The organism is uncultured Phocaeicola sp. (genome assembly GCF_948499155.1).
Taxonomy (GTDB): domain Bacteria; phylum Bacteroidota; class Bacteroidia; order Bacteroidales; family Bacteroidaceae; genus Phocaeicola; species Phocaeicola faecalis.
Genome location: NZ_CAOOSE010000014.1, coordinates 57672 through 107678, shown reverse-complemented (window position 1 = coordinate 107678; position 50007 = coordinate 57672). Strand labels below are relative to the sequence as shown.

Below are 50007 nucleotides of genomic sequence, written 5' to 3'. Positions count from 1 at the left end.
AAGAGCCGAAGGTGCAATCCACGGCCATCAGGCAAATGAGGGAGGAAATAAAGAAGCTGACCGGCAAAGAGTAAAGCCTATGTTTTTTCATCCTATTCCCTTTGTCAGACGAGCCATTCGATATTGCTTCTTCACAGCCGTGAAGAACTCATTTTGATTTCGTATCTTTGTCCCAATGAAGCCAAACAATAAAGTTCTACTGGGAATGAGTGGAGGAACGGACAGCTCCGTTGCCGCCTTACTGTTACAGGATGCCGGGTACGAAGTGACCGGTGTCACTTTTCGTTTTTATGAAAAAGAAGGAGATACGGAATATTTGGACGATGCACGGACTTTATGTGAACAACTGAAAATCAAGCATATCACCTACGACGTTCGCAATATATTCCGAAAGACAATCATTGATTATTTTATCCGCGAATACATGGCCGGGCATACCCCTGTGCCTTGCACGCTCTGTAACAATTACCTCAAATGGCCACTTCTACAACAGTTGGCCGACGAATTGGGTATCTATCATTTTGCTACCGGTCACTATGTCCGCAAGCGTTTCATCGACGGATTTTACCACATCACTGCCGGAGCAGACCCTGACAAAGAACAGTCGTTCTTTTTATGGGGGCTTCCACAAGATATCCTGCAACGGATGTTGCTCCCGATGGGGGAACTCACCAAAACCCGTGTCCGCGAAATAGCCGAAGAACGAGGTTTCTTGAAGGCAGCCCGCAAACGTGACAGTCTGGGAGTGTGCTTCTGTCCCATGGACTATCGCACGTTTTTACGCCGCGAGCTGCCGGAAAATAGCATTAAGCCCGGCAAATTTTTCGATGAAACAGGAAACTTCATTGCATGGCACGAAGGTTATCCTTTCTATACCATCGGTCAGCGACGGGGATTGGGGATTGATTTAAACCGTGCCGTCTTCGTAAAAGAGATATTTCCCGAAGAAAACAAAGTGATATTAAGTGATTTAAAAGCGTTGGAAAAAACAGAAATGACATTGAAAGACTGGAATATCACAAATCCTGACGCATTGCTCTGCAAGGACGATGTGATTGTGAAAATACGCTATCGCAAGCAAGCTAATCGGTGCACAGTGACACTGCAAGCGGACAATACGCTCCACGTGCAACTGCACGAGCCGCTTACCGCCATTGCCACCGGACAGGCAGCCGCTTTTTATCGAGAAGACGTGGTGTTGGGAGGAGGAATTATCTTATAGGGACAGACCTGTATGTCTGCTTGAATAATCAATAGCAGTCAACGGAGTATTGAGAGTATTATAATCTTCTCCTAAGAACTTACCATCATAAATATTAAACTTAGGATTACCAACTAAGGTATAATATTCTGCATTTGGTACAAACTCACTATACTGAGTTGCATAAGCATAAATGCTTCATAGAACGGAAAAAGACCAAAGTGTTTCAAAAAGAGACCTAAGAGTTTTTCAAAAAGACTTAGGTCTTTTACTAAAACACTTTGGACTTTCAGGAAAAGACTTAGGTCTTTTAAAAAAACTCTTCCATCTTTATTTCAAAACAAAAAGTGCAAAAAACAACTACAATTATCACAAGAAAGCATATTTTGCTCTCACCCTCTCACCTGCATCATCAAGAAGCCGATGAATAAAGTGTTTCAGTGGTGAGAGATAAGGGTGAGGGATGGGGTGATAGATGAGAGCATAGCTCTTATTTTCGACTAATAATGTATATTTTCGGTATCCCTGTGTGCACACTTTTCCACATACGTGTGCACGCGCGCTTCCGTCGGCATGAAGTGTTTCAGCCTGCATAACAGAGTGTTTTATCCTGTCAAACAAAGTGTTTCACGACATCAAACAAAGTGTTTCAGGCTGTTGAAACACTTTGTTTGAAAGAGTGAAACAACCGACGCGAAAGCAGTCATTGTGCAACAGCGACATACGCAACAGAAAGAAGCAACGCCCATGTGTGTCAACTTGTATAAGAAAGAATGCACAAAATACGTTTTTTGCCCAAAATGAGAGAACTGTTCTCACCTTTTTGTCCATCTCTCACCCTCATCTCTCACCCCTGAAACCCTCTATTCATCAGGGATAAGGAGATGTGGGTGAGAGGGTGAGAGAACACCCAACGCATATTTGATACCGGCATCGAATGACCACGGATTGATGTAATGGGCAGACATATTAAATTTACGCAAGAACTTTTGCACAATCGCATATACTTTCCCTCATATATTGTGATACTGAATCCGTTTTTTTTGTTAATTGTTTGCCTATTCCACACATTAATTTATACCTTTGCATTTCTAATTGGATGAATTATGGAAAATAAACTAACCATTTACAATACATTAAGTCGCAGAAAGGAACTTTTTGTTCCCCTCCATGCACCCCATGTAGGTATGTATGTGTGCGGCCCTACAGTATACGGTGATGCCCATTTGGGACATGCTCGCCCGGCTATCACATTCGATATCCTGTTCCGTTATCTCACCCATCTGGGATATAAAGTGCGCTATGTGCGTAACATTACTGACGTGGGCCATTTGGAACATGATGCCGATGAAGGTGAAGACAAGATTGCAAAAAAAGCACGTCTTGAACAACTGGAACCGATGGAAGTGGTGCAGTATTACCTGAACCGTTACCACAAAGCAATGGAAGCCCTCAACGTGCTTCCGCCCAGCATTGAGCCACATGCTTCAGGACATATCATCGAACAAATCCGTTTGGTGGAAGAAATTATGAAAAACGGATATGCTTACGAAAGTGAAGGCTCTGTCTACTTCGATGTAGCAAAATACAACAAAGACCATCACTACGGCAAGCTGTCGGGACGTAATCTGGACGATGTGCTGAACACAACCCGAGAATTGGACGGACAAAGTGAAAAGCATAATCCTGCCGACTTCGCCCTGTGGAAAGCAGCCCAACCGGAACATATCATGCGCTGGCCCAGCCCATGGAGCAACGGTTTCCCCGGATGGCATTGCGAATGTACTGCTATGGGTAAGAAATATCTGGGTGAACATTTCGACATCCACGGTGGGGGCATGGACCTGATTTTCCCGCACCACGAATGTGAAATTGCACAAAGTGTGGCTTCGCAGGGAGACGATATGGTTCACTATTGGATGCACAATAACATGATTACCATCAACGGACAGAAGATGGGTAAATCTTACCATAACTTTATTAACCTGGATGAATTCTTCAACGGGTCGCATGAACTGCTCACCCAAGCATATAGCCCGATGACCATCCGCTTCTTCATCCTTCAGGCACACTATCGCAGCACGGTAGACTTCAGCAATGAGGCCTTGCAAGCTGCAGAAAAAGGATTGCAACGCCTGCAAGAGGCTGTGAAAGGATTGGACCGCATCACTCCGGGTAAACAAACTACCGGCATCGATGGCGTGAAAGAGCTTCGTGCCAAATGCTATGAAGCGATGAATGATGACCTCAACTCACCGATTGTCATCGCTCATCTGTTTGACGGAGCACGAATGATTAATACGGTTCTCGACAAAAAAGCGACTATTTCGGAAGAAGACTTGGAAGAACTGAAAAGCTTATTCCCTCTTTTCATGTACGAAATTCTCGGTTTGAAAGAAGAAACGGCCAACAACGAGGCTCGTGAAGAGGCTTACGGAAAAGTGGTGGATATGCTGCTGGAACAACGTATGCAGGCGAAAGCCAATAAAGACTGGGCTACCAGCGACAAGATTCGCGACGAACTGGCCGCTTTGGGTTTTGAAGTGAAAGATACAAAAGACGGATTTACTTGGAAATTGAACAAGTAAGTTGATGTCTCTATCCTTATTTCAGCTGAGGGTGTTAAAATGTCGTTTTCATTTTGACACCCTCCATATATAATATACAGACAACTTATTTTTCTTGCCCTTTGGGAATGACAATCCAGAAACAGGAGCCCTCCCCTTCTATAGAATCCACTCCGATATTTCCTCCCATCTGCTCCACTATGCTCTTACAGATGGAAAGTCCGAGCCCTGTTCCGTGAACAAAACTGTTTAACTTGACAAATCGTTCAAAAACAGAATCCACCTTGTCTGCAGGAATACCCACTCCTGTATCGCGTACGTAAAACTTCAAACGATTTTTCCCCACTTCATGGTATCCCAAAGAAATACTGCCCTGAACCGTAAACTTTAATGCATTATTAATAAAATTGGACAGCACCTGTGTGAGTCTGGTCTTATCAACATAAAGTGTACATTGCGGCAAATGGTCTTCAAAACGAAGTTCCACCCCTGCCGGTGTCTTCATCCGCAGTGAGTAGACTATCTCACTACAGAGCGCATTTACATCGACAGTGCTTCCTACAAAATCGAAAGTGCCTGATTCAATCTTCGACAAATCCAGAATATCAGAGATTAACTGCAACAAAAGCTCCGTATTTTCGTGCACAATAGACATATATTGTGAACGCTCTTCTTTGTCCTCTGCCTGAATGAGCAGGTCGGAGAAACCAACAATGGCATTCAGGGGAGTACGAATCTCATGACTCATATTGGCAAGAAAAGCCGATTTTAAACGGTCCAGGTTCTCTGCCTTTTCTTTCGCCTTTATCAGCATCATTTCCGTTTCCTTCAGTTCTGTGATATCATAATTGATACATACCATATCAATAATACCGTCTTCGGGACGGAAATCACGCACCATGACATTAATCCGTGTCCACGTATAATTCCCGCCTTCCCGCAAGATACGGACATCGTGGCGCAAATGGGTGGCTGTACGGTCCAATACTTGCTCAAAGAAAGCGAGTATCACCCGACGGTCGTCAGGATGGAAGTGGGAATGTATCTTGATAATTTGGGAAAGAGGGGTCCCCTCTTTCTCACCGACATTCCTATACCAACTGCTGACAGCATAACCGTCACGCGTCAAGGCATTGAAATGAGCATATCCCACCTTGGCATAATCCCCCACCAGCGTAAAGAACTCTTCAAATTCCTGTATCTTATGATGCGCATTATTCGTCTCCGTGTTGTCTATATTAGTAATCAGAATATTCACCAGATTGCCCGACGAGTCCAGGATAGGAATGGCTTTTGAAATCAGTTCTATCCGCCCCTGCTTTAGTGTTTTATAGTAGTCGCCTATCCGGTCAAAATCATATTCAAAGCCAAAGTTGAAAGACTTTCCTTCTTTCAGCATATCCTCCCAGTTGTCACACAGCATCGGGTTGGCAAACAAATTGATTCCCAGTACATCTTCTTTACAGGTCATTCCAAAGATTTCAAGGTCCTTATCATTGATATCCACCAATGTACCCTCCCGGTCGTATAGTTCGATACCTACAGGAATATTCTTATAAATATCGCGGAAATACTGTTGTTCAAACGAGGCCTCGGATTCTGCCTTATACAATCCCACACAAATACTGATGATATTCGCCAGTGAAGCAAACCACTGATAATCTTCGTTTCTCCATTCACGAAACTCCTTCATAATCTCAATTCCCATATACCCCCACACTCCGTCTTTGGAGTTCAGGGGAACTGCCATGACGGATTTTACTCCTGCGGCAGCCAGACGCATCCTCTCTTCCACCGCATCGGCGGGAATGGAATCTGAGGTAAAGAGGATGACAGGAATACCCGAAAACAGTTGCGTGTCCCACCAACTGCCGTATGCTATGGGTTCAATGGACTGAAAACGCTTTTCGTGCGCAACTCCTTCGGCCACAATCTCATGGACACAACTTTGCAGATGACTGATTTTATCATATTCGACAATATAAGTCCGGTCTCCTTTAAACTGGAAAAGCACGTCACGCAAAATTTTATCAATGACTCCCGTCACATCGTCTGAATGAAGAAAATCCAACAAAGAACGGGAAATGCCGTTCAACCGATACAGCAAATCATTCAGCCGGACAACCGTATCTTCCTGCATACTCATACGCTGGCGCGAAACACATTGCAGCATGCCCATTATACGAACGTGCCCATCATCAGTAATCCGCTTGTCACCGACTTTAGTGCTTACCCACATGACACCGTACTTAGTATGAATAGGAAAGACTTGCTCATAGATGTCCATCATCTTAAACGAACGGAACTCTGCAAGCACCCGTTCCCTGTAATCTGCACAGATTAAATTTCCAAAATCCGAAAATGAAATCTTTCCCCCTTCGATACCTAACAAATCTGCCACAAAATCTGAGCAATAATAAACTCCTTCATTAAAGTCGGCCTCCCACCACCCCATCCGGGCTATTGAGACCAGCTGCTGTAACCTAATATTATCTTCTTCAACCTTATTCATACTTTATTTCCTGCTTTTAAAGATGCAAGATAAACATTATATCAGTCACTCAATCATTTTATTCCAAAAATAACTCCCTTAATGGGTATTTTTAACCCTATTCATTTGCAAATGAGCAACAATATCTTTAATTTCGTGAAACAACTGCATTACAAACCCTGCAAATCCATAACGCAATGAAAGACAAAGTCCTATTAATCTGCCTGTTACTACTGGTATCCCTAGGGATATCCGCACAGAAATACACGATTTATATAGATGATTTCAATAGTGAAATCAAAGTTCCCAATAAAGTGCTCAATGCCATTCGGAGTGTTGTATTGGACGGCATACAGCAAACAAATCGTGTAAATATTGTTGATGCGATGGCTGTAGGCGCCGACCTCAATCTGAGTCCATTGGAAGACGCACGCCGTTTCCGGGCCGAGTATCTGCTACGCGGAAATTTAGTATCACGCGAGGCTACTGACGATGGAAGTTCGCATCGCCGCTATCACAGCCGCGAGAACAGTTTCAAAGAAAAGTTCAAGCTACAGTTGGACTTGATTCGCACCAGTGACGGAACCACTATCGGTACAAGGGTTTATGAAGAAACCGGTTCGTCTTCGGGCAAAGATGCGAGCCAGTTTGCAGCGTTGGAACATTCACTGTTGGGTATGCCGTATGAAATGAGAAACTTTGTGGAGAATTACTTTAAGGTTTATGGCAGCATCTTGAAACTTGCCGGAGATAATGGGAAAAAAGCTAAAACAGTTTATATCAATCTGGGATATGATGATCCGATAAAGGAAGGCCAGCGGTTTGATGTAATGGAAGACGGGATGATTGACGGTAATTATATGGAAGATAAAGTAGGAGAAGTACGCATTGATAAAATCATGGGACCGAAGATTTCTCTATGCAAGGTTAATAAAGGTGGAGAAGACATCTTAAGGATAATCAATGAAGGAAAAATCACCTTGAGACTGGTTTCCAGAAAAGCCAAACTCTTTGATGAATAAGGCAAAGGGGCTTTACTCTGTATACATTCGGGAGTGTGTCAAAACTAAACCGACCTATCCCATCGTCAGCTGTAGGGGCAGGGTTTGCCTGCCCGAAGACACAAAGTAAACTGTTTTCGGGCGAGCGAAACGACAGCATTATCCACGTTTTGACACAACCCACCTCCGACCACATGGCAGTCACCTTCACTTCTCGACAATAGATGTCAGCGGATGCCTGTTTCCTTTTATTTCTTTCAGAAATGCCTTTGCGGAGCCAAAGTTCAGATAAAGGTCCAAGCGCACGGGCAAATGGTTTTTATCATCGGTGATATAAAAGGTAATCACCTCTTTCTCTTTTCCCTTTTTATACTCTACCAACGAAAAGACAAGGCAACGATATTTCACTCCGCCTTCCGCCTTAAATACCTTCTTCCCACGATAAATCAACGTCTGGTCTTCTATCTTGGTTCCGGTGGCCATCGGGAAAATAATTTTCTGTCCCACCGTGTAATCATCGACATCGAAAGAACGCGCCTGCATCAGAATGCTCAGCATATCAAATATACATCCTTTGCTTTCGTCACGCGTCTTCACCGTGTCACGACCACGACGCATCCTGCGCTGGTCGGCAATACATTTATCACCTTTATAGCTGAACCATACTTCGTCCACTGTATAGCGGTCACCTTCCTCTGCTCCTTTACGGAAATAAAGAGGCTCCAACCGATTGGTCGTGATACAAGTCAGCGTATCACGCATCTTGAAAAAGAAATCAACCATACCATTCGTGACGGCCACCAAATTGGTGCGGAAACAAGGCTTGCCCTGATAAGTCACTGCCTGCATATCCATCCGGGCGACACCGGCATCTTTCCAGATGAATTTCCAGTTGAACTTAAGGTCATAAGTCAACAGTTCGCCCGCTTGTATAGCTTCATTCTTTGCAGCACACTGCGCTCCCGCGGTACACATAATGAACCAAGAGCACAATAGTATGGATATTATTTTTTTCATCGGCCTAGTTTTCTAGCTCTTTCTTTGTTTCTGTCCTGTATCTTCTTCGTCTCTTCCGGCTTCTGCTTCTTTATTTCATCCAATTTCTGTTTTTCAACCGGGACCGCATTGATATCCCAATTTTCCTCAAACTCAAAGTTTGCCTTCATCTCCCATACCTTCGGGAAATAATAGACTTCTTCAGGCTGCGAATGCTCCGAATATTTTCCGGTATCCCAGACTCCGTTACCGTTCCGGTCATTGAACAGACGGATATAGAATTTCGTTCCGGGATTGAGATAATAGAAATCCGCCGTATTCTGAGGAGTTATCCGTTGCCGGCGCAACACTTTGCCGCTTCCATCCAGCAACTCTACCACTGCTGTGGAATCGGCACCGGTAATATTCAGCAAGATAGTTCCATATTCATCCAGTTTTTTCACCTTCATGGTCTGCTTCACCTTATTGGTATGCAAGCCATACATTCCCCTAAAGGCCATCGAGTCTATCGACAGCTGATATTCCTTTTCGGGTTCCCACTCCGCCAATATTTCATACTTGCGGGGCATCACGGAGTCCGCCACAAACATAAATGGAATTTCTTCCCACAGGCTGTCTTTCTTTATTTCCATGTGAATGGCCGCCGTATCAATGCTTGCCACAGGCTCATCGAACGACAGATATACATTTCTATCAAGGTCGAAAGCAGAAGGGGCATCCACATTCAGTGTAAGGAACTTGGTAGGTTCCGGCTCAATCGTTTCTCCTTTCTTTTCCTTCTTCTTACGTTCCTTTTCCTTCTCTTCGGCTGCTTTGGCTTCCAGTTTCTCCCGCTCCGCACGAGTCAACTTATTTGCCAGAAAGAGTGTATCAGTCTGCGGCACAAGACGGTCCAATGTATCCGTTGCCAAGTAATCCATCTGAATTTCGAGCGTGTCCATCTGATATATCAACGAGTCTTTAATCCAATAGCAGATAGAGTCGTTGCGGTCGGTCTTCTCGATGATAAAAGCATCCCGTTCATCAAAGTTCAATCCCTTCAGCGTGGGAAGCGTATCTGCCCGCGCACTGAAAGTAAGAACAAAATGATTCTCTTTATCACGTTCGCTGCGAGTAAGGTATTGGCGGTCATTTTCTTCCTTAAACGCTCTCAGTATAATATCATCCGGCAGGAAACGGGTGTATCCCACACTCTTAATGGTATCGATGGTCAGTGAATCCTTCCAAATCGTATCTTGGCGCATGGCATCCTCCATGGCAGGTATGATAATGGAATCGCTGAAAGCAATCATCTCGGTCTTGGAATCGAATAAATAATTCTGATTACCATCCATTAAGGCATAAATACGATATTTGCCGGGAGCGATGCCACGAATGGAGAAGTGTCCGCGACTGTCTGTACGGGATACGCGGTCGAATGGTTTCTTCATAAAGGCACTGTCACTCAAGTCAGAGTGCAGACCTACCTGGATATTCTTCACCGGCTCCAAATCTGAAGCGCCGAGCACTGTCCCCGATACTTCCATTGTATCGATAGTCGTACCGGTGGAAAAGGTAAAGGCATAATTACCCAACGGATTACCCTCGTTGTTATCGACAATAGCATCCGCGAAATCGATAGTATAAGTAGTATTCGGCTTTAACGAATCCACCAATCCTACCACTACTTTCCTTCCACTGGCTTTGATTTCGGGCTGTTCCAACTGGGGAGGAGATACTACCACCTTCTCCGCAGCCTTTTCCAGCTTGATAAATTCATCAAATTCAATGGTTACTTTTTTCTCTTTACTATTGATGGCAAATGGTTTGGGGGTACTCCTGACAAACTTTGGCGGCTCTTCATCATACGGACCACCGTCGGGGTTTCCCATGCTGGCGCATGAGTACACCACAATCATCAACATCAGCAAAGCAGGTAATTTATGTCTATTCCAATTCATTTCTTTACTTGTTCAAGCTTAGCATTTCTTCTATATATTCACGCGTATTGCTCAGCCTAGGTACTTTGTGTTGTCCTCCCAACTTGCCTTTCTCTTTCAACCAGTCATGGAACAGGTTGGGACGGGCTACAATAATTTCCAAGGGCTGCAAGGTAAGGTTTTTATGTCGTTTTGCTTCGTAATCGGAGTTAATTTCTTGTAAAGAGGCATCGAGTACCTTGCTAAATTTCTCTAAAGAGTCTGGCATGACTGCAAATTCTATCAACCACTGATGACGGCATTTGGCATTGGCATCCATGAAAACAGGAGCAGCGGAGTAATCTGTGATTTGTGCACCGGTAGCGGCACATGCCTTTGCCAACCCCTGTTCGGCATTGTCCACCATCAGCTCTTCACCAAAAGCATTGATAAAATGCTTGGTGCGGCCCGTGATGACAAATTTATAAGGATGCTTACTCGTAAACTTCACCGTATCACCAATCATATAACGCCACAATCCGCAAGATGTACTGATGACCATCGCATAATTCCTGTTCAGTTCCACATCTGCCAAAGGAATGATATGGGGGTTTTCGTTTTCTATCTCTTCCATCGGAATAAATTCATAGAATACCCCATAGTCAATCATCAACATCATGGCAGGATCATCGAAATCATTTTGTAATCCGAAGAAACCTTCACTGGCATTATAAGTCTCCATGTAGTGCATTTTATCACTGCGAATAATCTGCTTGTACTGTTCGCGGTAAGGGGTAAATGCCACTCCTCCATGAAAAAACACTTCCAGATTAGGCCATACTTCCGCCAGATTATCTGTCCCCTTGATTTCCATGATATGTCTGACAACAGCCAACATCCACGAAGGCACTCCCGACAAGTTGGTCACATTCTTGTTCATCGTGCTGCGGGCAATCTTCTCCACTTTTTCCTCAAAGTCGCTTAACAGTGCGATTTTCTTTTCGGGCACACGAATAAGGTTAACCAATGGATTGACGTTCTCAATCAGAATGGCAGACAAGTCACCCACCAAGCTCCGCTTCAGATTATAATTGGAAGCATGGCTACCTCCCAAAATCAGCCCTTTTCCCGAGAAGAAACGGCTATTGGGATTTTGCTGTAAATAAAGCGCGACGGCATCCATACCGCCGGCATAATGGATATCATGCAATCCTTCTTTGCTGACAGGAATAAATTTACTCTTATCATTGGTCGTGCCCGAAGACTTTGCAAACCAGATGACTTCACCCGGCCACAATACATTTTTTTCTCCCCGGCGCATACGCTCCACATAGGGCTTTATTTCCTCGTAAGTCTGTAAAGGAACACGTTGATAATCCTGATAACTCTTTATGTCTTTATAGCTATACTCCAATCCCCATTTCGTATTGGCAGCGTCTTTGATAAGACGGTCAAAAACCTTTGCCTGAATAGCTTCAGCTTGAGTGGCATACAATGCCGTAGCTGTCTGTCGGGGTTTGAATAGTGTACTAATTAGTCTGGTCGAATTCATTTCCGTTAATATACAATTCGTTATATCCTGCAAAATTAACCTTTTCTGTATTAATAAGCCTTATAACATTATTTTTTTTATAGTTTTCTGCATTACTTTTATTTTTTCTTATCTTTACGCACGTTTACAACTTAACATCAACGGCTATGAAGATAGGAATTTTGACATCAGGAGGAGACTGTCCCGGAATAAACGCCACTATCAGAGGAGTTTGTAAAACAGCCATAAATCACTACGGCATGGAAGTTTTTGGAATCCGAAGCGGATTTCGAGGCTTATTGGACAACGATATAGAACCTTTGACAGAAAAATCGTTATCAGGTTTGCTCAATTTAGGAGGAACCATTCTTGGAACTTCACGTGAGAAACCATTTAAAAAACGTCTGTCTGCCGCTTCCGAAGACAAACCGGCATTAATGTTGAAGAATATCCATGACCTGGGATTGGACTGCATTGTCTGCATCGGTGGGAACGGTACACAAAAAACAGCCGCCAAGCTAGCACAAGCGGGCGTCAATGTGGTGTCTGTCCCCAAAACCATCGACAATGACGTATGGGGAACCGACGTGTCTTTCGGGTTTGATTCTGCTGTAACGATTGCAACCGACGCTATCGACCGTTTACATTCGACTGCCAGTTCGCACCAGCGTGTCATGGTTATCGAAGTGATGGGACATAAGGCCGGATGGATTGCCCTTTACTCAGGCATGGCAGGCGGTGGTGATGTCATTCTCATCCCGGAACTACCTTATAATATCCATAACATCGGCAACACAATTATCGAAAGGTTGAAAAAGGGAAAGCCTTACTCCATTGTCGTTGTGGCAGAAGGCATCCAGACCATCAACGGTAAAAAGGCCGCCGAATACATAGCCGAAGAGATAGAATATGAAACCGGATTCGAAACACGCGAAACGGTTTTGGGGTATATCCAGCGCGGAGGCTCACCCACCCCATACGACCGTAATCTAGCCACCCGGATGGGAGGCCATGCTACGGAACTGATTGCCACCGGACAATTCGGAAGAATGGTTTCCCTGCAAGGAGCTCAGATAGGCTCTGTTCCTTTGGATGAAGTAGCCGGCAAATTAAAATTGGTGGACGAAGACCATGACCTGATTGTCCAAGGAAAACGGATGGGAATCTGCTTCGGCTAGCTCCCTTGCATTTCAGGTTTATCTATATACTTGGATGGCGACACTCCGAATTGCTCAGTGAAATGTTTTCGGAGGGTACGGGTGTCGCTATAACCTACCATTTCTGCTATTTCCTGAATGGAGTATCTGTTCTCCATGATTAGAGAGGCAGCTTTGCTCATACGGATACTGCGGATGATATCTATCGCTGCCAGTTCGCTACGCTGTTTTATCTTTCTATATAAAGTAGGCTGGCTCATATTCAATTGTTCCGCCAATATCTTCACATTAAAGTTTTCATCTGCCAGATTAGCCTCAATAACCTGAATAACCCCTTTCATGAAATCATCCGCCACTTCTTCTGCCTCGCCCTGTTTCGTTTCCTTCTGCTTCAGCATCAAAGCTTTGGTATAAATACGTTTCAGGCGTTCGCGCTGCAAGATAAGATTCTCAACCCTCGATTTCAGTATTTCCGGATTAAACGGTTTCAGTATATAATCGTCCGCCCCCACTTTAGACCCATACAGGATATCCGCATCTTCTGCCTTGGCAGTCAACATCAAAATAGGAATATGCGCAGTGCACGGCCGCTCCCGAATCTCACGACAACAGACAAATCCATCCTTGACGGGCATCATGATGTCCGATATAATAAGATTCGGAATCTTCTCCGTAGCTATCCGGACACCTTCTTCTCCATTGGCAGCCTCATACAACGTATAATTCTTGCAAAACAAACTGCATATATAGGCACGTACCTCCTCGTTGTCTTCGATAATAAGAAGGCTTTTCTTGTTTCCAGCCTCTTTTTTCTGCTCGGCAACAGAGGAACTTACAGGTACAGGAATATCCGTCTCCTCATTCACCGGTGTTTCCACCAGTTCATACTTATCTTCCGAAAAATGAGCATTTCCCTCAGGAATAGCCAATACAAACGTACTTCCTTCTTGCGGACTACTCTTCAAAGAGATAGAGCCATGATGCAAATCCATGGTATTCTTTACAATACGCAGCCCGATACCGACTTTGGTAGAGAGCATCGGAACTTGGTCACCCGTGATGAAAGAGTCAAAAACCCGTTCCTGCAACTCTTCGGGTATTCCCTTACCTGTATCAGAAACAGTCAGTTTGCAAAATGCCTGTCCATCTATTTGTACCCGCTCCATGCGTAAAATGACACGGCCCCGGGGAGAAGTGTATTTAAAGGCGTTCGACAATAAATTACGGATGGCCGATGATATTTTCTCCACATCTATCCATAACACCAACGGCTCTGCAGGGAGTTGAATATCGAAGTCAAACCCTTTTGTCTCAGCAATCTGACGAAAAGAGTCCACTACTTCCTCCACAACAGTCACTATATCGGTTTGAGACAGGCGAAGCTTTACCATGCCCGCCTCTATCTTCTGCACATAAAGTAAATGGTCTACCAATGTATGCAATGAAGCGGCATTACGATAAACCACAATCAGTTTCTTATAAATTACATCAGCCGAACTTAATGTCTGCAACAATTCTTGCAAAGGCGAAAGTATTAAAGTCAGCGGCGTACGCAACTCATGTGAGGCATTGGTAAAGAAGTTCTCCCGCTCCAGCCGTATCTGCTTCTCCTTGTCTCGTTCTACGTTGGCCGTAAAAACTTCATGTTCCAATTGCAGCTCATGCTCCAATCTCTTTTGACGAATCCGGAACCGATTGATAGTCCATAATACAATCATGAGAGCCAATCCCAACAGCGATAATTTAAACCATACCGTTTCACTCCAATGTGGAAGAATAACTACCTTCAAAGAAGTCATTTTACCCATTTTCTCATCCGGAAACAAATTCTGCACTTCAAACATATACTCGCCTGCACGCAAATTGGCATACGATATCTTTTCACCTCTGTTGCCTATCATCCAGTCCGTTTGATAAGGAAACAACCGATACCGAAGCTTCTGCTGCTCATCGGAATAAGACAGATTATTAAAGGTGAGCGAGAAATCACGATTTCTGTCATTCAATTCTATTTCCTTGGTATAAAACAAATTATTATTCAGTATCACCTGCCCGTTTATCTCTTCCCCGATATTTACCGTCTTGTTTCCAACTTCCAAGGTAGAAACTGCAACAACCTCCGAGAAAGGAAAAGCATTGATATTCTCCGGATTGAAATAAGTAAGACTCTTATTATTACCAAAGAACAAATTATCACCATGTAAGAACGCAGTGCGGTTACTGCCTGAGATATAATAATGGTAGAACAATCTCTGATGACGGCTATAACGCGAAATCCCCGAATTGGAGCCAAGCCATATTTGGCCCTTGGCATCCTCGGTGATACACCCTATAAAGTTATTGCACAGACCATTGTGTGTGGTATAGAAGTCTTTCATCTCCTCCGTTCGCGGATTCACTATTGCAAAACCATTCTCATATCCCACATACAGTAACCCATCGGAAGAAGCAAGCAATGACCGGACAGACACATTCTGTAGTCCGAACAAAGAATTATATCCGACCTCCATAACTCCGTCATTGTTGATGCGCGCCAACCCTTTCGTCTCCAAGCCCAGCCATAACTTACCATCTTTTGTTTCTGAAATAGCACGAACATCAATATAAGAATCTGTCAATGATGCCTTTCGGACTTTTATCCGGTAACACTCTCCGGTTTCAGGATTAAACCTCAACAAGCCACCTTCCGTACCAATCCAAAAAATCTTTTTCGAGTCCATATAGAGAGACCACACAGAAGACTTATTCATCAAGCCATCCGGATACAAAGTATAGCTCCTAAACAGACCGGATTTATCATATACCGACAATGTACCGTCCTGATTACCGAACCAAACATTTCCTTCCCCATCTTTTAACAAGCATAGCACTGTTTCCCGGCTTTTAACTTCCCGACTGCCCACAGTGTCAAAATCAAGCATCTCCAATGGGTTAAAAGGTTTACGGCTTTTCATTATGCCTTTATGAAAAGTAGCCAACCATATATATCCTTTATCATCTGCCGTGATACCGCAAATTTCATTATGCCTGTCCTGATGAAATTGATTAAAATACTGCAATCTCAAGTCTGAATACATCACTCCACCACCATTCGTCCCTATCCACAAAATTCCCTGTGAATCATAATATACCGAAATCATGCGTATCTCAAGATTCCGGTTAACAAGTGAAACATTATTATAGATACTCGTGGTCAATCCTTCAGAAGAGTCCCTGCCGGGAGTTATGATAGTATATCCATTCCACGTCACAGCCAACAACCGGCCATTATTAATTGGAACTAACCCATAAACATCCGTATGCGACAATAAATTCGGTTTACCCTCCCCTTCATACGAAATACGATAGATATGTCCGGTACGCTTATAATAACGAATCAGCCCATACACCTTAGTAGAAATCCATATAATATCATCTCCGTCTAAAATGGAACTGATATTATAGTTTTCTTTTACTGGAATACAACCGGCTAACGAAACTTGCCCGGTCACAGCTTGCTTTTTCACATTATAAGTAATCAGGTTAATATGGTTGTCGGCCAAGTAAATCTCATCATTGTCATGCGAAAAAGCAAAACGAACAAGATAATCCTTTTTCTGAACCAATCCCCCAACCTTTGTTTTTACATTTAAAACAAGATTTATGACATTCCCCTCTTCATCTGTTTCCTCCTTAACATCAAATAAATACAAATAATCCCGACTCATCGCCCAACATTGTTTATCATGACTGATGGCAACTTGCGTCAGTTTAGGCACTTCTGCTGCCATCTCTATCGGAATGAATTGTTCCGTCAGCCTGTTAAAACCCCAAAGTGTCTTCTGAACCAATATCCCCAAACAATGTTCAGACAGTTCGCTTATTCCTGTAACATTCATATACGGTACCGAATCTACCGTAAAACTCTTAACGGAAGAACCATCATAACGGCTTATTCCGTTATTAGTTCCGAACCACATAAATCCATCTTTATCCTTATGTATGCAGTTGACATTATTGTCGGCCAACCCATTTTGTATAGTCAGCAAACGAACGTCACGATTTAAAAAGGCATAACAACCATTACACAGCAAGAAGTTTATCACGACAAATAACAAGGTAAGAATTGCAAGACGTTTCATTGGCATCAGATTATTGAAAGCAAAAGAACTATATTTTCTTTAAAAAGCAAAGAAAATCAGCGCAAAAACATGGAATGAATTAAACGTGTATGCAAACTGAAAAGAATATGTATCTCCCTTAAATAAGTTCAATCGTACATTTGCCAGTACTAATTAACCTTATGTGTAACTTAAATAATATACAATGAAAAAAATCACACTTTCACTCATTCTATTGTTGGTAGCCATGGTCACCCATGCACAACAATTTAACATTACCGGTAGCGTTGTCGACAAAAAGTCCAACGAAGCTATTATCGGTGCCAGTATAATTGTCAAAGGAACTGCTCATGGGACCATCACCAATGCAGATGGTGCATTCTCTCTTGACAAAGTAAACAAAGGAGATGTATTAGTCATCTCGTATGTAGGATATCAGTCACAAGACATTTTTCTTAATGGAAATCAAAAGAATTTCGACATCAAGATGGTCGAAGACTCGAAAACCTTAGACGAAGTGGTGGTAGTGGGTTATGGTATCCAAAAGAAACAGGATATTACCGGCTCTGTTGTCTCGGTAGGTGAAGGCAAATTTACGGAAGGCGTTAATACAAATGCTTTTCAAATGATTAATGGTAAAGCAGCCGGTGTAAATATCAGCCAGACAAGTTCTGCTCCAGGTGCCTCAACGAAGATACAGATTCGCGGTGCAGGTTCCATTAACAGTAGCAACTCTGCATTGGTGGTAGTAGACGGACTTCCGGGGGTAGATCCTTCTTCCATTAACCCCAACGATATTAAGTCAATAGAAATATTAAAGGACGCCTCAGCCGCAGCTATTTATGGAACACGTGCAGCCAATGGCGTCGTACTGATTACGACAAAGGGTGGCAACAAGGGAGAAATGACCGTAAAGTTCGGCGCAGAAGTAGGATTTCAGTCTGTAGCAAAAACAATAGATGTTCTCAATGGGAAACAATATATGGAAACACTGAATGCCCTTCGTTTGGAATCAAATAATCCCGAAGGAGCTATCTATACAGCAGAGCAAATTGCAGCTGTAGGTAAAGGTACAAACTGGCAGGATGAGATTTTCCGAGTTTCTGCACCGGTACAAAACTATCAATTATCCATATCCGGCGGAAGCGATAAGCATGACTATTATTTAGGACTCAGCTATTTTGACCAACAAGGAGTTGTGAAACTCTCTAGTTTAAAGAAATACAATGTAAGAGCCAATATGAATTTTACTCCAAAGACCTTCTTACGCTTTAAATTCAATATGAACTATACACGTACCGATGGAAAATCTACGTATGAAAATATGACCGGAGCCAATGAAGCCGCAGGCCCAATAAATTCTGCTCTGCAATTTGACCCGACTCTAGCTCCGGGTATTGACCCGGAAACAGGACGTTATCGGAAAAACAGCTTTATCGCACTCGACAACCCACAAGCACTTTTATATGGTATCAGTCCTGAAAAACAAGGGAATAGTGTTTATGGAACATTCACCACAGAAATTGAGCCATTCAAAGATTTCGTGTTTACAGCCAGATTAGGTGCCACCATCGATTCTTATACCGAGTCCAGCTACAGAAGCAGAGAGACTATCAACGGATTGGCCAGTAAGGGCGAAGCCTCAAAGAAAAGTGGAGAAAATACCCAATGGCTGGCAGAATTCTTATTGAGTTATAAAAAGAATTTCAATGACGTTCATAAACTAACCTTTCTGGCCGGTGCTACATTCGAACAGTTCTTGTCACAATATGTAAGAGGAACAGCCAAAGGCTTCTTGTCGGATGTCACAGGTTTCAACAATATGCATAGCGGAGACAACCTGAATGGAGATGATGTTTATTCTTATAAAGACCGCAACCGCTTGAATGGTTTCTTAGGCAGAATCAACTACGATTTTATGAATAAATATCTACTTACAGCATCTTTCCGTTATGATGGAACTTCACGGTTCTCCAAAGACCATAAATATGCTTTCTTCCCATCCGTGGCTTTTGCATGGAGAATGTCGGAAGAACCATTTATCAAGAAGTTTGAAAATATCAGCGATTTAAAGTTGCGCATCGGATACGGACAGTTAGGCAACCAAGGTATCGCCAACTATCAAACCATCCAAACTCTTTCTGCCGGAGGCTCTGCTGTCTTTGGGAACTCACTCGCTCAAGGAGTAGTACAGGCAAGGCTTCCTAATCCCGGACTAAAATGGGAAACAACAGCAGAATCCAATATAGGTGTAGACTTTGGCTTCTTTAATAACCGTATCACAGGTAGTTTAGACTTCTATATCCGTGATACAAAAGACCAGTTATTTAACAAACCGTTGCCCTCTTCTATAGGATTCAGCAACGTAAAAGTGAATGCGGGAAAAGTTCGTAATTCCGGTATCGACTTTACACTAAACACAGTAAATATTAACTCAAAAGCATGGGGATGGGATACTTCTTTAAACCTTTCTTTCCTAAAGAACAGAGTTAAGGAACTTCCGGCATTTATTCCCGAATTGATAACAGGTTCTGTTTCCAGCTTCATCTCCGGTTATGAAATAACCAGAGTGGGTGACCCCATTTATTCATATTATGGTTATGAAGTGGAAGGAATCTTTCAAAAAGACGATAACATTGCCAGCTCTGCCCAGCCCAATGCCAAACCAGGTGAATTAAAGTTCAAGAATCAGGATAGCGACAATGCCATCACTTCAAATGACCGGGTAGTATTAGGTAAACCTTTCCCCGATGTGACCTTTGGCTTTACGAATAGCCTCCGTTACAAAAATTTCTCTTTAAGCATTTTTGTCCAAGGGGTGCTGAGTATACAAACACTAGATGCAAATGTCATTGAAACACTTTACCCGACCAATGAATATCGTAACCGAATAGCTAAATACTATACAGGCAGATGGACTGAGAATAATCCAACCAATAAATATCCCAGCGGAGTAAATCCCTCTAATTATGGCGGACAATATTCCATTAACTCATTAACAGTAGTAGATGCTTCTTTTGTACGCATTAAAAACATAAATCTGAGTTATGACATACCAATCAAAAAAAATAATATTATACAGGCTGCCACCATTTATGGAGCAATAGATAATCTTTTCACATTCACCGGCTATGACGGTTTCGACCCTGACGCAAGCGCATCAGGAAGCGATAAGGTTTCTAAAGTAAACTATAATAGTTATCCATTGGCACGTACTGTAAGATTTGGAGTAAATATCACATTCTAAAAACAAAGCACTATGAAAATAAATAAATACATATATATCATTGCCGCATCATTATTATTAAGCGGCACCATGAGCTGTACAGATTTTCTTGAAGAGAAAGTTTACACAGAATATGACCCCAATGCAATGTTGCAAGACCAGTCAGGTATTGATGCACTGCTTGCCGGTGCCTATGCACGTTCCAGAATTATCGAGTACTCCAGCCGTAACTATACCTACCTGATGAATGAGTTTCCAACCGATATTGCTTTCGAGACAGGAGGTGGACTGGAACGTGATGCGGCTCCGTTTATCAACTTTATTTGGGCGGTAGACAATTCCATCTTAAATTCTTTCTGGGGTAAAATGTATGAGGCAATTGCCAGTGCCAATTCTGTGCTTAACGTCACAGAAGGCCTACAAGGTGTCTCAGAAGAAAACCTAAAGAAAATACAAGGAGAAGCTCGTTTTATACGTGCCGTATCCTACTATTTCTTATATAATATCTTTGGAACAACTCCAATTATCGAAATTCCGAAAGATGCAAGTCCCGATGAAATTGAACAGATAGGCAAGTCAACCCCACGCGCCAGTCAGGAAGATTTCGTCAAATATTTAGTAGCTGACCTGACCTTTGCCGCTGAAAATCTGCCGATAGAAGAAAACCCAATCGGAAAAGCGACAAAAGGTGCAGCTCTTGCCGTTCTTACCAAACTTTATATGCATGAAAAGGATTGGGACAATGTCATCTCAACCTCACAACAAGTCATTGATTTGAATTATTATTCATTATATGACAATTACAAGAAGATGTTTTCCATAGAAGGAGAAAATAACAAGGAATATATCTATAGAACTCCCTGTATCGCCCAATCAGGTTATCACAATAACTATATGCCGCATGCATTTCCTCCCAATTATCCGATTCAGTCCAATTGGGTCAACTTTGGTGCACAGTTCAGGACTTACACCGCATTTTATGAAACTTTCTTGCCCAACGACAATAGAACGGAAGTCCTTATCACAAATTACACCGATCAAAGTGGAGAGAAAGTCGAATTACTCAGAAACGAAGAAGGCGTTGCCTTGGACAATGTAAGAAGCTTTAAATATTGGCCGGACCCTGATGCTGTAGGTGAAGCAAACGGTAATGATATTGTTTATATTCGTTACGCAGATATCTTACTCTGTAAAGCAGAAGCTTTAAATGAGAAACAAGGACCCAATCAAGAAAGTATCACGCTCATCAACATGATAAGAAAAAGAGCAAAGACCGATGAGATTTCGTTAAACGACTATAACAGTAAAGAAGCATTAAGAGACTTTATCTTAGCAGAAAGAGGCAGGGAATTTTTCTCTGAAGGCCTGAGAAGAGAAGACCTCATCAGACATGGCAAATTCATTTCTGATGCAGTAGCAAGAGGCAAGAACGCAAAGCCTTTCCATGTGCTTTATCCTATTCCGCAACGACAAAGAGAGGCTAATAGCAGTTTGGGACAAAATCCGGGATACGAAGGAGCCGAATAACATAGCAAAGCAAAGGGACTGACTCCAAAGGCAGGACAACCTGTCTTTGGAGGGTATCTCTCCACACTGTTTATCCGCCATCCATCACTTTCATTATGAGAGCCATATTGGTTTGCGGTAAAGTAAAGAAGGATTCTCGGCTGAATATCATTTTTTTATTCTATCTTTGGATGCACTGTCCACCAACAACCATGTGCTAAATATAGTATAAGCAATGAAAAAACTCTATCTATCTATAATGCTCGTTATGAGCTCTGTCTTGTGTTATGCACAACAAGAAATTATTGTTCCCAAACCTCATCAGCTGAAATGGCACGAAGCGGAAATGGGAGCCGTTTTTCACTATGACCTTCATGTGTTTGATGGAATACGTTACGGACAAGGCAATAACCGTATCAATCCCATTGAAGATTATAATATATTTAATCCTACCCAACTGGATACTGACCAATGGATTCAGGCAGCCAAAGCAGCAGGATGTAAATTTGCCGTACTGACAGCCACGCACGAAACCGGGTTCGGTCTATGGCAAAGCGACGTAAATCCATATTGCCTGAAAGCCGTAAAATGGAGAGATGGAAAGGGGGACATCGTCCGGGATTTTGTCAACTCTTGCCGTAAATATGGTATTCAGCCGGGCATTTATGTAGGAATCAGATGGAACTCATTACTGGGTATACATAATTTTAAAGTAGCCGGTGACGGGGAGTTTGCAGCCAACAGACAAGCATGGTATAAACGATATTGCGAGAAAATGGTGGAAGAGCTATGCACACGCTACGGAGAATTATTCATGATTTGGTTTGATGGCGGAGCCGACGACCCTCATGGAGACGGACCGGACGTGGAACCCATCGTCAACAAGTATCAACCCAATTGCCTATTTTATCACAATGTAGACAGAGCGGATTTGCGCTGGGGCGGTTCTGAGTCGGGCACTGTCGGTTATCCTTGCTGGAGCACCTTTCCTTATCCCTACAGCCATAGCAATGCCACCGAGCCCAATCGCGACCACGGAAAACTGCTGAAGCATGGTGACCCTAACGGCAGATACTGGGTACCGTCAATGGCAGACAGTCCACTACGAGGCGCCAATGGCCGCCACGAATGGTTTTGGGAGCCGGACGATGAAAACAATATCTACTCTGTGGATGAATTGATGAATATGTATGAAAAGTCTGTGGGACGTAATGCCACCCTGATGATGGGACTGACACCGAATCCTGACGGATTAATTCCCGATGGAGACCGCCAGCGCCTTATGGAATGGGGACAGGAAATAAACCGTCGTTTCAGTACTCCACTTGCCCAGACAGCCGGACAAAAGAAAAGTCTGGTGCTGAAATTAGATAAAAAGCAAACCGTCAACTATTGTATCCTTCAAGAAGATATAGCCAAGGGAGAAAGAATCCGTCAATATAAGGTGGAAGCAAAAGTGGATGGTAAATGGAAAACTGTATGTGCAGGGCAGTCTGTCGGCCACAAACGGATAGAAAGATTTGAGCCGGTAGAGACCGCAGTTCTTCGCCTGACAATTACAGAAGCAATAGCGCAACCCGAAATTATCAACTTTAGTGCTTACCATATAACTCCTCTTGAACAGACAGATTACACGTACGAAAAAGGAAAATCATTCAAGGATATGCCGGCTTTGTTCATGCAAGACAGTATTGACCTGACTCATATTTCAACCACTGTCTCTTATGCCAGAACTATTCCCGAACGTACCCAAACAGTTGCTTATCCCGTAAAGTTACCGGATTATGTCCGTGGCACCTTTTTCAGCCGCGATTCAAGGCCGGGAGATTACGAATGGCCCAACAATACCAACCGGCTCCTTCCTTGGACTTTCAATCATTTAGCCGAGCTGACAGATTCCCAATACCCGGGAATTCCTTCCAATGCCGCCCCTTCCACTGTGGGGGATGCTTTATTGCTTGAGCTTAAAAATGGAGAGTTTGTATTTGCCAAAGCTGTTGCAGGAAAAAATAGCCTAAGCTGGCTGCAAGTCAATAAAAACGATTCGATAACCCTTTACGTTTCAACTTTAGGAAAAGATGCCCTTGCCCCTACCGTTCCTCTTTTATTAACCGGACAGGCTAAATCTGTATATGAAACTGTACGCAAGGCTTATCAAGCCCTGATTGCAGACAAAGAAGTTTCCAGTTTGAAGAGCCGGACAGAGAAAGATTATTTCGAAGCTTTCCGCTATCTGGGCTGGTGCACTTGGGAACATTATCATTACGATATAGATGAAAACAAAATAACAAACGATATCGAAGCGATTGAAGCCTCCAAGATTCCCATCAGATATGTTTTAATAGACGACGGACATCTTGCCAACAAAAACCGACAACTGACCGGTTTTATGCCTGATAAAAAGCGTTTCCCCTCAGGATGGGGAAATATCATCTCACATAAGAAGGACGATAAAATCAAATGGATGGGGCTATGGTACAGTTTATCAGGATATTGGATGGGATTATCACCTGAAAACGACTTCCCGACCGACATTCAGCACATATTATACAGACAGAACCAATGCCTGTTGCCGGGTAAAGACAGTGCCAACATCCGCACTTTCTACCATTATTATGTCAGCTCATTGAAAGAACATGGATTTGACTTTCTGAAAGTCGACAATCAAGCATTCACACTTCCTCTTTATATGGGAGGAATAGAAAGTATCAGACAGGCGGCTGACTGCAACCGGAGTCTGGAAGAGGAAATGCATAGACAGAAGATGGGGTTGATGAACTGTATGGCACAAAATGTTATCAATACAGACCATGTGCTTTACAGCAACAGCACCCGCGTCAGCATTGACTATAAGAAGTACAATGAGAATATGGCGAAATCACATCTGTTCCAATCCTATACCAATACTTTATTATTGGGACAAACAGTATGGCCCGACCATGATATGTTCCACTCCAGCGATACTGTTTGTGGTGCTTTGATGGCGCGTTCCAAGGCAATTTCGGGAGGGCCGGTCTATTTGTCGGACTCCCCTAAAGATTTTATCAAAGAGCATATACTGCCATTAATTGATGAACAAGGAAAGCTGTTCCGTCCCAACGAGCCGGCTGTGCCTATGCCTGAATCCGTTCTTACCAACCCATTATGGAGTGGAAAAGCCTACCGTGTCATGGCACCGGTTGGCAATGGTGCATTAGCGGTTATCTGTTATAACCTTAATGTTTCTCCCGAATTCCAACAAGTAGAGACAACCTTATGCAAAGATGACTATTATTTACGCGGAGAATTTGCAGGAATCCCGACAACTCAAGCTTCGCGCATATTACTTTATGATTGGGAGAAACAAGTAGCCGAAGAACTATCCGAAAAGACCTCTATCCAATTAACCGGATTTACGGACAAGCTCTTCCATCTCTGCCCGATAGAAAAAGGCTGGGCAGTAATCGGCATTCAAGAAAAGTATTTGTCCCCCGCCACTGTTGAGATTGTCTCATTAACAGATAATCAACTGACACTAAACGTTTTATGTCCGGGTGTACTGAAAGTATGGATAGAGAAAGCCGGAAAAGCGGAGTTGAGAAGTATATCCATCAATCAACCGAAACAAATTGTAATCTATAAATAACCCATAAAACAAACCTATATGAATAAAAGCTTACTATTATCCTTAGCCTTGGCTTCTGTAGCAGGAACCAATGCACAAGCACGGGAGAAAGCTACACAGCCCTCTGCAGAGCAGAGACCCAATATCATCTTATTTATGGTGGACGATATGGGATGGCAAGACACTTCATTACCTTTCTGGACACAGAAAACACATTATAATGAAGCCTACGAAACTCCCAATATGGAACGTTTGGCCCAAAAAGGAATGATGTTTACACAGGCCTATGCCTGCAACATCAGTTCAGCTACCCGATGCAGCCTTATCACAGGCGTCAACAACGCACGCCACAGGGTCACCAATTGGACACTTGAAAGAGACAAAACCACCGACCGCCAAAGTGAAACGGTTCAATTACCGGATTGGAATTATAATGGGGTCAGTCAGGTAGAAGGTACTCCAAACACCTTTGTCGGAACCTCTTTTGTCGATTTATTAAGACAAAGCGGCTACCACACTATCCACTGCGGTAAGGCTCATTTCGGGTCTATCGACACCCCGGGCGAAAACCCTAACCATTGGGGATTCGAAGTCAACATTGCCGGACACGCTGCCGGAGGACTCGCCACTTATCTGAGTGAAAAGAACTATGGTCATAAACGAGACGGCCAACCTTACTCACTTATGGCCATTCCCGGACTGGAGAACTACTGGGGAACAGGTGTATTTGCAACAGAAGCCTTGACTCGTGAAGCTATCAAAGCACTGGATAAAGCTAAAAAATATAATCAGCCTTTCTACCTGTATATGTCACATTATGCCATTCATATACCCGTAGACAAAGACATGCGCTTCTATCCCAAATACCTCAAGAAAGGATTGACCGAAAAGGAAGCCGCCTATGCCTCACTCATCGAAGGAATGGATAAAAGTCTGGGAGACTTGATGGATTGGCTGGACAAAAATGATGAGGCAGATAATACGATTATTATCTTTATGAGCGACAATGGCGGACTGGCTTCTGAACCTGCATGGCGTGACGGTGAACTCCATACTCAAAACTATCCGTTAAATAGTGGAAAAGGCTCTTTATACGAAGGCGGTATCCGGGAGCCCATGATTGTCAGATGGCCCGGTGTAGTCACTCCCGGTACCCGCTGTGACAAATATCTGATGATTGAAGACTTCTATCCTACCATCCTCGAAATGGCAGGAGTCCAAAATTATAAAACCGTACAACCGCTTGACGGAACCAGTTTCATACCGTTGCTGAAAGGAACCGGAGACCCATCCAAAGGACGTGCAATCGTATGGAATTTCCCGAATATATGGGGAAATGACGGCCCCGGCATCAATCTGGACTGCTCCATCCGAAAAGATGAATGGAAACTGGTCTATTATTATGAGACCGGCAAAAAAGAACTGTTTAATATCCCCGAAGATATCGGAGAAAAACATGATGTAGCCGCACAACACCCTGATATTGTAAAACGCTTATCCAACGAACTAGGTAGCTACTTACGTAAGGTAGGAGGGCAACGCCCCAGCTTTAAAGCCACAAACAAACCCTGTCCATGGCCGGACGAAGTGTAAAGGCTTGACTCAAAACTCTATATGAAAGTCGGGATTATTTCATTTCAAAAGAAAAACAGGAAAGGAAATAATTCCGATTTTTGTGTATACGAAGACAGATAATTATTTCGCTTCCTTAAAAGCCATCTCCTCAGCTTCACTGATAATCTTTTCGTCGAGTTCAGAAATACCGATTTCTTCGGATACAGTACTGATTACAGTCTCCACCACTTCTTCTTGAGGAACCATAACTTCCTCTTGGGGAGCTTCACGCACCGATTTAGCCGCCAAGACACTTTCCATAAAAGCACTGTTTTTTATCTTGCCCATGGCCTCATGAGCCGCCCTTTGTTGTGATTCCTTCTTTGAATAGCCGCTTCCTCTTCCGGCCGGAATACCCTCAATCAGCACTTCACTTTCAAATGTCGGGCTGAAACATTGGTCATGCGACTGGGTAATCAGTTCGAATACTATCTCAACACGGTTCTTTTGGCTCCACTCAATCAGTTTAGATTTGAAATTGACCTCTTTTCGTGAAATCTTTTCCAAATCAATATAAGGTCCGATAATACGGTGCTCCATAAAATACTTACAGGCACGGTAGCCCCTATCCAGATAAATGGCACCGACCAATGCTTCAAACGCATTGCCACACATATAACTGTTGTGAGAAGACTGACGTGCAGAATATTTAATCAGTTTATCCAGACCGATTTCAGTAGCCAACCGATTCAAAGTTTCACGTTGGACAATCTTAGAACGAGTATTGGTAAGAAAGCCTTCACGTTTTCCTTCAAACTTCTTATAAACAATATCTGCCACTACTGCGTCTAAAATAGCATCTCCTAAAAATTCCAGACGTTCATTATTAAGCAGACGTCCCTGTTCAGACTTCACAGACGAAGATTTGTGAAGTAAAGCCTGTTCATAAATGCTGATATTCTTAGGATAAAAGCCCAGCATCTTATAAAAACGAAAATAAGACTCCTTATCCTTACGAAAAAGAAGTCTTATCCTATCTGTTATATTGCCAAACACGATTATTCAGCGTATTTTTTCACGATTACACATGCATTGTGACCACCAAAACCGAAAGTATTGCTCAACGCAGCATTTACAGTACGTTTCTGAGCCTTATTGAACGTAAAGTTCAACTCATAATCGATGTTTTCATCGTTATCACCTTCTTCGTGGTTAATTGTCGGCGGAACAATGTCATTTTTTACAGCCAACACGCTTGCAATAGCTTCTACAGCTCCGGCAGCACCCAGCAGGTGACCTGTCATTGACTTGGTAGAGCTGATATTCAGCTTATAAGCATGTTCTCCAAATACATCCTTGATAGCTTTTGCTTCCGAAACGTCGCCTACAGGAGTAGAAGTTCCGTGAACATTGATATAATCAATATCTTCCGGTTTCATTTCTGCATCTTCCAAAGCATTCAGCATCACTAATTTTGCTCCCAATCCTTCAGGATGAGAAGCAGTGAGGTGATGAGCGTCAGCAGAAGCACCTACACCGGCCAGCTCTGCATAAATCTTAGCACCACGTGCTTTGGCATGTTCCAATTCTTCCAAAATCAAACATCCTGCACCTTCACCCATGATGAAACCATCACGACTTGCGCTAAATGGACGAGAAGCATGCAGAGGATCGTCATTGCGGGTAGAAAGAGCATGCATAGCATTGAAACCACCTACACCGGCCGGGAAAATGGCAGCTTCAGCACCACCGGCTACAATCACATTCGCTTTACCCAAACGGATATAGTTGAATGCGTCAGCGATAGCATTTGATGAAGATGCACATGCAGAAGTCGTTGTAAAGTTAGGTCCATGGAAACCATACATGATGGAAATCTGTCCGGATGCGATGTCAGCAATCATTTTCGGAATGAAGAACGGGCTGAATTTCGGTCCGATAGTATCTTTTGTCTGAGCATAGCCCAAGACTTCTTCCTCAAAAGTATGAATACCACCGATACCTACACCATATATTACTCCGATTTTGTTCAGATCTTCTTTTTCGAGGTCCATTTCCGAGTCTGCAATCGCCTCTTTAGCGGCAACAATGGCATATTGTGTATACAAGTCCATCTTGCGCACTTCTTTGCGGTCGATAAAATCGGCTCCGTTGAACCCTTTTACCTCACAAGCAAACTGTGTTTTGAATTTAGACGCATCGAAATGAGTAATAGGCCCTGCTCCGCTTACACCATTCACAAGATTCTCCCATGTTTCGGCAACAGTGTTACCAACCGGAGTAAGCGCACCAAGACCTGTTACTACAACTCTTTTTAATTCCATATTATAAAATAAGGATAATTACTTAGCGTTAGCTTCAATATAAGAAACAGCGTCACCAACAGTAGCAATCTTTTCAGCCTGATCATCAGGAATAGAGATACCGAATTCTTTTTCGAATTCCATGATCAATTCTACAGTATCCAATGAGTCTGCACCCAGATCATTAGTGAAGCTAGCTTCTGTAGTAACTTCTGATGCTTCTACACCCAATTTATCAACGATGATGTTTTTTACTCTTTCTGCAATTTCAGACATAACTTTCAAATTTTAGTTAATTAATCGAATAATTTTATTTTCTTTGCGGTTGCAAAGGAATAAATATTTCTTGGGCTGCGCAAATATTCAGGCAAATAAATGCGAATTTTTGCACATTTTTTTGTTTTATGTGCACCAAAACCAGTAAAGTCATGAAGAGAATCGCAATTTTAGCATCGGGAGAAGGAACGAATGCCGAGCATATTATCCGGTATTTTTCAGAAAGAGAAACGGCAAAAGTGGTGGTTGTCATTACCAACAAGCCACAAGCCGGTGTATTGAATCGAGCTGATAGACTGAGAATTCCTACCGAATTTATTCCGGCTCAGGGTTTTACAGAAGGTAGAGCCTTGGAAGTGCTGCACCGTTATCAAACAGATTTTATCGTCTTGGCAGGTTTCCTGCTAAAGGTACCCGATGATATTTTGCATGATTATCCGAATAAAATAGTAAATATTCATCCGGCTCTTCTTCCTAAATTCGGTGGAAAAGGAATGTATGGCAATCGTGTGCACGAAGCGGTCATCGCTGCAGCAGAAAAAGAGAGTGGAATCACCATTCATTTTATCAATGAGCATTACGACGAGGGAGATACAATCTTCCAAGCTACATGCCCGGTCATGCCCGATGACACTCCGGAAACTTTGGCTGCACGAGTACATGCATTGGAGTATGAGCACTTTCCACAAGTGATTGAAAGAATACTCATGTAATCCGTGCCTATGCCAATCAATGGGGATGTGTCAAAACATTGCTAATGTTATCATTTTGCTAGTAGGGGCGAGGTTCGCTCGCCCGAAAGCAGCTTGCTTTGTGTATTATTCCCAAGGTCGTACCCGTTGGTTCGGGCAGGCAAACCCTGCCCCTACAGTTGACGATAGGGCGTTTTAGTTTTGACACACTCCCATGACAGGTTATTTTTTATCTTTCAACTTCTTTCCAAAGCAGTGAATGGAAGTGTTCTGAATAGGACGAATAATCAAATCAGGTGAAGTACCTTCAGGATAAACCAACATTTCCTCGCCTTTCTGTAAATCAACTTGATAAGTATGCTCACCCAACTGCTTTACTTCCAGATGGCGCTTGCCTTTAAAGAAAGGCCGTGCGATATCCGTTACAAGGATACAAGGTTCTCCGGCCAGACTCTTAACCTGTATAAATTCTGTTTTTCCGGCTTTCCGATTGGCAGACACCTTGAAAGCCCCTTCTGTCCGCAACCCCTCAAAAGCCACATCTTGCCATGCATCCGGAACAGCAGGGAAAACTCTGATTTTATCTCCCCAACTCTGCAACAACATATCGTGGATGGACTGCGCCCCTGACAGCGGTGTCTCAATCACCGGCCCCGATTCTCTATACAATGTATTCACACTCAAGAAGCGGCCAAACAACTTGTTCAAATAAGCCAATGCATCATTTCCTTTTCCCAATGCAGACGAGATAGAAGAGGCTCCGGTCAATGAATAACCCTGGTGGGCTCCGGTCTTCGACTGCCAGAAATGAAGAGACCTCTCAATAAGATCCACATCCTCAGGATGTTCTTTGTTTAACGTATACAATGGATAGGCTGCCAGCAGATGCGAATAATGCCGGTGCGAAAACGCATAAGGCGTATTTCGTCCGATAAACAATCCATTTTCATCCTGCGGATAGGGAGTTAACTCTTCCAACACGGTTTTCCATTTAGGAAGCAGAGGGTCGTCAATATTCAGTCTCTCTGCCGATTGTATCAAAGTCAGACAGCCCCAACGGAGTAAAGAAAGGTCAAAATTACAATCCTCAGCACTTCCATATTCAGGAGAATAAGTAGCAGGAAGATGCAGTTTTCCATCCTCTTCCTTCTGCAAGAAATGCAGGTAATAATTTACCGCCCCTTTCAGCAAAGGAAACAACTTATCGCGCAAAAGCGCATCATCCATCTTATGACGATAAATCAACCAAAGATTATGACAAGCCCAAGTGAGCAGACCCACTTCAGCCGTTTTACTCACTCCGGGAATGCCGACCGGCTCTGTAGCGCAATAGAAGTTACTGGTACGCCCCAGTCCCAAAGCGTCATGCCGATACGCCTCCGGAATGTTTTTCCGCAACTGTTCCACATTATTATAAAGAGCATTCTCCAAAGAAGCAGCCAAATCCAATCTGTCGGAAGCATTCAACGGCCAGTAAGTCAACTGCACGTTCAGATTCCACCAGGCATTCGGCCACGGAGTTTTGGTGAGCCACGGCCCGGTACAATCTATCAATGCCCTGTCAGCACGCGTTGCCGAAGCCAATTTATACATTTGTATCCAATAGAAATTCTCTTTCACACCTTCGGGCAATGTCAGGAAACTGGCAGGGTAATAGGCATTCCACCATTGACGGTGAGTCTTCTGCAATTTTTTATACCCACACTGCAACGCATCCTCCAGTTCGCTCCGGCTGATTTCACGGGCATTGGATTCCGGATAAGAATGGGCCAGATTCACCCACAGCACACGCTCTCCTTTTTTCACCGTTTCCTTCCAGGTAACTGCAGTTTCACCTCCTGCCTGAAGTTTTTGGTAAGACATACCTTCCTTTTCCGTCCCGGTTACTTCGGGAGCCGGATTAAGCGGATAATCTTCGGGCACTTTAATCCAATTGCCCTCTCCTTTGGCAAACAGATATCTCGGACTCTCCGAAGGAGCCGGTACCCATTCCCAACGGAAATCCTTTTCCCCGCCTTCGGTAGTGGCCTTAGTGATAATAATCATCTTCTCACTATGCACAAAACTATGTAAATGGATTTTTCCTTTTGTGGTCACAATATCAGCAGTGGTCTCGGCATTCCATAAATCCACCCGCATCTTGCCATTCAGGATTTCACCTTGCGGATGCAAAGCAAAATGTCCGGTCAGTAAGCGTCCGATACTGAAGAGATCGTTCTTGCCCTTACGATGATCATGTACTGCACAGTTTCCTGTTTCCAACCGAATATAATTTTGTCCCGGTTCTTTATAAATCATCAGCCCCAACATACCGTTGCCCATATAAGCTGATTCATACCAATACTCAGGGAGTGTTTCCCACACCATGTCCTGTTTACTCATAAACTGTGGCCAATCCACATCCAGCTTGACCGACGAAGCGGCAGCACCTGTCATCGTATACAAAGACACTACACAAACGGCAAGTATATGCCGCAAATAACACTTAATGATAGAATACATTGCTCTAATAGTTTATAAATGACGTATTTTATTTTTCTCAATAGACTTCTCTTTGCCAAAGTTACAGACTTTTTTTATAAAGTCCAAACAAAGGGAAGAGTAAGCCGTTTCTTAGGGTTAGCCAAGCCTTTTTAGACGGAAGATTATTACAGTCTCCGACAGCGGACCGTACAGTCCGTTACGGTGGACTGTACGGTCTACTACAACGGACTATACAGTCCATTGCCGAAGACTGTAGTAATTCGACTGACAGACAGGCATAATCGAAAGGACGAAAAGGCTTAGCCCGGCTAATGAAACGACTTAGGGTGTTCAAAACGCATGCAGAGGTTGAAAACCGGAGGAGAAAACATCCGGGGACAGGTGTTTGATATGCTAAATCACCCAATAATAACTGACCCTGGAAAAAGGGATAAAAAAAGGGGATGTATCAAAACTTCCCTTTTATCGAAATCACCCTCGCTACAACTACCTGTGGCGAGGGTGATTTTTAGTTTATGAGAGTTTCGACACACCCTCAAGGTAATAAGAGAATACTATTCCGTAATCTTGGCATACACCTCTTTGGCGACAGCTATCACATCGCCTTCGGCCTGCGAAGAATAAGGATTAGTTTGTTTGGTCCATGGTTCCTCGATGGCATAGAAATCTATTGCTTTCACCGGTGCACCATCCAGCTGTGCCTTTTGGCAGTCAATCCATACCTTCCAACGGTTATAATAGAAATCACGCAACAAGCCGTTCCATTCTTTGTGCGCATAGTCACGCAATCCGCCTTTGTCGGCTGCCACACGATTTCCCCACGTAGTGACCTGCACGCGTGCGTTCCACTCATACAAATCTTTTTCCTCAGGAGTCGTGCCCAAGTTACGCGCTTTCTCAATCCATGTGCCTACCTTAAACTCAGGGCGGGAAGCCAATAATTTATCCTGCAACAGAATCAGCTCGAGGAAACGTTGTGAAGCAGCCGCAAACAGTTCCTTTTCTCCTGCCTTATATGCATCTATCATAATAGGATATACCAAACGCCCTTTTTCCGCCACTGCCTGACGGACAATATCTATCAAATCATATTCAAAATTATTATTTCCCTTAAAGGCATCGGCTGCCGAAAGCATCATGCCTGCCGCACGGATTATATCTTCCGGTTTATAATAAGGCTCCATCTCGCTCCAACTGGATACCTGATAAACATCATAATCCGGCCGGCCGCAGAAGACAGATTCATGTGTTCCTTGCTGGGTGTTCTTTGCCGGACAGTTATAAATGGTATTACTCAACAGCAGCCATGCATCCTGAACAGCTTTGTCGGCCTTGCCATAACGCGCCACAGTATAGTTTTTCAGCCATTCGTCTTTGTCAAACAGAACAGGACGCCAAGGCAGTTCACACAACAGTTCGAACATCACCGGATTATTTTCCGAACCTTCCATAGTCATACCCACTCCTTTCATTGTCTTTCCGAAAGAAGACGTTTTTGCCTTATAGAACTCATCGATGACATGCTTCATCTTTCCATGCAGCCCTACATTGCCTCCATAGTTCAGCAACATACAGTAGAGCCAGTCATGCTTGCCGAAACCTTCTTTACGATACCAAGTCGATTCAGGGTCACCCCATTGAGGACGGCTCTCGGCAAAAAGGTCGAGCACTATCAAATCTCCGGCAGGAAGATTCTCAATCATCTTTTGGCGAGGATTTGCCTGCCATGCCTGAGCCACCCAGACCGCTTTCGGATTCGCCTTTTTCATTGCCCCCCAGATAGCCTGGCCTGCAGCATTCAAATCGACACCTGCCACACTGCCTCCTTCATGGAAGGGGTCCATACTGTAAAAATCGGCTTTGCCATACAGACGACTCATCTCCTTATAATAAAGGTCGGCTATTTCATTGAAACGAGGATCTGTAGGCTGCAAGAAAGCAGGACGTCGATAACCGCACCATAAACCCGGATCGGAAACATTCAGCCCCAAACGCTCTTTGGCATTGTGAGGAACCATGCCCGAGTAGCCCGGCAATACCGGCTGGATGCCATATTCACGCATACGCTTCAAGATTTGTTTCTGTAAAGTTTCACGCTGTTTATACCAGCTGTCCGGGTTAGGACCGCCCCAACCCTCCAGGTTATTCATCAACCACCATCCCTGAAAAGCAGGACCGGCAATAAATTCATTGATTTCGTCTTTGGTATAGCCCAGTTTGGTTAATACATTATACCACACCACATCTGCACCTACCACTGCCAAAGGAAGGTTGATGCCATGCAATGCCATCCAGTCTATTTCCTTTTCCCAACGATTCCAATCCCAAAAGGCCATGGTATAGGAATAGGTACAATAATTGAAGTCATAACGATACTTCAAATCTGTTTCATGACGTTCTTTCTGAGGCACGGCAGGAAGTACGGCAGGAAGTTGTGCCGTCATACCGTTCCACGAAAGTTGGACACCCGCATAGTACTTCAAGTACCAGTTCAGTCCTGTGGCAATGCTCACATAATTATTGCCACGAATCACTACTTTATCACCTTTTTGGTCTAATTCAAAGAAATCAGTGGGCGACTTCACCTGTTCAATGACAAACTTGCGTGAGGCCCCCTTATCAATACGTTCCAGCAAACCTTGTATGGGAGAAGCCGCTTTAACAACCACTGCCAGACAGAGCATGCAAATAAGACAAATCGTTCTCATGTTCATTTTATGATTTAAAAGTTAATATTCTGTTTATAAAGGCAACTTGCAAACGTGTATACCGGGAGAAGAGAAAGAGATTTCTTTTTCCACACCATTGTTTGCAAACATAAATTTAACGGTATCGGGGCCGGTGGTCTGAACCCGTACCGTCCATCCGTCAGCTTCCTTCACAATAGAAAGCACATCGGTGGTATTGCTTGACGGAGCTACCGCCAGCTGAGCCGCACAATGAATCGTACCGAGTTGATAACGGGCTATGGACAGGCGGAACTTGCCATTTCCATAGACAAAAGTATAAGGATGCATTTCCTTATCACTCTGCCAATCTGTATTCAATACATAAAGTGTACGGCGCCCGCCATCCTGCCATGCTGCAAACCCTACTGACGGAGCAGCATCTATCCAGCCATTCTCTGCCTCGGGCTTAACAGTCGACGCAGCAACATCCTGCATGACTTTTATATAGTCCGCCTTCAACGGTTCTTCTGCCGGATACAAAGGTGTCGGGAAATAAATCACCTTTCCTTTGCCATAGCCCAATACCGTTTGTTGTGTCAGGTTTCGGTAGTCTTCTCCCAACATCTCGCGAACAGGGGCATCATCTTGCGGGAAGACAGGTTGTTCATCCGGCTGCAAGCCGGCATTGATATGGGCAGCAGACAGAATCAGTGTTCCTCCATTGAAGACATAATCGCGTATACGTTCAAAATCTCCCTTATCATAGGTATTCCATCCCAAGAAAATCATCGCTTTATATCGGTTCATCACATCCTGCGGAGCCTCAACCGGCAACAAGTCAACCGGTCCGTAAGGCGTAGAAGTAAACCATCCTTCGGGACCGCATCCGTCAATGATATGATTGGGATAAAACACTTTCAGCAAATCAAAGCTTTCGCAAGCCTTGTTGAACTTCCACTTTTCGCCGTCTTGTGACCACAAGCTGCCGCGTCCAAAAGATTTCCATGCATCATTCCGCCCCTGAATCACAGCTATATTGCTATGAAACTCTCCACGACGGTTGTGAGTCTCAATAAAATCAAGCATGCGGTGCTGTGCCGCAATGTGTTCTTTACCCGATGGAGAATAGCGGTCGTTCATAAATTCGTCTGTCCACAGAGCCTCTTCCGTGTTCATGTGTGACGAACCGTGCATATAGGCCGCAGCCAATGAAAGATAGAGACGCAACGAATGTTTAGGGTCAGTGAAAGGGCCGCTTCCCCATTGCATTGCATGCAACGAACCATATACCGGACGGCTGTATGCCAAAGATGCACCACGCAGAGCAGAAAGTATCGTCTCTTCAGGGCCATACATCTGTTCGGCTCCCGCCCATTCATAACCTGCCTGATAAAAATAACGGAATAAGGAAGAAGGGCCTGTATGACGCACACTTTCTCCTTTAGAGTAACGCAAGTTGGATACCAGTTTCCGGGCTCCGTCTGCCATATCGGTCACACCCTCCGTATCATAATGGATAAATGTGCCATGGTCTGTGTAAATAGGGCGATGCTTCGCAAAGATACCACCCCAGGGACGATTGCGGGCAGCCATGTCCGAATGCAGTCCCTGATATTTGAAATGTTGCCAATAATAGTAACCACCATCATTCTCATGGGCTTGTTTTCCACGGAACATAGGTGAGGCAAGTTCTTCATTTGTCGGATTCAAGCGATTACCTGCCAAGGTTCTGCCTTCCACCTGCCATGCATAAGGTATCTTCAGACGATTCAGTAAACGGGTATAATATCCTATTGTTTCCGGATTGGTTATGCGGCATCCACTCCATTGGTAAGAAGGACGGAACTGATACCAGTTACCTATGCGTTGTGATATATACCATTTAAAGAAATAACTGTATGGAGTATATTGCTTGTCGATATAGATTTCATCTCCCGAAGAAATATATATATTCTCGGGAGCCCGTTCCACAATCTGTTCTATCACAGCAGCCTCGCTACGGCTACCGTCACTAAACTCTATTTTCACACCGGCCAGACAAGAATCCGCCCTGAACTCTACAACGTGCAGTCCGGGTTCTTTAAACTGAACATCTTGTGCCACAGGCTGCAAAGCAACATCACCCCTCACCTGCAATTTCACGTCCGGACGGTTCGTCTCAATCAAAACACCGAAAGAGGCAGACTTGGATACATACTTAGGAACTGAAATAATCTCAAAGTCACGGGCCGTCTCTTCAATCAACTCCAATGTCCGCACCTCATAAGGAAAAGCAGCCCGGTGAGGCTCTTTCAACAAAGAGAGTTTAAAATGACCTGTTCTCTGCAAATCTTCGGGCAACAGAATATAAAAATCAGCTACATTGGAAGCACGGTCAAAGATATTACCCTCGAATACCTCCTTGCCGTTGAACTCCAATCTCCAACGCGGCCAACTGCGAGTAGCCAAATTACAACCTACCCAATAGTTCACTTGATCCGCTTTTTGTGCAAACTTTGTAAAAGGAACATGCCACACTGTTTTGCCATTCTGCTCCAAACGAGGTGCTTCCAACCAACATTCGCCACTGAAGTCGCTTCCCCCCACACACAGTAAAGCACAAGCCACATGGTCGGGTAATGTAAAAGTACGGCTGACATCCTGATACTTTCCCGTACCGACAGGAACAGGCACAAACAACACACTGTCGGGAGCATCAAAAATATCCTGCGCCGCCCGTCCCGGTTTCTTATAATAAAGTTCCAGTTCCAATCCAAACCGTCCCTTAGCGTCCACAGTCAACTGCTGACGGCGGACCACCGGGATATGCACAGTCAGTTTTCCCGGTTTGAGCGCCTCTCCCATGACACGGAAGTAGGCATAACGCTCAAAAGCATCATTCTCTCCCTTGAAATAAAGAGAATACCGATCTTTACGAGTAACGACAGAGTCCAGATTATCATCAATAAAGAACTCACTTCGGCGGAACATCTCTTCACCACGTTCCTGAAAGGGAGCAGGCATCTTGATACCACCGGTTACACGCAGAAACTTGCGAGTGGGATACGTACGTTGGGGAAATGAAACAGCTTGTTCCAGACTATGTCCGGGTTGCAAGAGATAAGGATTTTCCGGCGTTTCCGAGGAATAGATAACCCGGCGTTCCTCCTTGTAAGGTGTTTCCCCAAAAAGCGGAAACACCTGTACAAAAGACAGAAGCAATAATAGCAAAGAGTGTTTTTTCATATCATAGAATCAATTATAGATAAATGTCCTTTCCAAAAGCCCAACCCAAATATGACTGTTTCAGGTCTTGAGTTTTACCGTTGAATGATACGGTATAGGCTTTTCTCAAATTACAGTGGAGATTGACTATCTGCTTTTCATTTGCTTTTACAGTCAGCCTGTTTCCCTGACGGGTTACCCGACAATTATAGCCTATCACCTCGCCATTGGGCTGTTCTACAACAAACGCATTGGTCAACATTGCCTCACCGATACATTTAAAGAGCTCGTGCACATCATTATCCTGTGTATTGACTGTCTGCCAGTCACTAATCATATTTACATATTGTTCACCAATCACAAACTCACGGGTGTCATATAATTCGGGATGCGGATTGCCAAAACTCAATGAATCTTCCGTCACATGAGTATCGGCACTGCAAGCCTGCTTCACTTTCAGATACGGATCGACCACAAAAGCCCAACGTAAATCGCCGGAACGGAAATCAATCAAATTAGAGAAAGCACCCATGGCATTAAATGTCTCTTTCAACCAACGCTCTTCACCGGTCAGCAAATAAGCATAGTAGGTGGCATAAGCACGCCAGCCACTCCAACCGTGAGGCGAGTTGAACATATTAGGCAGCATCTGCACGTCATATTGAGCCTCCCAATAGCGCATGGTTCCCCCACGACGTCGAGCATCGGGAACACGCAACTGAGTCAGGCAATCATGGCTGTTCAATATCTGCAACATGGCATCCGTATAATGTTTGCGTTCCTTTTCATCCTGCTGCATCAATGCAAGCATACCGATTTGAAGCGCCGAACAGGAAATCATCCCATCCTCAAAAGTCAACTCACCTTCAGTCTCAAAATCACCTTGTGAGGCCACCAACTGGTCGATGGCACGTTTGGCAGAAGCATAGTGACGGTCGGCAGCCTCTTTCCACATACTCTCCGTCTTGCCCAGTTCACGTTCGACCAAAGTAAGTTCCAACATACTTTTCGCTACATAAATAACGCTGGTATACACCGTATTATGGTTTACATAAGCTCCGTCTTTACGCTGCCAGGTATTCATCAGCCAGTCCGCCAAACGAGACGCCTTCTTCAAATCCTCTACATCGCCATAGGCTTCATATTTATCAACCAACAATCCTATTGTTCCCGATGTATTCTGAATACGTGAAGCATGATATAACGGCACCATCTTTGTCTGGTCGTGCAGCAGCCCGAACAAATAATCAAAACGACTGCGCAAAGCCTCATCCAATTGCTTTTCCGGGAAATACCTGGCTGCAATAAAAGAAGAATGGAAACCATACCAGCTCTCGATATGGGAAGTTGCCTTCTGATGATATTTCAATGCGCCTTTCCGGGCATGTTCCATTGTCCATTCCCAAGAAGCATGAGCCGACAGCACTCCCTGCGACTGCTTGTCGCCGTCCGTAACCTTCACTGTATAAAGTCCCACAGAAGGAAGTGTACAAGATATTTCCTTCACATTGCCCGACTTGCTTTTCACAGTAACTTTCTGGAGTTCTCCTTTACTGTCTGTCACCTCAACAGTCGGAGCAGAAGCCAGTACCTCAAATATTGCAGTTTCTTTAGGCTGATAAACCGTTTGAGGCATACGAATCATAGGCACAGCGGCCACCTTATGAATCGTTTCTTCAAATTCGCCCGGGGTATTGATATCAACAAAAGCAATCGTCCACGTTTTACGCTCTCCTTGTTTCAAAACCCACAAATCCTGCGGACAGTGCTGAGGCAAAGGCAGTGCATTCATCAAATCGAGATTCAGAGATTCGATACGGTGCCCCATAAACCAATGAGGAGCCGGATCCTGATATCCCAAATTATAATCCACACTCCACGATGCAACAGGCTGTGGTGAAACAACCCCCAGCGTATGTCCCGACGGAGTCTGAAGATAACCGTAGAAATGAGTTTTCTCATTCATCATCAGCGTAGGAAAATACTTACCGAACCAATCCGGATACTTATCCATATAAGTATCAATACCCAATTTCAATCCTGCCTTTACGGGTTGGAAAGGAACATTCCCCTTATTTTCCAATGTAACCTCCATGGCAGGCTGCCCTTTCCATTCTTTATAAGTAAGGCGGCACTCCACACCGTCGATGGTTGCGCGATAAGAACGGTAACCATCCGGTATCCAATCCGCTTTTATATTCCCATTGCCCATGTTGGCATAAAAACTGGGGCCCGCATTACTCTTATCATGGAAAAAAGGCACTGTATCATTACGCTGACTACCTTTAAAAACAATCTGCTCCAATGTCCCTTTATCCGAGATGCGACATTCCCAACCGCTGCGTTTCCATATTGTAGTTTGTGCAAAAGCGCTCATTCCCCATAGCAAGGTTCCTATAATCAAACAACTTTTCTTCATAATATAAATCCTATTATTCTATCTTTTTCAGAGTAAAGCAGTCAATATCGGGTGCCCAACAATAAGGGCTTCCCATACGGACCACATTATTTCCCGGTTTCAAACGTACCTGTACCGTTACACACGCAAGTTGCTGTCCATCGGTTCCGGCAAGGTCTCTCAGCAGGATACTCTTTTCAGTATTTACTTTAATTTCCAGCTTGCGGTCTGCATGAGGCACATACTGAATATTCATTTCATACATTCCACCCTTTTCGCTATATACTTTATTCCACTCGGCATAGTTCTCGGCACGACCTCCCAGATAGCTAACCTTCATACCGCCGGATGCTTCTTTCATCGGTGCATACAAAATGGTTTTCGGACGAAGCCCCAAGTCATTAAAACAAGGCAGATAAGCCCATTCAGCCTCATAACGTACAGGTTCAAGACGTTGCTCCGCTTCCATACGCAAAATCAGGACACTATGTGCAGGCAATTGCCGATTCAATGTTCCCTGAACTGCGGGAAGATCTTTTTGCTTCACCAAATCACGCATCTTCACTTTACCTCCCATTTCCAAAACGCTCATAGGAACGGAAAAATCACAAATGCTGTCAGAAGGGTTATACAAAGCCACCGCACGCACTTTACCGCGTTCTTTTTCTATGTCTTTTACCAATACATAACCCCTATTCTCATGCTGCACCACATAAGCCTGTAGTCCCAACGGGTCCTGATTCAAGGCAATCAGTTCCTTATTTTTCAAAAGCTTCAGCGAAGCCTCTGGAATTGTTGTCAGATCACAACCTATCAGCAACGGAGAACTCATGATGCACCACATACCGAAATGCACCTCTTCTTCTTCCGGCTTCAGCCCGCGACCAATCTCCAACATATCCATATCATTATAATGACCGTCTCCTGCATACGCAGAAAGATACAAGTTCTTATCAATGATATGTTTCACAGAACTCCATCTTGGACTGATATCACCACTGATACGCCATGAACAACCGATATTCTTTGCCCATGTACCCGGGAAAGCCCATCGGCACACATTGATGGAAACATGGTTGCCTGCCACTTTGTCAAAAGCACGGCGAATCTCCGTATATCGTTTTTCCTCATCCAGACTCAATTCCTGAGAAGCACCGCAATAATCTATCTTAATGAAATCAAAGCCCCATTCATTGAAATATAAATCGGCATCCTGATGCTCATGACCATACAGACCCGAACCTACTCCATTGACATCCTTATCCCAAATGGAACCGCAAGTATTACTTCCGGCGTCCGAATAGATACCGGCTTTCAACCCCAAAGAATGAATATGATCTGCCACCCCTTTCAGTCCGTTCGGAAAACGTTCCGGATGAGTCTGCATAATGCCGTGCTCATCGCGCCAGCCGAAAAATCCGTCATCTACATTGACATAGTTATATCCAACTTCTTTCAAGCCTTTCTGCACCATAGCATCAGCCTGCTTCTTTATCAAAGCCTCATTGATATTCACCCGATAAGTATTCCATGAACTCCATCCCATCACAGGAGGATCGAATACATTTCCATTCCCGGCAAATGTCACCGAAGACATGCCCAAAGCTAGCGCACATAACAATAATTTATTCATAATAACCAACCATTAATGAATGCTTTATTAATTCCGTCAGATTTTTATATAAATCTTCTTTCTATATAAATACGCTCCGACCAACCATACAACTCCCACAAAAAGAAAAGCATAGACAAATGAAGTAAAGGCATTATCGCCCAACCAACCGGATAAACCGGCATATATAATGTCGTGCATATTCTGTTCTTGCAGCGGTAAACTGTCAGCTAATATATATAATATCTCACTAAGTACATAGCAAAACAACGGATTTACGCCAAATATGGCAAAAACCCAAGTCTTCTGATATTTCTTCGTCACATCGATATACCACAGCAAAATGGACAAAAGAAGAACAGAAAAGCCGCAAGTAACCAACACAAATGTAGGCGACCACACCTTTTTGTTCAGAGGGCATACATCCTGCAGCAGAAAGCCTGCTATCAGCCCCATAGCTCCATAAAGGAATAAACGGTTCAGTTTGTCCTTCATATCGGGAGTCTCCATGCAGATTTTTCCAAACCAGAAACCTATCAGAACTTGGGCAATGGAAGGAATCGTACTCAACACCCCCTCCGGGTCTATTCCCCGGTCATTATACATGTGCGACACCCCCAATACAAACTTATCCGCATGAGAAAGAATATTCTCCGGACCGTATACAAAACCGTTACCGGCCAACAGAATTCCATAATATACAATCAAAATGGCAGCCACCAGATAAGGGATATAACGATGACGAATCGTAGTGACCAGCAATGAGCCTATTCCATAGCACAAAGCAAGACGCTGCAACACACCCAATATGCGTACATGAGCCAGCGATGCAAAAGCCGCCTTCCAAGGGCTGCCTACAAAATCGGGTTGCAGAGACGCTTCGCGCAATGTACCCAGAAAAGTAGCAGTGCCGTAAATAAACGTACCGATAATAAAAATAAGAAAAGTGCGACGGATAATTTTCAGGAATAATGCTTTATGCAAAGTAAAAGAGAATTTCTTCAGAGAGATATACATGGACATTCCCATCATAAACATGAACAAAGGATAAATGACATCCGCCATTGTCAAACCATTCCAGGGAGAATGTAATAAAGGGGGATAGACATAACTCCATGTTCCGGGACTGTTCACCAATATCATGCCTCCTATCGTCAATCCACGAAGCACATCCAAAGCTAACAAACGTTGTTTCATAATAATGCAAATATTAGATTAGAGAGTCAAAGGTATAAATATTAGTGCAATATTAAAAAAAAGGCTGCCGGAATAATTTTCCCAGCAGCCTTCTTATCTTAATTACTAGTATCCGGGATTTTGCTTAATCTGACCCTGACCTTCATTGATGGCAGAATCTGGCAATGGAAATACGTGCATAATAGTCCCTTTTTGTGATATGACATCCGGCCACCCGTTTGCCTTACACTTGTTGGACATGAATTCTACGTACTTATTGTTACGGATTAAGTCTTGACGGCGTTGTCCACTTTCATACCACAATTCGTGAGCGCGTTCCCACAACAGTTTGTCAATGAAGTCTTCAGCACCGGTGAAATCAGCAGCGGTATAGGCGGGCAATCCGGCACGAGTACGTACTTGGTTCAGCAAGTCGATTGCCTCTGCACTTACAGAATTGTCTTTGTGTACCAAGGCTTCCGACATCAAAGTCAATACGTCAGCATAACGGTAAACAATCCAGTCGGTAACACAGTGGTCACCTACATTGTCTTCAATTTTGTATTTCAAAGGAATAACGCCATCTGCCAATGAGTTGGCGCTGCTTCCCTTGTTTTCCTGATTATAAGTATTGGTTCCATCACTGTATTCCGATATGATGACAGAGGTACGTTGGTCACCTTCTTCAAAAGTATTGAAAAAGTCCCATAGCATTTTGTAACCTCCCCAACCTCCTGCAAATGAACCTTGCGGAGAATCTACCAAGTTACCTACAATGGCGTGTGGATACCACAAGTGATATTGATAACCTTCCTCACAATTGACAGCCCAAATGGTTTCCGCATTCTTTTCATTGGCAAAAGTAAAAATATTGGCATATGCGCAGCTTTCGTTACCTTTGTCTGTTACCAAAGCGTAACCGTATTCCGGTTTCATCAGTTCGCGACCTTCGGCCACCGCCTTGTCCCATTGGTGAGTTTGCATATAGAGCTTCATCAAGATGGTGTGACACAGCCCGGCAGTAAAGCGTCCGTAGTCTGAATCTCCTTTCTTATAGTTCTTCGGTAAAACTTTGGCAGCTTCCTGCAACTCAGTTTCGATGAACTTGATGGTTTCTTCTTCACTCAAACGAGGCAAAATCTTTTCTGCCATAGGGTCTTTCAGGGTTTCCAAATCGGCAACAATGATAGGACCGTACATATCGTAGCCCACGAAGCCCAAAAAGCCGCGTCCACAACGAAGTTCGGCAATGTATTGCGCCTTTTTCGTTTCGTCCATATCAATATTTTGGATACGGTCGATGTTGAGGGTCATTTTGCTGATTCCATTCAAGCGTCCCCAAGTAGCAGTGGTATTTCGGGTTTCAATTTTAGTGAAATCAGCTTTTTCCAAACTATACCAGCAGATGTCTCCCCACGAGCAGAAACCATAGTCTGAAGCTATGTCGGCTGTCAGTCCCGCACCTGTGGCAATGTTGAATAAGCCAGAGTATCCGTCATTTTGAAAAGGTCCGTAAGCACTGTCGGTCACCAAGTCTCTGGCATCACGTTCTGTAGTGGGATACATGGATGAATTAATTTTGTCATACACCTCCGATTCTAACTGGCAACTTTGCAAAGCTCCTGATGCAAAAAGAGGTAACATGATAAGTGAACGATATATCTTTTTCATATTTCTATTTCTTTAAATTAAAAACGTACTTCTAATCCTAAACTAAAGCTTCTTACATTCGGATAACTGGATAATGATTGGTCTGTTTCCGGGTCAAGACCTTTCCAGTTGGTGATAACGAACGGGTTGTTAACGTCTGCATATACACGGATGTTTTGTACAATGTTATTCTTGTGCAAGGGCACGGTATATCCCAAGGTGATGTTACGACAACGTAAAAAAGATACTTTTTCGTGATAATAGTCTCCTGTCTTGTAGTTAGAGGTCAACATACTTGGTACGTTCGTGTTCTGATTGTCTGCTCTCCAGCTGTTCAATGTCAATGTAGATTGGTTGATGCTGTTAGCTTCCAATGCGGGAATCCATCTGTCATAGTAGCTTCCGCTTCTCCAGCGACCTATTTCGCCATACATATAGACATTGAAGTCGAAGTTTTTATATTTCAATGTATTGTTCAAACCAAATGTGAGGGCCGGGTCTTCCGAACCTAATAAAACAACGTCTTCTTCGCCTAATACATTAGGACTTCCTTCTTCATCTTTTAAATTTTGAATCTTAATCTGTCCGGGAAGCAAAGAAGGTTGCCAAGCGGGTGCTTTTTCGCCAGCCTGCAATAGTCCGTCTGACTTATAAACGAAGATGGAACGGATATAGTCGTCTTCTTTTTGATAGACGCTAGGTCTCCAGTTCGGGTCACGTTCTTTCCAACGGTCTTCGTATTTGTAAAGAGTCAAGTCGGTAGACCAACTGAAGTCTTTGGTAACAATGTTTTGTGTATTTAACGTAAATTCGATACCTTGTCCTTGAGTTTTACCAATATTGGAAGCGATAGAAGTCAATTCATTGTAAGACGGCAATGATTTGTTGGTTACCAACAAGTCGGAGATGATACGGTTGTAATATTCTACGGTCATGTTGATGCGGTTATTCAAGAAGCCTAAATCCAAACCTACGTTGAATTCGCTGGTTGTTTCCCAAGTCAGTTTCTTGTTTCCCAATTGGTTGGCTGCCATACCTATATAGCCGACATTTCCGAATGCCCATTTACGACCTACACCGAAATAGTCGATGGTACGGTTACCTACATTGGAGTTACCGGTTTGTCCGTAACCTACGCGCAATTTACCATTTGACAACCAAGTCAAATTTTTCATAAACTCTTCATCGCTAAAACGCCATGCCAACGAACCGGAAGCGAAAGTACCCCAACGGTGATCCGGGTCGAAATTGGATGCACCATCCATACGGATACTACCAGTTACTAAGTATTTGCCTTTGTAGGAGTAGTTCAAACGTGCAAAATAAGAGCCCAAAGAGCTAACACCTGCGCTAGAACCGCCATCTTTCACACCTGCACCTGCACCGATGTTGTTATAAAGGAAACCGTCAGTTGCAAAGTCATAGTTTGAAACATAGAAACCTTCGCTGGTGAATTTTTGGTATTCGTAACCAATCAAAGCGGTAATGCTATGATCTCCAATGGTTTTTATATAATTGGCAGTTAAGTCCAACAGATAGTCTACTGCATCGTTTTGTGACTGGCTGGCACTACCTCCCTGCTGTGCTCCGTACAAAGTGGTGTTGGGCACATATTGCTGACGTTTTGCCGAACGGCGGTCAAACCCGAATGTTGCTTTCAAAATCAAGTTTTTGATAGGTTCGGCTTGAAGATAACCGGAAGCCAATACGCGGTCTTTAGTAGTCTTGTCTTCAATGCCAAGTAAGGATACCGGATTAGGGAACTGTGTCTGGTCTGTAAATACTGAGAATTTACCATTTTCATCATACACAGGGATAGAAGGGTCAAAAGTAGCAGCCGAAGTCAGAATACCTGCATTTTCGTAGCTATTCTGTCCCAAAGGTACATTGCTGTACTGGTTACGGCTTAAGTTTACAGAAAGGCCTACTTTTACAACTTTAGAAAGGATATAATCCATATTAAATTTTCCTGTCAGACGTTCCAAGTCGTTGTTCTTCACGATACCGTCTTGCTGGAAGTAGTTCAAAGAAGTCAAGAAATGCATTTTTTCGGAACCTCCGGTCAACGACACATTATGTGACTGCTGGATACCAGTACGTGTTACTTCGTCCATCCAGTCGGTAGTGATGGCATTGGCTACTTCTGCGTCAGTATAGCGAGGAACGAAAGGAGCCGGATTAGGATTAGGAGTTACGTAGTCTGCGTAAATGCCTTGTCCGTTTTTGCTAAGCCATTGTTCTTTGGCTTTCATGTTGCGATAGGTACGATACTGCGGTCCGTCCAATATGTCATAGTGCTTGGCGATGGTTTGTACCGACATGTTACCTGAATAAGTTACGTCCAAACGACTGCTTTGTTTCCCGCGCTTGGTGGTGATGATAATTACACCGTGACCGGCACGTGAACCGTAAATAGCTGTAGCCGAAGCGTCTTTTAGAACTTCGATGCTTTCAATGTCGTTCGGGTTGATAGATTCCAATACATTGTCTTGACTACCTGCATCATAGCGGTTTCCACTGCCCGGATTGGTAGAAGAAGATATGGGGAATCCGTCAATGATAACTAATGGGTTGTTGCCGGCATTGATGGAGGTAGCACCACGAATTTGAAACGTAGCACCTGCTCCCGGCTGGGCACTGTTCTGTGTAACACGCAGACCTGCGGCCTTACCTGCCAATGCATGGCTGACAGTAGAGAAGGTACTGACGGGTTCATCGCTCATCTTTACAGATGAAATGGCACCGGTCAGGTCGCGTTTCTTCTGCACACCGTAGCCTACTACCACAACTTCATCCAGCACTTCGGTATCTTCGCTCATAGTAACAGCCAATTGTTTGCCTGCCTGAGGTTTCAAAACCTGTGTCTTATAACCGATATAAGAAACTTCCAATTCTGCTTTAGCCGAGCTTACGGTTAAAATAAATTTACCATCCAAATCAGTTACAGTACCGTTTGTTGTTCCTTTTTCCACTACACTGGCACCGATAATAGGTTCACCGGTTGCATCAAGTACTGTACCACTTACCACAGTAGAAGTCTGTTTAACAGCTTTAGTTCCTTCTGTAGAGAGGATAATTTTCTTATCCAAAACAGAATAAGTCACATTCGTTCCAGCAAATACCTTCTCCAGAACTTCAAACACATTTCCTTGATTAGCCGAAACAGACACACGACGATTCAAATCTACATGTTTATTATTGAAAAAGAAATCAAAACCGGTTTTTGCCTTGATCTGATTCAATACTGTTTCAACTGTTTGATTACTAGCATCAATGCTGATTTTTGTTTTTTGCGCATACGTTTCTGCTGCATGAGTCAAGCTCAATGAGCAGGCGAGAAATAGAACACATAGTCTCATAAACAATGGGATTTTGTTAAATGATAGCCATAACGACTTTATCATCCAGAATACTTGGATGCTAAAAGGATTTTGCATAATTTTGTAAAGACTGAGGTTAATAAAAATGTTATCTTAGCTTGTCGCCAAACAAGCTTTAAAAAGTTTTCATTTTTCCATGCGGTAGATACGCCAATATCTTCCGCATGTTTTTTGTTTTAAGGCGCTCTCTTTTGTTTCATAATATTTTTAAAAGGTTAATAAGGTTTTATTTAATACATCTCTATCCGCTGTTTTTTATCAGAAATATTATCACTGTCCAAATAACGCCAATTTATTTTGGACGAGATTTTAAAATATTCCAAGATACGTTCCAAACGCTGAGTAGAGAACGTTCCTGTAAACGAATATTCCTTAATACGATTATTCTTCACAATAAAGTCCACATTATAGCGTTTACCCAACATACGAAGGATATCCTCCATAGAGGTATTGTTAAATACTATCTTACCATCTTTCCAGGCAATCTCCGATTCGCAAGAGGTAGCAAACATTTTCGTCTCACCCGATGCCGGAGTGTACACCAGTTTATGATGAGGCTTCAGCTTTACCATCTTGGCTTCTCCTACTTTATCTTTAAAGAAAAAGCCAACACTTCCTTCCACCAATGTAGTCGAAATCCGACCGTCGGCGGCATACGCCTCCACATTAAAACTAGTTCCGTATACTTCTATTTGTGACTGATGAACAGTAGAAATCACAAAACGTTTCTCTTCATTTTTCGTCACATCAAAATAAGCCTCACCAATTAACTCCACTTCACGGCTTTCGCCTATAAAGCGGGAAGGATAACGCAATGAAGACTCAGAATTCAAATAAACCACAGTATTATCAGGCAATACGACCGAAGTAGTCATTCCCGGATTTGTCTTTATTTCAATCATTTGAGCCACTTCCTGCTGCTCATCCTTATCCTGATACATCCACAAAACAGCAATCAATAGTGGGATGGACACCATTGCAGCTATTCGTTGCGTCCATTCCCACCAAGAGATTCTTTTTTTGTTCATCCTACCTTTTACCTTCCTTAATGCCTTTTCTATATCTACACTTTTCATCACATGCAGCGTATCGGCGGCCCAATAAAGCGCATGAATCTGATTCACAATCTTACGGTGAGATTCATCCTGCGCTATCCATTCCTCCACCAACCGACTTTCCGCTTCCGTTGTCATTCCTTCACAGAAACGAGGCAACAGTTCCTCTATGCTATTATTATATGTATTATCCGTATCTGTCATCTTTGAGCTCATTTACTATTAAGACAAGTTCCGAAGAAAGATTCCTAAACAAAAAATGATATTTTTTTAAAA

The 50007-nt window shown here is 43.5% G+C and carries 27 protein-coding genes and 1 pseudogene; 10 read left to right on the top strand and 18 right to left on the bottom strand.

All coding sequences use genetic code 11. The features are described from left to right. Nucleotides 1-175: 175 nt before the first annotated feature. On the top strand, nucleotides 176-1222 hold the full coding sequence (mnmA, locus tag QYT14_RS11500; protein ID WP_288325920.1) for a tRNA 2-thiouridine(34) synthase MnmA: 1047 nt from the start codon (nucleotides 176-178) through the stop codon (nucleotides 1220-1222). 348 nt (nucleotides 1223-1570) lie between these two features. On the opposite strand, the gene QYT14_RS11495 is transcribed toward mnmA, so the two are convergent. Next, nucleotides 1571-1795 (bottom strand): hypothetical protein, encoded by a 225-nt coding sequence (locus QYT14_RS11495; RefSeq protein WP_288325921.1) that lies wholly within the window; start codon nucleotides 1793-1795, stop codon nucleotides 1571-1573. A gap of 512 nt (nucleotides 1796-2307) precedes the next feature. Between QYT14_RS11495 and cysS the strand changes: the two genes are divergently transcribed. Next, the gene (gene cysS, locus QYT14_RS11490) at nucleotides 2308-3789 is read left to right on the top strand and encodes a cysteine--tRNA ligase (RefSeq protein WP_237039531.1); all 1482 of its coding nucleotides are present in this window, start codon (nucleotides 2308-2310) and stop codon (nucleotides 3787-3789) included. 85 nt (nucleotides 3790-3874) lie between these two features. Here cysS and QYT14_RS11485 read toward each other — a convergent pair whose 3' ends face one another. Continuing rightward, a complete protein-coding gene (locus QYT14_RS11485) occupies nucleotides 3875-6280 on the bottom strand; it encodes an ATP-binding protein (protein ID WP_288325922.1) in 2406 nt (801 codons plus the stop codon). 176 nt (nucleotides 6281-6456) lie between these two features. Between QYT14_RS11485 and QYT14_RS11480 the strand changes: the two genes are divergently transcribed. Then, a complete protein-coding gene (locus QYT14_RS11480) occupies nucleotides 6457-7281 on the top strand; it encodes a hypothetical protein (RefSeq protein WP_288325924.1) in 825 nt (274 codons plus the stop codon). A 186-nt stretch (nucleotides 7282-7467) separates the two neighbouring features. On the opposite strand, the gene QYT14_RS11475 is transcribed toward QYT14_RS11480, so the two are convergent. The 3 genes from QYT14_RS11475 to QYT14_RS11465 are packed head-to-tail and all read right to left on the bottom strand — an operon-like array spanning nucleotide 7468 to nucleotide 11706. Continuing rightward, entirely contained in the window at nucleotides 7468-8277 is an 810-nt protein-coding gene (locus QYT14_RS11475) for a DUF3108 domain-containing protein (RefSeq protein ID WP_288325926.1), read from the bottom strand. Then, nucleotides 8274-10196 carry an Ig-like domain-containing protein gene (locus tag QYT14_RS11470; RefSeq protein ID WP_288325927.1) on the bottom strand — a complete coding sequence of 641 codons (1923 nt, stop codon included), beginning with the start codon at nucleotides 10194-10196 and terminating at the stop codon, nucleotides 8274-8276. Before QYT14_RS11470 ends, QYT14_RS11475 begins: the two co-directional genes overlap by 4 nt. A gap of 4 nt (nucleotides 10197-10200) precedes the next feature. Further along, the gene (locus QYT14_RS11465; protein WP_288325928.1) at nucleotides 10201-11706 is read right to left on the bottom strand and encodes a GH3 auxin-responsive promoter family protein; all 1506 of its coding nucleotides are present in this window, start codon (nucleotides 11704-11706) and stop codon (nucleotides 10201-10203) included. Nucleotides 11707-11852: 146 nt separating this feature from the next. Here QYT14_RS11465 and QYT14_RS11460 point away from each other — a divergent pair, with 146 nt between their 5' ends. Then, on the top strand, nucleotides 11853-12863 hold the full coding sequence (locus QYT14_RS11460) for an ATP-dependent 6-phosphofructokinase (RefSeq protein WP_237039537.1): 1011 nt from the start codon (nucleotides 11853-11855) through the stop codon (nucleotides 12861-12863). Here the strand turns inward: QYT14_RS11460 and QYT14_RS11455 are convergent. Further along, nucleotides 12860-16963 (bottom strand): two-component regulator propeller domain-containing protein, encoded by a 4104-nt coding sequence (locus QYT14_RS11455; RefSeq protein WP_288325930.1) that lies wholly within the window; start codon nucleotides 16961-16963, stop codon nucleotides 12860-12862. The two genes, QYT14_RS11460 and QYT14_RS11455, sit on opposite strands and share 4 nt — an antisense overlap. 184 nt (nucleotides 16964-17147) lie before the next feature. Here QYT14_RS11455 and QYT14_RS11450 point away from each other — a divergent pair, with 184 nt between their 5' ends. The 5 genes and pseudogenes from QYT14_RS11450 (at nucleotide 17148) to QYT14_RS11430 (ending at nucleotide 26871) form a co-directional block, all read left to right on the top strand. Next, on the top strand, nucleotides 17148-20189 hold the full coding sequence (locus QYT14_RS11450) for a TonB-dependent receptor (RefSeq protein ID WP_288325932.1): 3042 nt from the start codon (nucleotides 17148-17150) through the stop codon (nucleotides 20187-20189). A 12-nt stretch (nucleotides 20190-20201) separates the two neighbouring features. Continuing rightward, complete coding sequence (locus QYT14_RS11445; RefSeq protein WP_288325933.1) at nucleotides 20202-21695, top strand: RagB/SusD family nutrient uptake outer membrane protein; 1494 nt, start codon at nucleotides 20202-20204, stop codon at nucleotides 21693-21695. Between the two features lie 214 nt (nucleotides 21696-21909). After that, nucleotides 21910-23283 (top strand): annotated as a pseudogene (locus QYT14_RS11440) (alpha-L-fucosidase); the annotation flags it as partial. After that, entirely contained in the window at nucleotides 23257-25299 is a 2043-nt protein-coding gene (locus tag QYT14_RS11435) for a Sip1-related alpha-galactosidase (RefSeq protein ID WP_288325955.1), read from the top strand. The pseudogene QYT14_RS11440 and the gene QYT14_RS11435, both read left to right, overlap by 27 nt. Before the next feature lie 18 nt (nucleotides 25300-25317). Further along, on the top strand, nucleotides 25318-26871 hold the full coding sequence (locus tag QYT14_RS11430) for a sulfatase (RefSeq protein WP_288325935.1): 1554 nt from the start codon (nucleotides 25318-25320) through the stop codon (nucleotides 26869-26871). Between the two features lie 102 nt (nucleotides 26872-26973). Here the strand turns inward: QYT14_RS11430 and rnc are convergent, their stop codons facing one another. From rnc to QYT14_RS11415, 3 genes are read right to left on the bottom strand one after another with little or no spacing between them, the layout of a single operon-like run. Beyond that, nucleotides 26974-27888, bottom strand: a complete 915-nt coding sequence (gene rnc, locus QYT14_RS11425) for a ribonuclease III (protein WP_288325937.1) — start codon at nucleotides 27886-27888, stop codon at nucleotides 26974-26976. A gap of 2 nt (nucleotides 27889-27890) precedes the next feature. Further along, nucleotides 27891-29156, bottom strand: a complete 1266-nt coding sequence (gene fabF, locus QYT14_RS11420; RefSeq protein WP_237039543.1) for a beta-ketoacyl-ACP synthase II — start codon at nucleotides 29154-29156, stop codon at nucleotides 27891-27893. Between the two features lie 18 nt (nucleotides 29157-29174). Beyond that, nucleotides 29175-29411: an acyl carrier protein gene (locus tag QYT14_RS11415; RefSeq protein ID WP_005944768.1), complete on the bottom strand. Its 237-nt coding sequence runs from the start codon at nucleotides 29409-29411 to the stop codon at nucleotides 29175-29177. A gap of 152 nt (nucleotides 29412-29563) precedes the next feature. On the opposite strand from QYT14_RS11415, the gene purN reads away from it, so the two are divergent. After that, a complete protein-coding gene (gene purN, locus QYT14_RS11410) occupies nucleotides 29564-30124 on the top strand; it encodes a phosphoribosylglycinamide formyltransferase (RefSeq protein WP_288325939.1) in 561 nt (186 codons plus the stop codon). Nucleotides 30125-30325: 201 nt separating this feature from the next. Here the strand turns inward: purN and QYT14_RS11405 are convergent, their stop codons facing one another. From QYT14_RS11405 to QYT14_RS11365, 9 genes are all read right to left on the bottom strand, one after another. Further along, nucleotides 30326-32605 carry a glycoside hydrolase family 95-like protein gene (locus QYT14_RS11405; protein ID WP_237039545.1) on the bottom strand — a complete coding sequence of 760 codons (2280 nt, stop codon included), beginning with the start codon at nucleotides 32603-32605 and terminating at the stop codon, nucleotides 30326-30328. Between the two features lie 536 nt (nucleotides 32606-33141). Beyond that, entirely contained in the window at nucleotides 33142-35301 is a 2160-nt protein-coding gene (locus QYT14_RS11400; protein WP_288325941.1) for an alpha-N-acetylglucosaminidase, read from the bottom strand. 27 nt (nucleotides 35302-35328) lie between these two features. Beyond that, entirely contained in the window at nucleotides 35329-38481 is a 3153-nt protein-coding gene (locus tag QYT14_RS11395) for a hypothetical protein (RefSeq protein ID WP_288325943.1), read from the bottom strand. Between the two features lie 13 nt (nucleotides 38482-38494). Further along, entirely contained in the window at nucleotides 38495-40879 is a 2385-nt protein-coding gene (locus tag QYT14_RS11390) for a hypothetical protein (protein ID WP_288325944.1), read from the bottom strand. A gap of 13 nt (nucleotides 40880-40892) precedes the next feature. Next, nucleotides 40893-42491 (bottom strand): alpha-galactosidase, encoded by a 1599-nt coding sequence (locus QYT14_RS11385; RefSeq protein ID WP_288325946.1) that lies wholly within the window; start codon nucleotides 42489-42491, stop codon nucleotides 40893-40895. A 36-nt stretch (nucleotides 42492-42527) separates the two neighbouring features. Further along, nucleotides 42528-43667: a DUF5009 domain-containing protein gene (locus tag QYT14_RS11380; protein ID WP_288325947.1), complete on the bottom strand. Its 1140-nt coding sequence runs from the start codon at nucleotides 43665-43667 to the stop codon at nucleotides 42528-42530. A gap of 105 nt (nucleotides 43668-43772) precedes the next feature. Continuing rightward, the gene (locus QYT14_RS11375; RefSeq protein ID WP_288325948.1) at nucleotides 43773-45317 is read right to left on the bottom strand and encodes a RagB/SusD family nutrient uptake outer membrane protein; all 1545 of its coding nucleotides are present in this window, start codon (nucleotides 45315-45317) and stop codon (nucleotides 43773-43775) included. Nucleotides 45318-45334: 17 nt separating this feature from the next. Further along, complete coding sequence (locus tag QYT14_RS11370) at nucleotides 45335-48655, bottom strand: TonB-dependent receptor (protein WP_288325950.1); 3321 nt, start codon at nucleotides 48653-48655, stop codon at nucleotides 45335-45337. A 251-nt stretch (nucleotides 48656-48906) separates the two neighbouring features. Continuing rightward, nucleotides 48907-49935 carry a FecR domain-containing protein gene (locus tag QYT14_RS11365; protein WP_288325951.1) on the bottom strand — a complete coding sequence of 343 codons (1029 nt, stop codon included), beginning with the start codon at nucleotides 49933-49935 and terminating at the stop codon, nucleotides 48907-48909. Between the last annotated feature and the right edge of the window lie 72 nt (nucleotides 49936-50007).

Coding starts and splice junctions, on each gene's coding strand:
- mnmA (WP_288325920.1), top strand. CDS start 176: ATGAAGCCAAACAATAAAGTTCTACTGGGAATGAGTGGAGGAACGGAC.
- QYT14_RS11495 (WP_288325921.1), bottom strand. CDS start 1,795: ATGCAGGCTGAAACACTTCATGCCGACGGAAGCGCGCGTGCACACGTA.
- cysS (WP_237039531.1), top strand. CDS start 2,308: ATGGAAAATAAACTAACCATTTACAATACATTAAGTCGCAGAAAGGAA.
- QYT14_RS11485 (WP_288325922.1), bottom strand. CDS start 6,280: ATGAATAAGGTTGAAGAAGATAATATTAGGTTACAGCAGCTGGTCTCA.
- QYT14_RS11480 (WP_288325924.1), top strand. CDS start 6,457: ATGAAAGACAAAGTCCTATTAATCTGCCTGTTACTACTGGTATCCCTA.
- QYT14_RS11475 (WP_288325926.1), bottom strand. CDS start 8,277: ATGAAAAAAATAATATCCATACTATTGTGCTCTTGGTTCATTATGTGT.
- QYT14_RS11470 (WP_288325927.1), bottom strand. CDS start 10,196: ATGAATTGGAATAGACATAAATTACCTGCTTTGCTGATGTTGATGATT.
- QYT14_RS11465 (WP_288325928.1), bottom strand. CDS start 11,706: ATGAATTCGACCAGACTAATTAGTACACTATTCAAACCCCGACAGACA.
- QYT14_RS11460 (WP_237039537.1), top strand. CDS start 11,853: ATGAAGATAGGAATTTTGACATCAGGAGGAGACTGTCCCGGAATAAAC.
- QYT14_RS11455 (WP_288325930.1), bottom strand. CDS start 16,963: ATGAAACGTCTTGCAATTCTTACCTTGTTATTTGTCGTGATAAACTTC.
- QYT14_RS11450 (WP_288325932.1), top strand. CDS start 17,148: ATGAAAAAAATCACACTTTCACTCATTCTATTGTTGGTAGCCATGGTC.
- QYT14_RS11445 (WP_288325933.1), top strand. CDS start 20,202: ATGAAAATAAATAAATACATATATATCATTGCCGCATCATTATTATTA.
- QYT14_RS11430 (WP_288325935.1), top strand. CDS start 25,318: ATGAATAAAAGCTTACTATTATCCTTAGCCTTGGCTTCTGTAGCAGGA.
- fabF (WP_237039543.1), bottom strand. CDS start 29,156: ATGGAATTAAAAAGAGTTGTAGTAACAGGTCTTGGTGCGCTTACTCCG.
- QYT14_RS11415 (WP_005944768.1), bottom strand. CDS start 29,411: ATGTCTGAAATTGCAGAAAGAGTAAAAAACATCATCGTTGATAAATTG.
- purN (WP_288325939.1), top strand. CDS start 29,564: ATGAAGAGAATCGCAATTTTAGCATCGGGAGAAGGAACGAATGCCGAG.
- QYT14_RS11405 (WP_237039545.1), bottom strand. CDS start 32,605: ATGTATTCTATCATTAAGTGTTATTTGCGGCATATACTTGCCGTTTGT.
- QYT14_RS11400 (WP_288325941.1), bottom strand. CDS start 35,301: ATGAACATGAGAACGATTTGTCTTATTTGCATGCTCTGTCTGGCAGTG.
- QYT14_RS11395 (WP_288325943.1), bottom strand. CDS start 38,481: ATGAAAAAACACTCTTTGCTATTATTGCTTCTGTCTTTTGTACAGGTG.
- QYT14_RS11390 (WP_288325944.1), bottom strand. CDS start 40,879: ATGAAGAAAAGTTGTTTGATTATAGGAACCTTGCTATGGGGAATGAGC.
- QYT14_RS11385 (WP_288325946.1), bottom strand. CDS start 42,491: ATGAATAAATTATTGTTATGTGCGCTAGCTTTGGGCATGTCTTCGGTG.
- QYT14_RS11380 (WP_288325947.1), bottom strand. CDS start 43,667: ATGAAACAACGTTTGTTAGCTTTGGATGTGCTTCGTGGATTGACGATA.
- QYT14_RS11375 (WP_288325948.1), bottom strand. CDS start 45,317: ATGAAAAAGATATATCGTTCACTTATCATGTTACCTCTTTTTGCATCA.
- QYT14_RS11370 (WP_288325950.1), bottom strand. CDS start 48,655: ATGAGACTATGTGTTCTATTTCTCGCCTGCTCATTGAGCTTGACTCAT.
- QYT14_RS11365 (WP_288325951.1), bottom strand. CDS start 49,935: ATGACAGATACGGATAATACATATAATAATAGCATAGAGGAACTGTTG.